The sequence below is a fragment of the Jiangella aurantiaca genome (assembly GCF_004349105.1).
Taxonomy (GTDB): domain Bacteria; phylum Actinomycetota; class Actinomycetes; order Jiangellales; family Jiangellaceae; genus Jiangella; species Jiangella aurantiaca.
The window spans coordinates 1-43,924 of record NZ_SMLB01000051.1; the positions used below are offsets into that span (position 1 = coordinate 1).

At 73.3% G+C, this 43,924-nt stretch carries 48 protein-coding genes and 1 pseudogene; 21 read left to right on the forward strand and 28 right to left on the reverse strand.

The window, feature by feature from the left end:
- From E1262_RS25040 to E1262_RS25050, 3 genes and pseudogenes are all read left to right on the forward strand, one after another.
- Nucleotides 1–200 (forward strand): annotated as a pseudogene (locus E1262_RS25040) (bifunctional D-altronate/D-mannonate dehydratase); the annotation flags it as partial.
- A gap of 282 nt (nt 201–482) precedes the next feature.
- Nucleotides 483–1,040 carry a hemerythrin domain-containing protein gene (locus E1262_RS25045; protein WP_132106772.1) on the forward strand — a complete coding sequence of 186 codons (558 nt, stop codon included), beginning with the start codon at nt 483–485 and terminating at the stop codon, nt 1,038–1,040.
- A gap of 87 nt (nt 1,041–1,127) precedes the next feature.
- Nucleotides 1,128–1,412, forward strand: coding sequence for a hypothetical protein (locus E1262_RS25050; RefSeq protein WP_132106774.1), 285 nt, complete (start codon nt 1,128–1,130; stop codon nt 1,410–1,412).
- A 7-nt stretch (nt 1,413–1,419) separates the two neighbouring features.
- Here the strand turns inward: E1262_RS25050 and E1262_RS25055 are convergent, their stop codons facing one another.
- The 5 genes from E1262_RS25055 to E1262_RS25075 form a co-directional block, all read right to left on the reverse strand.
- The gene (locus E1262_RS25055) at nt 1,420–1,623 is read right to left on the reverse strand and encodes a hypothetical protein (RefSeq protein WP_132106776.1); all 204 of its coding nucleotides are present in this window, start codon (nt 1,621–1,623) and stop codon (nt 1,420–1,422) included.
- A 13-nt stretch (nt 1,624–1,636) separates the two neighbouring features.
- Nucleotides 1,637–2,428: an ANTAR domain-containing protein gene (locus tag E1262_RS25060; RefSeq protein WP_132106778.1), complete on the reverse strand. Its 792-nt coding sequence runs from the start codon at nt 2,426–2,428 to the stop codon at nt 1,637–1,639.
- Nucleotides 2,373–3,284, reverse strand: a complete 912-nt coding sequence (locus tag E1262_RS25065) for a sigma-70 family RNA polymerase sigma factor (RefSeq protein WP_203454400.1) — start codon at nt 3,282–3,284, stop codon at nt 2,373–2,375. Before E1262_RS25065 ends, E1262_RS25060 begins: the two co-directional genes overlap by 56 nt.
- A gap of 261 nt (nt 3,285–3,545) precedes the next feature.
- On the reverse strand, nt 3,546–4,433 hold the full coding sequence (locus E1262_RS25070; protein ID WP_132106780.1) for an SDR family NAD(P)-dependent oxidoreductase: 888 nt from the start codon (nt 4,431–4,433) through the stop codon (nt 3,546–3,548).
- Nucleotides 4,434–4,637: 204 nt separating this feature from the next.
- Nucleotides 4,638–4,904 carry a hypothetical protein gene (locus E1262_RS25075; protein ID WP_132106781.1) on the reverse strand — a complete coding sequence of 89 codons (267 nt, stop codon included), beginning with the start codon at nt 4,902–4,904 and terminating at the stop codon, nt 4,638–4,640.
- 159 nt (nt 4,905–5,063) lie between these two features.
- On the opposite strand from E1262_RS25075, the gene E1262_RS25080 reads away from it, so the two are divergent.
- Nucleotides 5,064–5,879, forward strand: a complete 816-nt coding sequence (locus tag E1262_RS25080; RefSeq protein WP_203454401.1) for a SigB/SigF/SigG family RNA polymerase sigma factor — start codon at nt 5,064–5,066, stop codon at nt 5,877–5,879.
- Nucleotides 5,880–5,961: 82 nt separating this feature from the next.
- Here E1262_RS25080 and E1262_RS25085 read toward each other — a convergent pair whose 3' ends face one another.
- Nucleotides 5,962–6,186: a DUF7218 family protein gene (locus E1262_RS25085; protein WP_132106785.1), complete on the reverse strand. Its 225-nt coding sequence runs from the start codon at nt 6,184–6,186 to the stop codon at nt 5,962–5,964.
- A gap of 138 nt (nt 6,187–6,324) precedes the next feature.
- On the opposite strand from E1262_RS25085, the gene E1262_RS25090 reads away from it, so the two are divergent.
- Together E1262_RS25090 and E1262_RS25095 are read left to right on the forward strand one after the other, a co-directional pair.
- Nucleotides 6,325–6,732, forward strand: a complete 408-nt coding sequence (locus E1262_RS25090) for a ChaB family protein (RefSeq protein WP_132106787.1) — start codon at nt 6,325–6,327, stop codon at nt 6,730–6,732.
- Nucleotides 6,733–6,758: 26 nt separating this feature from the next.
- On the forward strand, nt 6,759–6,980 hold the full coding sequence (locus tag E1262_RS25095; protein WP_132106789.1) for a hypothetical protein: 222 nt from the start codon (nt 6,759–6,761) through the stop codon (nt 6,978–6,980).
- Between the two features lie 48 nt (nt 6,981–7,028).
- Here the strand turns inward: E1262_RS25095 and E1262_RS25100 are convergent, their stop codons facing one another.
- Entirely contained in the window at nt 7,029–7,232 is a 204-nt protein-coding gene (locus E1262_RS25100) for a hypothetical protein (protein WP_132106792.1), read from the reverse strand.
- A gap of 78 nt (nt 7,233–7,310) precedes the next feature.
- Between E1262_RS25100 and E1262_RS25105 the strand changes: the two genes are divergently transcribed.
- Both E1262_RS25105 and E1262_RS25110 read left to right on the forward strand, forming a co-directional pair.
- On the forward strand, nt 7,311–7,721 hold the full coding sequence (locus E1262_RS25105; RefSeq protein WP_132106794.1) for a DUF2267 domain-containing protein: 411 nt from the start codon (nt 7,311–7,313) through the stop codon (nt 7,719–7,721).
- A 44-nt stretch (nt 7,722–7,765) separates the two neighbouring features.
- A complete protein-coding gene (locus E1262_RS25110) occupies nt 7,766–8,107 on the forward strand; it encodes a hypothetical protein (RefSeq protein ID WP_132106796.1) in 342 nt (113 codons plus the stop codon).
- 19 nt (nt 8,108–8,126) lie between these two features.
- On the opposite strand, the gene E1262_RS25115 is transcribed toward E1262_RS25110, so the two are convergent.
- Together E1262_RS25115 and E1262_RS25120 are read right to left on the reverse strand one after the other, a co-directional pair.
- Nucleotides 8,127–8,327: a hypothetical protein gene (locus E1262_RS25115; RefSeq protein ID WP_132106798.1), complete on the reverse strand. Its 201-nt coding sequence runs from the start codon at nt 8,325–8,327 to the stop codon at nt 8,127–8,129.
- An 83-nt stretch (nt 8,328–8,410) separates the two neighbouring features.
- Nucleotides 8,411–8,917 carry a MarR family winged helix-turn-helix transcriptional regulator gene (locus tag E1262_RS25120; RefSeq protein ID WP_132106800.1) on the reverse strand — a complete coding sequence of 169 codons (507 nt, stop codon included), beginning with the start codon at nt 8,915–8,917 and terminating at the stop codon, nt 8,411–8,413.
- A 41-nt stretch (nt 8,918–8,958) separates the two neighbouring features.
- Here E1262_RS25120 and E1262_RS25125 point away from each other — a divergent pair, with 41 nt between their 5' ends.
- A complete protein-coding gene (locus E1262_RS25125; protein ID WP_203454402.1) occupies nt 8,959–9,939 on the forward strand; it encodes an EamA family transporter in 981 nt (326 codons plus the stop codon).
- Here E1262_RS25125 and E1262_RS25130 read toward each other — a convergent pair.
- A complete protein-coding gene (locus E1262_RS25130) occupies nt 9,823–10,659 on the reverse strand; it encodes a universal stress protein (RefSeq protein WP_132106801.1) in 837 nt (278 codons plus the stop codon). The genes E1262_RS25125 and E1262_RS25130 overlap by 117 nt on opposite strands.
- A gap of 146 nt (nt 10,660–10,805) precedes the next feature.
- On the opposite strand from E1262_RS25130, the gene E1262_RS25135 reads away from it, so the two are divergent.
- From E1262_RS25135 to E1262_RS25150, 4 genes are all read left to right on the forward strand, one after another.
- A complete protein-coding gene (locus E1262_RS25135; protein ID WP_132106803.1) occupies nt 10,806–11,456 on the forward strand; it encodes a GntR family transcriptional regulator in 651 nt (216 codons plus the stop codon).
- Between the two features lie 2 nt (nt 11,457–11,458).
- Nucleotides 11,459–12,481, forward strand: coding sequence for a 1-aminocyclopropane-1-carboxylate deaminase (locus tag E1262_RS25140; protein ID WP_132106805.1), 1,023 nt, complete (start codon nt 11,459–11,461; stop codon nt 12,479–12,481).
- Between the two features lie 45 nt (nt 12,482–12,526).
- On the forward strand, nt 12,527–14,227 hold the full coding sequence (locus tag E1262_RS25145; protein ID WP_132106807.1) for a bifunctional 3'-5' exonuclease/DNA polymerase: 1,701 nt from the start codon (nt 12,527–12,529) through the stop codon (nt 14,225–14,227).
- Between the two features lie 120 nt (nt 14,228–14,347).
- Nucleotides 14,348–14,527: a hypothetical protein gene (locus E1262_RS25150; protein ID WP_132106809.1), complete on the forward strand. Its 180-nt coding sequence runs from the start codon at nt 14,348–14,350 to the stop codon at nt 14,525–14,527.
- Nucleotides 14,528–14,536: 9 nt separating this feature from the next.
- Here E1262_RS25150 and E1262_RS25155 read toward each other — a convergent pair whose 3' ends face one another.
- Nucleotides 14,537–15,160: a LysE family translocator gene (locus E1262_RS25155; RefSeq protein WP_132106811.1), complete on the reverse strand. Its 624-nt coding sequence runs from the start codon at nt 15,158–15,160 to the stop codon at nt 14,537–14,539.
- A gap of 75 nt (nt 15,161–15,235) precedes the next feature.
- On the opposite strand from E1262_RS25155, the gene E1262_RS25160 reads away from it, so the two are divergent.
- Both E1262_RS25160 and E1262_RS25165 read left to right on the forward strand, forming a co-directional pair.
- On the forward strand, nt 15,236–16,120 hold the full coding sequence (locus E1262_RS25160) for a LysR family transcriptional regulator (protein ID WP_132106813.1): 885 nt from the start codon (nt 15,236–15,238) through the stop codon (nt 16,118–16,120).
- A gap of 44 nt (nt 16,121–16,164) precedes the next feature.
- Complete coding sequence (locus E1262_RS25165) at nt 16,165–17,535, forward strand: FHA domain-containing protein (RefSeq protein WP_132106815.1); 1,371 nt, start codon at nt 16,165–16,167, stop codon at nt 17,533–17,535.
- A gap of 18 nt (nt 17,536–17,553) precedes the next feature.
- Here E1262_RS25165 and E1262_RS25170 read toward each other — a convergent pair whose 3' ends face one another.
- A complete protein-coding gene (locus E1262_RS25170) occupies nt 17,554–18,774 on the reverse strand; it encodes a S8 family peptidase (RefSeq protein WP_132106817.1) in 1,221 nt (406 codons plus the stop codon).
- A gap of 204 nt (nt 18,775–18,978) precedes the next feature.
- Here E1262_RS25170 and E1262_RS25175 point away from each other — a divergent pair, with 204 nt between their 5' ends.
- On the forward strand, nt 18,979–20,634 hold the full coding sequence (locus E1262_RS25175; protein ID WP_132106819.1) for a S8 family peptidase: 1,656 nt from the start codon (nt 18,979–18,981) through the stop codon (nt 20,632–20,634).
- On the opposite strand, the gene E1262_RS25180 is transcribed toward E1262_RS25175, so the two are convergent.
- From E1262_RS25180 to E1262_RS25210, 7 genes are all read right to left on the reverse strand, one after another.
- Nucleotides 20,631–21,707 (reverse strand): trypsin-like serine peptidase, encoded by a 1,077-nt coding sequence (locus E1262_RS25180; protein WP_132106821.1) that lies wholly within the window; start codon nt 21,705–21,707, stop codon nt 20,631–20,633. The genes E1262_RS25175 and E1262_RS25180 overlap by 4 nt on opposite strands.
- Before the next feature lie 34 nt (nt 21,708–21,741).
- Nucleotides 21,742–22,863 carry a trypsin-like peptidase domain-containing protein gene (locus tag E1262_RS25185; protein WP_132106822.1) on the reverse strand — a complete coding sequence of 374 codons (1,122 nt, stop codon included), beginning with the start codon at nt 22,861–22,863 and terminating at the stop codon, nt 21,742–21,744.
- Entirely contained in the window at nt 22,860–25,808 is a 2,949-nt protein-coding gene (locus E1262_RS25190; protein ID WP_132106824.1) for an AAA family ATPase, read from the reverse strand. Before E1262_RS25190 ends, E1262_RS25185 begins: the two co-directional genes overlap by 4 nt.
- A complete protein-coding gene (locus E1262_RS25195; RefSeq protein WP_132106826.1) occupies nt 25,792–26,928 on the reverse strand; it encodes a hypothetical protein in 1,137 nt (378 codons plus the stop codon). Before E1262_RS25195 ends, E1262_RS25190 begins: the two co-directional genes overlap by 17 nt.
- 35 nt (nt 26,929–26,963) lie before the next feature.
- Nucleotides 26,964–27,407: a hypothetical protein gene (locus E1262_RS25200; protein WP_132106828.1), complete on the reverse strand. Its 444-nt coding sequence runs from the start codon at nt 27,405–27,407 to the stop codon at nt 26,964–26,966.
- 176 nt (nt 27,408–27,583) lie between these two features.
- Entirely contained in the window at nt 27,584–28,378 is a 795-nt protein-coding gene (locus tag E1262_RS25205) for an ABC transporter permease (RefSeq protein WP_132106830.1), read from the reverse strand.
- A complete protein-coding gene (locus E1262_RS25210) occupies nt 28,375–29,319 on the reverse strand; it encodes an ATP-binding cassette domain-containing protein (protein WP_132106832.1) in 945 nt (314 codons plus the stop codon). Before E1262_RS25210 ends, E1262_RS25205 begins: the two co-directional genes overlap by 4 nt.
- Nucleotides 29,320–29,424: 105 nt before the next feature.
- Here E1262_RS25210 and E1262_RS25215 point away from each other — a divergent pair, with 105 nt between their 5' ends.
- Both E1262_RS25215 and E1262_RS25220 read left to right on the forward strand, forming a co-directional pair.
- The gene (locus E1262_RS25215; RefSeq protein ID WP_132106834.1) at nt 29,425–30,459 is read left to right on the forward strand and encodes an LLM class flavin-dependent oxidoreductase; all 1,035 of its coding nucleotides are present in this window, start codon (nt 29,425–29,427) and stop codon (nt 30,457–30,459) included.
- Entirely contained in the window at nt 30,456–31,154 is a 699-nt protein-coding gene (locus tag E1262_RS25220) for an NADPH-dependent F420 reductase (protein WP_203454403.1), read from the forward strand. Before E1262_RS25215 ends, E1262_RS25220 begins: the two co-directional genes overlap by 4 nt.
- Nucleotides 31,155–31,435: 281 nt before the next feature.
- Here the strand turns inward: E1262_RS25220 and E1262_RS25225 are convergent, their stop codons facing one another.
- Nucleotides 31,436–32,815, reverse strand: a complete 1,380-nt coding sequence (locus E1262_RS25225; protein WP_132106836.1) for an MFS transporter — start codon at nt 32,813–32,815, stop codon at nt 31,436–31,438.
- 95 nt (nt 32,816–32,910) lie between these two features.
- Here E1262_RS25225 and E1262_RS25230 point away from each other — a divergent pair, with 95 nt between their 5' ends.
- Nucleotides 32,911–33,486 carry a TetR/AcrR family transcriptional regulator gene (locus tag E1262_RS25230; protein ID WP_203454404.1) on the forward strand — a complete coding sequence of 192 codons (576 nt, stop codon included), beginning with the start codon at nt 32,911–32,913 and terminating at the stop codon, nt 33,484–33,486.
- Here the strand turns inward: E1262_RS25230 and E1262_RS25235 are convergent.
- Entirely contained in the window at nt 33,375–34,382 is a 1,008-nt protein-coding gene (locus E1262_RS25235; RefSeq protein ID WP_132106840.1) for an aminoglycoside phosphotransferase family protein, read from the reverse strand. The two genes, E1262_RS25230 and E1262_RS25235, sit on opposite strands and share 112 nt — an antisense overlap.
- Before the next feature lie 87 nt (nt 34,383–34,469).
- On the opposite strand from E1262_RS25235, the gene E1262_RS25240 reads away from it, so the two are divergent.
- On the forward strand, nt 34,470–35,495 hold the full coding sequence (locus E1262_RS25240) for a Ppx/GppA family phosphatase (protein WP_132106842.1): 1,026 nt from the start codon (nt 34,470–34,472) through the stop codon (nt 35,493–35,495).
- 13 nt (nt 35,496–35,508) lie between these two features.
- On the opposite strand, the gene E1262_RS25245 is transcribed toward E1262_RS25240, so the two are convergent.
- From E1262_RS25245 to E1262_RS25260, 4 genes are all read right to left on the reverse strand, one after another.
- Nucleotides 35,509–37,020 carry an FAD-dependent oxidoreductase gene (locus tag E1262_RS25245; RefSeq protein ID WP_132106844.1) on the reverse strand — a complete coding sequence of 504 codons (1,512 nt, stop codon included), beginning with the start codon at nt 37,018–37,020 and terminating at the stop codon, nt 35,509–35,511.
- A gap of 10 nt (nt 37,021–37,030) precedes the next feature.
- The gene (locus E1262_RS25250) at nt 37,031–38,206 is read right to left on the reverse strand and encodes an alcohol dehydrogenase catalytic domain-containing protein (RefSeq protein WP_132106846.1); all 1,176 of its coding nucleotides are present in this window, start codon (nt 38,204–38,206) and stop codon (nt 37,031–37,033) included.
- A 76-nt stretch (nt 38,207–38,282) separates the two neighbouring features.
- Nucleotides 38,283–40,238 carry a PAS domain S-box protein gene (locus tag E1262_RS25255; protein ID WP_132106848.1) on the reverse strand — a complete coding sequence of 652 codons (1,956 nt, stop codon included), beginning with the start codon at nt 40,236–40,238 and terminating at the stop codon, nt 38,283–38,285.
- A gap of 90 nt (nt 40,239–40,328) precedes the next feature.
- Complete coding sequence (locus E1262_RS25260) at nt 40,329–40,535, reverse strand: hypothetical protein (protein WP_132106850.1); 207 nt, start codon at nt 40,533–40,535, stop codon at nt 40,329–40,331.
- A gap of 359 nt (nt 40,536–40,894) precedes the next feature.
- On the opposite strand from E1262_RS25260, the gene E1262_RS30540 reads away from it, so the two are divergent.
- Complete coding sequence (locus E1262_RS30540) at nt 40,895–41,086, forward strand: DUF2188 domain-containing protein (RefSeq protein WP_162606070.1); 192 nt, start codon at nt 40,895–40,897, stop codon at nt 41,084–41,086.
- A gap of 24 nt (nt 41,087–41,110) precedes the next feature.
- Here E1262_RS30540 and E1262_RS25270 read toward each other — a convergent pair whose 3' ends face one another.
- From E1262_RS25270 to E1262_RS25280, 3 genes are all read right to left on the reverse strand, one after another.
- A complete protein-coding gene (locus E1262_RS25270; protein WP_203454405.1) occupies nt 41,111–42,103 on the reverse strand; it encodes a sugar-binding transcriptional regulator in 993 nt (330 codons plus the stop codon).
- Nucleotides 42,100–42,981, reverse strand: coding sequence for a carbohydrate ABC transporter permease (locus E1262_RS25275; RefSeq protein WP_132106854.1), 882 nt, complete (start codon nt 42,979–42,981; stop codon nt 42,100–42,102). Before E1262_RS25275 ends, E1262_RS25270 begins: the two co-directional genes overlap by 4 nt.
- Before the next feature lie 2 nt (nt 42,982–42,983).
- The coding region (locus tag E1262_RS25280; RefSeq protein WP_132106856.1) for a carbohydrate ABC transporter permease at nt 42,984–43,924 on the reverse strand (941 nt) is incomplete at its 5' end.

The following is a 43,924-nucleotide window of genomic DNA, read 5'->3' on the forward strand; positions in this document are numbered from 1 at the left end:
TCCAGGAGTACATGAAGCACGGCGCGAAGACCGACCAGGTCTTCCAGCAGACCTTCACCTGGACCGACGGCTTCCTCCACCCCGGCGACCAGCCCGGCCTCGGCGTCACCCTCGACGTCGACGAGGCCGGGAAGTACCCCTACGTCCAGGCCTACCTGCCCTACAACCGCCTCGCCGACGGGACCGTGCACGACTGGTGACGGGTCACCCCGTCACCGGCGGGACGATCTCGGGCCCCGGCGTTGATCTTGGAGTTGTTCGGCCAATGCGGGGTGAAATGTCCGATAGATGGCCGAACAACTCCAAGATCAACGGGAGGGTCCGGGAGCCGAGGTGCACCGGGTCGAGGAGTACGCCGGCCACTGCGGGCACGCCGCCCGGCGCCGTCTGACCGCCGGCTGACCGCGGACCAGGCGGTTTCGGCCGCCGCGCTCGGGGTAGCGAACCGGAACCGTGAGCCGTCGCCAGCCGGGGAGGAAGCCATGTCCGACGCCGCACGCACCGTCGTGGACGTCATCGTCGAGGACCACCGGGAGGTGGAGGAGCTGTTCCGGGAGGCGGAGACCGCCGTCGACCCGGCGGAGCTGCGCCGCGCCACGGACCGGGTGATCGCCGAGCTGGTCCGGCATTCCGTCGCCGAGGAGGAGTACCTCTATCCGGCCCTGCGCGAGCACCTCGACGACGGCGACGAGCTGGCCGACCGCGAGATCGAGGAGCACGCCGAGGCCGAGCGGACCATGAAGGAGCTGGAGGCCCTGGACGCCGCCGACGCCGACTTCCGGCCGAAGCTGGAACAGCTGATCGCCGAGATCCGGCACCACATCGGCGAGGAGGAGAGCGACGCGCTGCCGCGACTGGCCGCCGCCTGCCCGACGGAGGAACTGACGCGGCTGGGCGAGCAGGTGGAGCGCGCGAAGCGCCTGGCGCCGACCCGGCCGCATCCGTCCGCGCCCGACCGGCCGCCGTGGAACAAGATCCTGGCGCCGGGTGCCGGGCTGGTCGACCGGGTCCGCGACGCCCTGTCCGGCCGGACGAGCTGACCACGGGCCCGCGGTCCCTCGCATGGAGCGGGTGCCCATGGGTATCCGGCCCGGGTGAGACCACAGAGCTCTCGAGGAGGTACCGCCATGGCATCGCAGACCAGAACCACCACCGACCACGACGAGATCCGCCGCTGGGTCGAGGAGCACGACGGCCATCCGGCGCTGGTGCGCGGCACCACGTCCGGCGGTGGCGGCGTGCTGCGCATCGACTTCCCCGGCGGCGCCGGGGAAGACGATCTCGAGCACGTCAGCTGGGACGACTGGTTCGCCACCTTCGACGATCGCGGGCTGGCGCTGCTCTACCAGACCGAGCGGTCGGGCGGCGGCGACAGCACCTTCGCCAAGCTCGTGGACCGCTCGTCGGCGTAGCGGCCGATCAGGTCTCCGGCTCCTCCGGATCGGGCCGCTCGGCCTCGTCGATCAGCTCGGTGAGCCAGGCGCTCAACGCGTGGCGCAGCTCACCGGGCCGGACGTGGTGCCGTTCGGCGTAGTCGGCGAAGGCCCGCGCCAGGCCGGCGGCGGCGAGCACGGCCTCGACGTCCTCGGTAGGCTCCCGGCCCGCGTCGTTTTCGGGGCTCACGGCCAAGTGACGCTCATTCCAGCGACAGCGGCCGGCCGGCGGCCGCATCGGCGACGATGCGGGCGGCGAGGTCGCGGACCTTGACGTTGCCGTTCTTGCTGGCCCGGACCATCGCTTGGAACGCCTCGTCAGGTCCGCAGCGGCGCAGGCCCATGATGATGCCCTTCGCCATGTCGATGGCCGGCCTCGTCAGGAGGGCCCGTTCCAGGTTGGCCACGCGGGTCCGCAGCTCGTGCCGCAGCTCCAGCTCGTGCAGCACGGCCGACACCGCGGCCGCGAGGGTCTCGATACGAGCCACGGTGTCGTCGCCGAGGGACTCGGCGGCCAGGTAGACGTTGAGCGCGCCGGCCGGGTGCGCGCCAGCCGTCAACGGGGCCGCGACGGCGGCCCGCAGCGGGAGGCCGGCGACCAGCGGGCGCAGCGCCGGCCAGCGCGGGTCGGCGGCGAGGTCGGCGCTGGCGACGGTGCGCAGACCGGCCCACGCGGTCTGGCTCGGCCCTTCCGTCGCGAGCGCCTGGGCGCCGTCGATGGTCTGGGCCAGCTTGGATGAGGTGGCGACGGTCCCGGGCTCGGGCGGTGGGCCATGGGTCACGCTGACGGCGGCCTCGTCGCCGAGCGCCGCGGCGCAGATGTGGGCGACCGAGCGCAGCACGTCGGGCAGGTCGTCGGTGTGGAAGGACACCTGGACGAGGTCGAGCAGGCCGGCCACCAGACCGTCCCGCCCGCCGCGACCGGCCGGCCGCTGCCCGTCACCGAGCAGCCGCTCGGCTGCGGCGCCGCTCGGCGCCGGTGGCTGCGGTTCCATCGCGCACATGGTCCGGCGGGTACCCATGCCGCTGGGACGACAAACGCGGTCCGGTGCCGGGCTCGGAGTCGATGGATCCAATCTCCTGGCGAAGGCGGCGGAGGATCCGCAGCAGCAGCCGCGAGACTTGCATCTGGGTGACGCCGATATCGTTGCCGATCTCCTGCTGGGTCCAGCCGCGGAAGAAGCGCAGATACAGGATGCGGGCGTCGCGGGCGGGGAGGGCACGGCACGCCGCGGCCAGGACGACGGTGGCCTCGGCGGCGTCGTAGCCGGCCTCCGGCATGCCGAGCGCCTCATGCAGCGCCGGCCCCTCCTCGTGCGCGTCGTGCTGGCGCTGGTCGATCGAGATCGTGCTGAAGCACTCCGCGGCCCGTTCGGCCTCCCAGACGTCGTCCAGCTCGGTGCCGAGCTCGTGGGCGAGGTCGGCCGCCGTCGGCGTCGCTCCGCGCGCCTGGCTGAGCTCCTCCGTCGCCACCGTCATCGCGCTGTGCATCTCCTGGATCCGGCGCGGCGGCCGGAGCGACCACAGGTGGTCGCGGAAGTAGCGCTTGACCTCGCCGAGGATGGTGGGCACCGCGAACGACACGAAGTCGCTCCCGCGGGCGGGGTCGAACCGCCGGGCGGCGGCGACCAGTCCCAGGCAGGCGACCTGGTTGAGCTCGTCGAGCTCGACGCCCCGGCCGGCGTACCGCCGGCTGATGGCGTCGGCCAGTCCCAGGTTGTCCAGGACGACCTCGTCGAGCAGCCGCTGACGCTCCGGGCCCTGCGCGCGTGCCGCCGCCCGGAGTAGGTCGTTGGTGTGCTCGTCGTGCTCGCGGGCGGCGGTGGAGCGGTGATCGATCCGGCTGGACATGCGCACGCCTCCTTGGGGATAGGGAGGTGTGGCACGTTCTTGAACCACGACAACAGCGACTAGCACTTACCCGATGCCGCGCACTCATCACTCCCCAGGTGTGAGCGCGCCGGTCGGCCGGTGTCGCTGGGGTAGATGTCGCGGCGCGTAAGGGTGCGCGACGGGGAACAGCGAGAGCTCCAGGCCGGTGAGCGCCGCCGGCGACGGGCCCCAGCCGTCGTCGCCGGCCTCGTCGCCGGTGTGGACCGTCCTCGACGGCCATCAGGCCGGCCCCGCCAAGGGGGCGATCGGCCGCGACGACGGCGGCGCGTCGGGGAAGTCGGCCGCGCGCGCGGTGTCGGCCCAGCGCCGCACCGCGTCGAGGTTGGCGGTGTAGGAGGCGCTGATCCGCTCGACGGCCTCAGCGCCCAGCGGCAGCCGTAGCGGCGGCGCCTCGTCGCGGTGCACCAGGTCGACGATGACGCCGGCGGCTCGCACCGGGTCGCCCTCCTGGAGGCCGTCGGCCCCGGTCATGTCGGCGCGCACCGCCGCGAGCACGCCGCGATAGACCGGGCCGGCGTCGGCCACGGCCAGTGCGTCGGGGCCGTGGAAACCGGTCCGGAACCGGCTCGGCTCGACGATCATGACCCGGACGCCGAACGGCGCGACCTCGCCGGCGAGCGCCTCGGACCAGCCCTCGAGGGCGAACTTGCCCGCCGAGTACCCGCCGACGCCCGGGAAGGACATCCGGCCGCCCTGGCTGCTCATCTGCACGATCGTCCCGCCGCCCTGGGCACGCATGACCGGCAGGACGGCGCGCACGAGTGCCGCCGGGACGAAGAAGTGCAGGTCCATCGCCTCGCGCAGCTCCGCCTCGCCGATCTCCTCGGCGGCGCCGACGAGCCCCCGTCCGGCGTTGTTGACCAGCGCGTCGACCCGTCCGAAGCGGTCCGCCGCCGCCCGCACGAGCGGCCGCGCCAGCTCGCTGTCGCGAGCGTCGAACGGCCACGGGGCGAGCGTCTCCGGGTACCGCTCCGCGAGGTCGGTCATCGTCTGGGGGTTGCGCACCGCCGCCATGACGGCGTCGCCCTGCTCCAGCGCTCGCTCTGCGATGGCGCGGCCGAACCCGCGCGACGCGCCGGTGATGATCCACGTGAAGGTGTCGTTCATGGTGGCGACGCTAGGGGTGTGAGCGCGCTCGAAGGCAAACGGACTGCCGCGCGCCGGGACACGCGGCCCACCTGATGTCGATCTTGGAGTTGTTCGGCCATCTACCGGACATTTCGCCCCGCAATGGCCGAACAACTCCAAGATCAACGCGGGAGAGTCCGGGCGACGTCGCGCGCCGGACCGGCCCGGCGGCGCGCGCCGGCGTCACGCCGGGGCGGTCGGTGCGTGACAATCCTGCCGCGGCACTCGCGGCGAACCGGTCTGTACCCGGCGGACGGCCGCGTCCAGCGGCACGAGCAGGTCAGCGGACACCGTCAGCGGCCACTCCGGGTCGTTCTCCTCGGTGGACGAGTCGACCGATTCGACCAGCCAGCGGGCGACGAACGGCAGGGCCGCCCGCAGGATCGCGCGGCGCTCGGCGGGCGTAGCGGTGTACAGCAGCTGGTTGAGCTCCGCGACCGGATCGGACACGATCGATCCCCCTCTCTGACTGGCGACAGGACTTTCGTACCCCCAAGCGCCCGAGCCACTCGTCCGCGGGCGGCGGTTGATAACGAGTCGATGACGTGCTTCGGTGGAGAGACGTGGTCAAGCAATCGCCACTGCCCCTCCGATCTGGAGGTGAAGGCCGTGACTCACGTCAACACGGTGCTCGACGACCATCCGTACGAACGCCAGCACAGGGCACGTGAACGGCGGACCCGTGACCTGTACCGCCGCGCCGCGGACGCGCGCGGCGCCGAACGCCGCCGGCTCATCGACGAGGTGGTGGTGCTCCACCTCGGACTGGCCGAGGCCATCGCCCGGCGCTACTACCGGCGCGGCCTGGACAGCGACGACGTGCTCCAGGTGGCCAACCTCGGCCTGGTCAACGCGGCGACCCGGTTCGACCCCGCCCGGGGCAAGGACTTCGTCTCGTTCGCCGTTCCCACGATCTCCGGCGAGATCAAGCGCCACTTCCGCGACCACGGCTGGGCGGTACGGCCGCCGCGCCGGGTGCAGGAGCTGCAGGCGGAGGTGTCGGTGGCGACGGCCGAGCTGGCGCAGGAGCAGGGCGCGACGCCCACGCCCGCCGACGTCGCGGACCGCCTGGGCGTCGAAATCGACGACGTGCGCGAGGCCGGCGCGTCGCACGAGTGCTTCAGCCCGGCCTCGATCGACTACCGCGGCGCCGACGGCGAGGAGACCTCGCTGGCCGACACTCTCGGCGAGGAGGACTCCGGCTTCGAGCGGGCCGAGGCCGTGGTCGCGCTCGAGCGCGCCTGCCGCGATCTGGACCGGCGCGACCGCCGGATCCTCTACCTGCGGTTCTTCCGTGGCCGCACCCAGGAGGAGATCGGCGACGAGCTCGGCGTCACGCAGATGCAGGTGTCGCGTCTACTGGCCCGCATCATGCGGCAGCTCCGGGCGAAGCTCGGCACCTTGCAGCCCGCGCCGGGCCGCTGACGTCCTGGCCACGGGCCCGGCACCGGAGCTGTGAGCACCTCCACATCCGGGACTGACGTCAGACCTCGCGGTCGGCTGCCACTCAACTCTTGCGCGCCGCCGCCTTGCCGCCCTTGCGGCCGGCCTTCTTCTTCTGGGCGGTGGTGCCACCCTGCGAGCTGTCGCCGCCCGAGCCGCTCTTCTTCCCACCGCGCTTCGACGCGCCGGGGGAGTTGGCGATGCGCGCCGCCCGCTCCTTCGACATGCCCTTGTCCTTCAGGGCCTCGTACTGCTTCTCGTTCTTGACGTTCGCCGACTTGCTGGGCATGGCGACCTCCCGTGGTCCGTTCCTGCCCCGCCAGTACCCGGGGAAGGGCGAGCCGACACCGTCGCGTGAAACGGCGCCGTCCTGGGTACCGGCCGGGTGTACACCGAATCCCGGCCAGGAGACGGAGGTGTCACGATCATGCCTGCGAAGCAGGACATGCCGTCGACCATCCGGCGCTCGCCGAAGCGGGCCCAGGAGATCTGGGGCGAGGCCCACGACTCGGCGGTCGAGACGTACGGCGAGGGCGAGCGCGCTCACCGCACCGCGTTCTCGGCGCTGAAGCACCAGTTCCAGAAGGTGGGCGACCACTGGGAGCCCAAGGACGGCAAGGGGCCGTCGGACCCGCAGGCCAGCCGCCGCACCCCGGCGGCGCGCAACCGCCCGCGCAAGTCCGCGGGCGGCGTCGATGCCAACGCGTCGAAGAGCGACCTGTACGCGACGGCCAAGAAGCTCGGCGTGGATGGCCGGTCCAGGATGACCAAGGACCAGCTGGTCGAGGCGATCGACAAGGAGAACCGGCGGCAGACCCGGCAGGCCCGGAGCTGACGCCGAGTTCGGTCCGGGAGGAACCGATGAACCGCGAGGACGACCGGCAGGATCCCGTCGAGACCGACCGGCCCGATCCGCCGGACGAGGATGCGGACTTCGCCGACGAGCACACGTCGACGACTTTCGCCGACGAGACGCCCGGCGGCCCGCAGAGCGGGCCCGAGCCCGAGTCGCCGACGGGCCGTGGCGGCGATGGCGGGATGGACCTCGGCACGCCACCGGACGAGTACCGGCCGCGCGGCTGAGGCCGGGCCGGTCGTCCCGGTCCGGCGGCGCGCGGCGGCCGGCGGTGCTCAGCGGGTGGCGATCAGGCCGGCGATCGCGAGGATCAGCAGCCCGCACAGCAGCACCACGACCACCGCGGCGAACAGGGTTCCCCGCGGCCACCGCCCGCGGGGCTCGCTCGGGTGGTCGAACCCCGTCGGCCCCTCCTTCGACGTCGGCCGTTGCGCCGGGTCCTCGTACCCGCCGTGGTGTTCCTCGTGATGATGATTCATGCCTCGTCCGGTACCCGCTGGCGCACGGCGTAACCGCGTACGGGGCGTGGCCCACCGCGAAACCGAGAGGAGCGAACCATGCAGCACGACGAGTTCATCGCGACGATCCAGGAGCGCGCTCAGCTGGCCTCGCGCGGCGACGCCGAGCGGGCCACCCGCGCGACGCTGGAGACCCTCGGGGAGCGGATCCCCGGCGGCCTGGCCGCCAACCTCGCGGCCCAGTTGCCCATCGAGATCGGCGAGCACCTGCGCCGCACGCTGCCCTACGGCGCGACCGACGCGCCGGCCGAGCGGTTCGACGCGGACGAGTTCGTCGCCCGGGTCGCCTCGCGGTCGACCACCGACGAACCGGTCGCGGCCTACCGGGCGCGCGTCGTCTTCGAGGTGGTGGACGAGGCCACCGAGGGCGGCGTCGCCCAGAAGGTGGCCGAGACGCTGCCCGACGACATCCGCCGCCTGGTGACGGCCGGCAGCACCGGCGGCGTGTGACCGGAGAGCTCGAGCAGTTGACGATCTGCCGGAAGGAGCGCGACATGACCGACCCGACGCACAAGGCCGTCAGTGACCCGGAGGAGCACGCCGACCAGCCGGGTCAGACCCTGGTGACGCGGGACCACGAGGTGATCCGGCGCTGGGCGGAGTCGCGGGGCGCCGTGCCGGCCGGCACCGCTGACGTGCCGGGCACCACGGTGTCGCCCGGCACGCTGCAGCTGGCGCTGCCCGGCTCGGGCGCCGCGTCTGACGAGGTGTCGTGGGATCGCTGGTTCGAGTCCTTCGACCGATACGACCTGCGGTTCCGCTACCGCGAGGCCGAGGCCGACGGCACCACGAGCACCTTCTGGGAGCTCGACGCGTCCGGTCGCGAGGAGGGCTGACCGCCCGGCGGGGACGCGCTCATGGCGTCCGTCGCGCGGCCGCGAGCTGCATCATGCGCAGCGTCAGCATGCGCTTGACGACCGGGCGGTCGGCGTGTGCGGCCTCGTACTTCAGCGCGGTCGCCAGGCCGGCCTCGTCGAGACCCTTGATCAGCCGTGGCAGCCGCATGACGGTCACGTCGTCGTAGTCCGCAACGGGCGGTTCCTGGATGAGCGCCATCCCGTCCTCCCAGACGTCGGCTACTCCCGATCCACTACCCGGCGGCCGCCAAAGCACACCCGGCGCGGGAGTGGCGCCGGCCGCTACTCGGGCGGTTCTAGGGTCGCCAGCCAGACGGTGAGCAGCTCCTCGAGCCGGTCCGCCGCCTCGGCGCCGAGCTCGTCGACCAGGCGGCGCTCGTTGCGCATGTGCTCGGTGAACGCGCGGTCGATGAGCTCCTGGCCGGCAGGGGTGAGCGCGACGACCCGGCCGCGGCCGTCCGCCTGGCTGTGGCGGCGGGTGACCAGGCCGCCGCGTTCAAGGCGGTCGAGGCGTTTGGTCATCGCGCCGGTCGTCACCATGGTGAACCGGGCCAGCTCGCCGGGGGCGCGCTCGTACGGCGCGCCGGCCCGGCGCAGCGTCGCGAGCACGTCGAACTCGCCGGCGCTCAGGCCGTGCCGCTGGTAGACGAGGTCCAGCCGGGCGTCCAGGAGCGCGGCCACCCGGTGCAGCCGGCCGATGACGCCCTGGGGGCGGACGTCGACGTCGGGGCGTTCACGGGCCCACTCGGCCTGGATGCGGGCCACGCGGTCGGCGGGGCTGGCGGTCATGCCGCAAGGATAAAGCTTCCAAGGAAGCTAAAGTGCCTTCCATGGAAGCTAGCTTGCGGTGGGTGCTGGTGACGGCGATCGCCCCGGTCGCATGGGGCTCGAACTACTACGTCATCCACCAGTTCCTGCCCGACGACCACCCGCTCTACGGCGCGGCGATCAGGGCGCTGCCGGCCGGCATGGTGCTGCTGGCGGCCTGCCGGCGGCTGCCGCGGGGCGTGTGGTGGCTGCGGTCGCTGGTGCTGGGCGTGCTGAACGTCGGCGCGTTCTTCGTCCTGATCTACCTGGCCGCCCTGCTGCTGCCGTCCAGCGTCGCGGCGACGGTCATGGCCGCCTCGCCCGCGGTGATGATGCTGCTGGCCTGGGCGCTGCTGGCCCAGCGCCCGCGGGTGCGGCAGCTGGCCGCCGCGAGCGCCGGCCTCGCCGGGGTGGCGCTCATGGTCGGTGCAGGCGCACAGGCGCTGGACGTGCGCGGCGTGCTCGCCTCCTTCGCGGCGATGACGATGTCGTCGCTGGGCTACGTGCTTGCCCGCCGCTGGGGCGACGGCGTCGACGTGCTGTCGTCTACGGCGTGGCAGCTGGTCGCCGGCGGGGTCGTGCTGCTGCCGATCGCGGTCGCCGTGGAGGGCGCGCCGCCCGCGCTCGACCCGCCGGCGGTGGCCGGCTTCGCGTACACGACGCTGGTGGCCACCGCGCTGGCGTTCGTCGCGTGGTTCGCCGGGCTGCGGCACCTGTCCGCAGGCGCCGTCGGGCTGGTCGGCCTGCTGAACCCGGTGACCGGCGTGCTGCTCGGCGCCGGCGTCGCGGGGGAGGTGCTCACCGGCCGGCAGTTCGCCGGGCTGGCCCTCGTGCTCGGCGGGGTCCTGCTCGGCCTGCGCACGGGGCGAGCGCGCCGGCGGCGCCGCTCAGTGCGGGACGACGGCGACCGGGCAGGTGGCGTGGTGCAGGACGGCCCGGCTGGTGGAGCCGAGCAGCATGCTGCGCACGTTGCTGCGGCCACGCGAGCCGACGACGACCAGTGAGGCGTCCGAGGCCGCCCCGACGATGACGTCGGCCGGGTCGCCGGGCTCGACGACGGTGGCGACGTCGACGGTGGCGCCGGTCGCCGCGCGGGCTCGGTCCACCGCGGCGGCGACCAGGGCCTCGGTCTCCTGGCGCTCCGGCACCGCGACGTGGCCGCGCATCCGGTAGGCGGCGACCACCACGACCCGCGCGGAGCGCAGGCCGGCCTCGGTCAGCGCGAACCGCAGCGATGCGTCACCGTGCGCCGAGCCGTCGACGCCCACCACCACGGAGCCGTCACCGGCAGTCCCGTCGGGCGGGACGACGACCGCCGGGCAGGTCGCGTGCGTGGCGACCCGGCCGCTCACCGAGCCCAGGACCAGCGAGCCGATGGTGCTCAGGCCGCGCGTGCCGGCCACCACGAGGTCGGCGTCCTTGGACGCGTCGAGGAGCGCCTGGGCCGGCGGGCGCAGGATGAGGAAGGTGTCGACGTCGAGGTCGGGCGCCGTCTCCTTCGCGCGTTGCCGCGCGGTGTCGAGAACGTCCATCGCGTAGGCACGCAGCTCGTCGGACGGCGGCAGGGTGGCGGCGCGACCGAACGGCACGGCCGCCATCGGCATCCACAGACCGTAGACGACGTGTAGCGGGACACCGCGCAGCTCGGCCTCGGCCGCCGCCCAGTCCAGGGCGGCGCCGCTGTCGGGCGACCCGTCGACGCCGACGACGATCGCGTTGCTCATGGTGGTCTCCGTTCTCGACTCGGTGTACCCCCTGGGTCCAGGATCGTCGGCCGGACGGCCCGCGGTCCAGAGGATGAGGTCCGCCGGGCCGGTGACGTTGGTCCCGAGGCATTGCACATACCGGGCGAGTGAGTGCAATATATTGCATGCCCGTACCGGAAGGTGAGCCCGCAATCGGCCGGCGACTGCTGCGCGACGACGTCTACGGCCGGCTCCGCGAGGCGATCGTCGGCGGCGTGCTGGCCCCGGGCGAGCAGCTGCGCGACGGCGAGCTGGCCGCCTGGCTCGGGGTCAGCCGCACTCCTGTGCGCGAGGCGCTGCTGCGGCTGGCCGAGGCGGGCCTGGTGGTGGCCCGGCCGGGCCGCTCCACGACGGTGAGCCCGCTAAACGTCCGCGATCTGCGCGACGCCCGCGACGTGGTCGCGGCGCTGCACGAGGTGGCGGTGCGCGAGGCGGTCGCCGAGCTCACCGCGGGCGACCTCGACGCCATGCGGTCGGCCAACGCGCGCTTCTGCGCGGCGGTCCGGCAGGGCGACGTCGACGCGGCGATCCGGGCCGACGACGAGCTGCACGCGGTCCCCGTCGCCGTGGCCGCGAACCGCGCGCTGGCCGCCGTACTCGAGCGGTACACGCCCGTGCTGCGGCGGGCCGAGCGGCTGCGCTTCTCCACCTTGGGCGGGCGGGCCTCCGTCGCCCGGCACGACGAGTTGATCCGGCTCTGCGCGGCCGGCGACGCGGACCGGGCGGCGACCGTCGCCTTCGACACCTGGCACAGCCTGCCGACCCCCGAGGAGTGACCATGGCCCTGTCCGACTTCCCCCGGCACTCGCTGACCTTCGGTCCGAGCCCGGTCCATCCGCTGCCGCGGCTGACGACGCACCTCGGCGGTGCGGCGGTCTGGGCCAAGCGCGACGACTGCAACGCCGGCCTCGCCTACGGCGGCAACAAGACCCGCAAGCTGGAGTACATCGTCCCCGACGCGCTCGCGCAGGGCGCCGACACGCTGGTGTCGATCGGCGGCTACCAGTCCAACCACACCCGCCAGGTGGCCGCCGTCGCCGCGTCGCTCGGCCTGAAGGCGGTGCTCGTCCAGGAGCACTGGGTCGACTGGCCCGACCCGCTGAACGACCGCGTCGGCAACATCATGCTGAGCCGCATCATGGGCGCCGAGATCCGGCTCGACCCCGCCGGCTTCGGCATCGGGATCAAGGAGTCCTGGAACCGTGCGATCGAGGACGTGACGGCGCGCGGCGGGCGGCCGTACCCGATCCCGGCCGGAGCGTCGGACCACCGGCTCGGCGGGCTCGGCTTCGCGAACTGGGCGTACGAGGTGGAGGCGCAGGAACGCGAGCTGGGCGTCTTCTTCGACACCATCGTGGTCTGCGCCGTCACCGGCTCCACCCAGGCCGGCATGATCGCCGGGTTCGCCGCGCTGGAGGAGGCCGGCGGGCGGCCGCGCCGGGTGATCGGCATCGACGCCAGTGCGACACTGGACGAGACCCGCGACCAGGTCGCCCGCATCGCCCGGGCCACGGCCGAGCTGATCGGCGTCGCCCGGCCGCTGCGCGACGGCGAGATCGTCGTCCTCCCCGGCTGGGCGGGCGAGCGGTACGGCGTCCCGATGGAGTCGACGCTCGACGCGATCCGGCTCACCGGCCGGCTCGAGGGCGTGATCCTCGACCCGGTCTACGAGGGCAAGTCGATGGCCGGGCTGATCGACCTCGTCACCGGCGGCGAGATCCCGCGCGACGCCACTGTCCTCTACGCGCACCTCGGCGGGCAGCCGGCGCTGAACGCGTACAGCGGGCTGTTCACCCACTGACCCTCCGCGTGCGGCGCTGTCGGTGCCGGGCGGGAGGATGAGGGCGTGCAGCCTGTCGTGGTCCCGGAGCCGGGCGGTTCGGTGCGCGTGGCCGGCCGGCGGGTCACGGTGGGCGAGCTGGCCTCCGTCATCGCGTCGGCCGACCCCGCGTCGCGCTGGACCTGGGACGACACCAACCGGTGGTATCCGGCGCTGCTGGCCGCCGGGGTGCGGGTCGAGCGGGCGTACGACCTGCGGCTGGCGCACCGCATCCTGCGGCGGTCGGCGCTGGCGACCTGGCCCGAACCGGACGACGCCGAGCCCGGGTCGTGGGACACCAGGCCGCCCGCGCCGCTGACGTCCGTCCGCGACGAGCCGGCGATGCTGTTCCCCGCGCCCGGCCCGACCGACGACGTCCCGGAGCCCGACCCGGTGGCCGAGCTCGCGCTCCAGGACGCCGTCGTGGCCGGGTCGGCGGCGGCCGGGCGGCTGCGGCTGCTGTTGGCGGCGGAGTCGGCGGGCGCACTGGCGGCGGTCGAGATGTTCCACGCCGGGCTGCCGTGGCTGGCCGACGTCCACGACGCGGTGCTGACGGAGACGCTCGGGCCGCGCCCGCGTCTGGGCGAGCGTCCGGCCCGGCTGGAGGAGCTGGCGCACCACATCCGCGCCGCGCTGGGCGCGCCGGCGACCCTCAACCCCGACTCGCCGCGCGACCTGCTCCGGGCGATCGAGCGGGCCGGCGTCGGCGCGCGCAGCCTGCGCAAATGGGAGCTGGAGCGGCTGGACCACCCGGTCGTCGAGCCGTTGCTGGAGTACAAGTCGCTGTACCGGCTGCTCACCGCGAACGGCTGGGCCTGGCTCGACGCGTGGGTGCGCGACGGCCGGTTCCGTAGTGAGTATGTCGTCGGCGGCGTCGTCACCGGCCGGTGGGCGTCCAGCGGCGGGGGAGCGCTGCAGCTGCCGAAGAGCGTCCGCCGTGCCGTCGTCGCCGACCCCGGCTGGACCTTCGTCGTCGCCGACGCCGCCCAGCTCGAGCCGCGCGTGCTGGCCGCCATGGCCGGTGACGAGGTCATGGCGGCGGCCGGCCGCGGGCCGGACGGCCGGGGCGCCGACATGTACGAGGGCATCGTCGCGTCCGGCGCGGTGCCGACCCGCGAGCTGGCCAAGGTCGGCATGCTCGGCGCGATGTATGGCGGCACGACCGGCTCCAGCGGCCAGGTGCTGCCGCGGCTGGCGAAGGCGTTTCCCCGCTCGCTGGCGTTCGTCGACGAGGCCGCGCGGGCCGGCGAGCGCGGCGAGATCGTCACGACCCACCTCGGGCGCAGCTCCCCGCTGCCGGGTGCGACGTGGCACGAGGCGCAGTCCGGCGCCTACCAGGACGACGCCGGCGACGACGACGTCGCGAAGGCCCGGTCGTACGCGCGGTCGTGGGGCCGGTTCACCCGCAACTTCGTCGTGCAGGGCACGGCGGCGGAGTGGGCGCTGTGCTGGCTGGCCTCGATCCGGCGGCGGCTGTGGGCGCTCGGGGTGTCGTCGGCGCCTGAGGCGAGCGCCGGGCCGGTTCCGGTCCCGTTCGCCGGCCGCCCGCACCTGGTGTTCTTCGTGCACGACGAGATCGTCGTCCACACGCCGGCCGACCTCGCCGACGCCGTCGCCGCCGAGGTCCAGGCCGCCGCGGCCGAGGCCGGCCGCCTCCTGTTCGGCGACTTCCCCGTGCAGTTCCCCCTCAGCTTCGCCGTCGCCGCCAGCTACGCCGACGCGAAGTGACGGCGACCCAGCAACGCCGCCCGCGGATGGTTGAGGGATCCCTGATGCGCACGCCGAGCACGCCGAGGGCGCAGGCCCTCCCCCCGTTGATCTTGGAGTTGTTCGGCTATTGCGGGCGATATGTCCGATAGATGGCCGAACAACTCCAAGATCAACGAAGGGGGCGGGGTGGTCGCCGCGCTCGACCGCACGCCGCTCGCCACGTTGCCGGCCGCCGACCGCCGCGGGTTCGTCCGGGCGCTGACGGCTCTGTCGGCGCTGCCGCCCGGGGAGCTCGAGGAGATCGCCGGCCGGCCATAGCGCGTCGGCTCAGTGGTTCGCCGCTGTCGCCAGCCGGATCGCCACGGCGGCCAGCAGCACGCCGGTGACCTGCTCGATCCGCGCGTTCACCGCCGGCCGGCGCAGCCACCGGCCCAGCTGGTCGACGGCGGCGACGTAGAGGCCGAACCAGGCGAGGTAGAGCAGCGCGAACACCGCCGAGAACAGCAGCGCCTCGGCGCGCGCCGATCCGGCGTCGGCGGACAGGAACTGCGGCAGGAACGTGACGAAGAACAGGGCCACCTTGGGGTTGAGCGCGTTCGACAGGAACCCCTGCCGCAGGTAGGCTCCGCGCCGCGGCGGCACCGTGACGGGCTCGTCGGCCGCCGGTTCGCGCCGGGACCGCGCCGCCGACCGCAGCATCTGCACGGCCAGCCAGAGCAGGTACACCGCCCCGGCGATCTTCAGCACGGTGAACGCGGTGGCCGAGGCGAGCAGCAGTGCCGACAGCCCGACGGCGGCGGCGCTCGCGTGCACGGTCAGCCCGAGCACGCCGCCGACCATCGTCAGCAGGCCGCCGGCGCGGCCGCCGACCAGCGCGTTGCGGGTGATGAGGGCCTGGTCCGGGCCCGGCATCATGATCAGTACCAGTGCGGCGAGGGCGAAAGTCGTCATGACCACAGCGTGCTCCCGCACCAACACATAGGTCCAATGTCAATCTCTACGCTGAACCATGCATAGACTCTATGAATGGTCAGTCTGGTGCAGCTGCGCGTCCTCGACGCCGTGCGCCGGCACGGCTCGGTCACCGCGGCCGCGCGCGAGCTGCACTACACGCAGCCGTCGCTCAGCCACCACCTCGCCCGGCTCGAGGCCGAGACCGGCGCGCGGCTGCTGCAGCGGGTCGGCCGCGGCATCCGGCTCACCCAGGCCGGCCGGCTGCTGGCCGACCGCGCGGCCGAGATCATCGGCCGGGTCGACTCGGCGGCGGCGGAGCTGTCCACGCTGGTCGGCCTGCAGGCCGGACGGGTCCGGCTGGCCGGCTTCGGTTCGGTGATGAGCGCGCTGGTGCCGCGGGCCGCCGCCGTCCTCGCCCAGCGGCACCCGGGCCTGGAGCTGGGGCTGACCGACACCCATCCCGAGGAAGGGTTGCAGCTGCTGCGGGCCGGGCACGTCGACGTCGCGGTGATCTTCCGGTACGACGAGACCGCGCCCGAGGAGGACGGCGTCCGCCTGCGGCACCTGCTCGACGACCCGCTCTACCTGCTCGCGACCGGTGGTGGCGGCACGCTCGCCGACCACCGCGACGCGACCTGGATCGGCGGCTGCGAGCGCTGCCGCAGCCACCTCGTCGAGCTGTGCGAGCGGGCCGGCTTCGCCCCGCGGCTCACATCGACGACCGACGACATGGTGGTCATGCAGAGCCTGGTCGCCGCCGGCCTGGGCGTGACGACGATCCCCGGGCTGGCGCTGCGGGCGCACCGGAACCCCGCGGTCACCGCCACCCGGCTCGCCGTCCCGCCGCGCCGGATCTTCGCGGCCACGTACGGCGAGCCGCCCGATCCGCCCGCGACGGCGGCGCTGCTGGCCGCGCTGGATGAGGCCGCCGCGGTGGTCGGTGAACGGCTTGTGTGATCGATTCGGCGGGTTCAGACTGTGAGGACCTCCCAGGGGGGATCATGTGGGCAGCGATCTCCCCGCCCGGTGGCCCGCCCTTCGCCATGCGGCTGCGGGACGGGCACCACACCATCGGGCGGGGCGCAGACTGCGACGTGCGGGTCGCCGATCCGGCCGTCTCCGGGCACCACGCGCGCCTCGACGTGGTCGACGACGGCGTCTGGCTGGCGGACCTGGGGTCGAGGAACGGCACGGTCGCCGACGGGGTCGAGGTGTCGGAACCGATCTGGCTGACCGGCCCCGCCGAGATCCTGGTCGGCCGGACGACGATCCGGCTGTCGGACGACCAGCCGGACCTGCCCTCCCGCCCGGCTGGTCCGGCCGGCGTCCACGGCCGGACCGTGCCGATCCCTGTCCCTGATGACGAGAACGGAACAGGCACGAGGGATCCGCGCCTGCCGTGGTACCGGCGCGGCCGAGCCGCCGTGATCGGGGCCGGATCCCTGGCGACGGCCGGCCTGGCGGTGCTCGCCCTGTGGAACGAGGTGTTCCCGGACGATCCGGAGGACGCCGCCACGATCACCTCGGCGGGCGTGGTCCGGCAGTCCTCCCTCAGCGAGTTCGTCCAGGGGGTCCCGGACCCCGAGGTCGCGCTGTCTTCGGGATCCGGGACCGCTCCGGCCGTCCCGCCCGACGCCGTCGCGATGGCGGCCGGCGACGTGGCCCCCGGTCAGACTGCCGCCGCGGAGGAGACCGCGACACCCCAGGACACCGGGTCACCGGACGACACGGAGTCGCCCGACGAGACTGGCACCCCGACGGACACCGGCACACCGACCGACTCCGGCACACCGACGGAGACCGGGTCACCGGCGGGCGCGACACCGAGCGAGCGCGAACTGTCGCCAGAGGTCCGGACGGACGCGGCGGCGTGGCCGCCGCCCGAGGAGTTCGTCGACGACGTGGCCGCCGACCCTGTCCTGGCCCGGACGGTGTTGCCCGCTGCGCCGCAGGTCGTCGCGCGGCTGGTCTCCGACCTCACCGATGCCGAGGACTCCGGCGAACTGCTCCCGCCCGACGAGGTGGCGGCACGGCTCGCCGACGCGCTGCGGGACGTGGAGTCGGTCGACGACGATGACGGTAGGAGCGATCCTCTGGGCTGGGTGGTGGCGGTCGATCTGGAGGCGCACGGGCTCGAGGATGCCGCGTTGCTGCTCACCTGGTCGCTGCACGGACTCGACGTGCCGGTGAGCTGGGCGGCGGAGACGATCGCCTATCGGATCACGCCGGGCACGGCCCACGACACCGGCAGCATCGACGTGTGGGTGCCGGACCTGGACGTGCCCGGCACCTACCGCGTCAATCTCAGACTCGCCCTGGAGTCCGACGGCAGCCTTCTGGACCAGGGCGACCCGCTCGACCTCCCGGACTAGTGCTCGGCCCGGCGTGGCTCAGGGCGCCTTGCTCAGGCCCACGCCGCGATCGGCGATGTCGACGTCGGCGGCCAAGGCGCCGGTGTCGGCGCTGGCCAGCAGCCGCGAGACCACAGTGGTGGCGGCCGTCGGCAGCGGCGACGCGGCCACGTCCTCCCACCACAGCGCGGCGATGCCGGCCACGTGCGGGGTCGCCATGGAGGTGCCGTTCAGGCTCCTCAGCCCGCCACCCGTCCGGGCCGAGACGACGCCCACGCCCGGCGCGCTGACCTGAGGGAACGTGTTCGAGAACGGGGCGATGGTGAGACCGCCGGCCGACTGGGCCAGCGCCCCGATCGAGACGATGCCCTCCGCCGCGGCGGGAAGCGACGCGCCGATCTCGAAGCCGGGGTCGATCTGGCGCTCGCTCTCGTTGCCGGCCGCCGCGACGACGACCGTACCGGCCGAGAACGCGGCGCGGCTGCGGATCAACTGCATCAGCGCGTCGAACATGCGCAGGTTCCCGCGGTAGGCCTCGAGGGCGGCGGAGGTCGCCAGCTCTACCGGCCAGCCCTGGTCGACCAGGCGCTTGACCAGGCCGGGGAAGTCGAACCCCAGCGACATGGAGACGACCTGGGCGCCGCTCTGCACGGCCCACTGGATGCCCTGGAACACCATGTCGGAGCTGCCGCGGCCGTCGTCGCCGAGGACCTTGCCGATCAGCGCCGTCGTGACGCCGGGCGCGACACCGATCCGGGTGCCGTCCACCGCGCGCCCGAAGACGGTGCCCGCGACGTGCGTGCCGTGACCCTGCTTGTCCCCGTTGCCGGAGCCGGAGAAGTCCTGCTCCACGAGGGTGACGCCTTGGAACGCCGGGTGCACGGCGTCGATCCCGGTGTCGAGCACGGAGACGACCACCCCGGCCCCGCTGCGCGCCGACGTGTCGGCACCGACCGCGGACACCCCCCACGTGCTGCCGGCGGCGCTCGCGTCGGCGACGGGATCGCCCAGCTCGGCTCCGAGATCGCCCAGGGCGTCGTCGGCAACGGGCCGGGTCAGGCTGGTCGGCATCACCGGCGCGATGGCCCGGACCTCCGGATCGCGCGCCACGTCGCGGACGTCGCGCTTGTCGAGCGGCAGCACATCGATCCGCGGCTCGCCCGGCAGCTCGGTCGCCTCGAGCTCGAACCCGCCGCCGCCGAACGGCTCGCGGCTGGTGGCCCGGCTCATGTCGCGCAGGATCGCGTACGTCGTGTCCATGGTGCCCCCCTCGGTCCGCGCCGCGCCCGGCCGCGCTGACCACAGGAGAGTTCCACCAGACGATGAGCCGGTGATCTCCGTCCCCCGAAACCGGCCGCGGCAGTGTCTACCTCTGCCCTACTCGCTGCCGCACCGGCTGGCAAGCCCCTGACGCCCGGTTTGTCTGCCATGATCGACACACCGTGATCGCTGGGGGTGAGCGACATGCGAGGACGGGACCCGACGGTGGCATCGGTGCGGCTGCTCGTGCGGCCGCGAGGCGACGACGATCACCCGGAACGGCTGCGGCAGGGGATCGACCGGGTGCTCGGCGCGGCCGACGAGCTCGGCCGGCCGTGGGCGGTCGAGTCGCTGTTCCCCGGTGCGACGGAACCGGAGCTCCAGCGGCACTGGGTGGTGAGCGGAGCCGTCCAGGCGGGACCGGCGTACGACGTCACCCGCGTCGCCTATGATCTCGCTGCGGTCGTGGCGCGCGAGCTCGACGCCGACGTCGAGCCCGATCTCCCGTCGTCGGCCTACGGTGTGGAGCCGCGCGAGGATGATGCCGTCGACATCGGCGAGTCGCTCGGCGACACCCGCGGCGTCCACCTCCCGGGCTCCGACGACTTGACGTGGGTCGTCGACGCCGTCCGGGCCCGGGCCGCCTGGGCGCTGCCCCCGCCTCCCGGCGGCGCGGACCGCGGCGCGGGCGTGCTCGTCGGCTCCGTCGACACCGGCTACACCGACCATCAGGAGCTGGCCGGCGCATGGTCGTTCGACCTGGACCATGACGTTCTCGACGGCGACGAGGACGCGCGCGACCCGCTGCGCCGGCGCTGGTACATGCCGCTGGACTCGCCCGGTCACGGCACCCACACCGCCAGCGTCATCGGTTGCCGTGGCGCCGGCGCACTGCTCGGTGTGGCGCCCCGGGCGACCATCGTGCCGATCCGCTCCGTCAAGAGCGTCGTCCAGGTGCTCGACGGCGACGTCGCGCGCGCCGTGCACGAGGCACACCGGCGCGGCTGCCGGGTCATCACGATGTCTCTGGGCGGCCGCGGCTTCTTCGGCCTGCGGACGGCCATCCGGGCGGCGCTCGACGACGGCGTCATCGTCATGGCCGCGGCCGGCAACAAGGTCGGCATCGTCGTCGCACCCGCCTCGTATCCGGAGTGCATCGCCGTCGCGGCGACCAACGCCGACAGCGAGCCGTGGCCCGGATCGTCGCGCGGGCCGGCGGTCGACGTGTCGGCGCCCGGCGAGAGCGTCTGGGTCGCCTCCGTCGACGCGCGGGCCGACCCGCCGGCGTTCAGCGAGCGCCGGCACCACGGCACGTCGTTCGCCGTCGCGACCCTGGCGGGGGTGGCCGCGCTCTGGATCGCCCACCACAGCCACGACCGGATCGTCGCACGGGTCGGCCGGGCGAACGTGCACGCGGCGTTCTTGCACCTGGTGCGCTCGCACGGCCACCGGGTGCCGCCCGGCTGGACCGAGCACGGCTGGGAGGAGCTGTACGGCGTCGGCATCGTCGATGCCGCCTCCCTGCTCCCGGCGCCGCTGCCCGACGAGGCCGACCTCGTGCCGACGGAGGCGCCGGAGGTCGCCGACCCGGTGAGCCGGCTGAGCGCCGTCCTGGTCGGCCTCAGCCGCGAGGAGGTGCGCGTCCGGGTCGCGGAGCTGCTGGGCACCGCGCCGCAGGCGGTGGACGACCTGCCGTTGGCCGCCGTCAGCGAGTTGGTCTATCGCCTGGGCGAGGACGACATGCTGCGCGCCGGTCTCACCGCGCCGCCCGGCGACATCGAGCTCCCGGACCGGCCCGGGGCAGCGGCGCGGAGGCTGCTGGAGCGGACGGCGTCGCGCGCGTTGCGGGCCGCCGTCTAGTCGTCCACGAGTGCGTCGTCGAAGTTGATGCCGGCGCCGGCGGTCAGCGGGTCGTCCACCAGGCGCCAGGCCGGAACGGCGAAGTTGCCGACGCCGTATCGGCCGCCGAAGTGCAGGCCCAGCACCCGGTGGGTGGCGAGGTCGAATACCGGCGAGCCGCTGTTCCCGCCCAGCGTCGAGCAGTCGTGCCGCAGGACGACGGCGGGGTCGGCGGACGCGGTGGTCCGGCCGGGCTGCAGCCGCTTGACGTTGTAGAGGTCCATGAAGATCCGCCGCATCGGCTCCGGCTCGTTGCGGCGGCCGTCCCAGGCGGGATAGCCGACGACGTAGACCTGCCGGCCGATGACGTCGTCAGGCGCGACCGCGGCGATGCGCAGGGGCGACGGCAGCGCCCCGTCGTCCCGGGGCTCGACCCGCAGCAGGGCGAGGTCGACGTCGTCGGCGTCGTGGATGCCCACGACCTCGGTGACGGTGAACTCGAGCCGGTCCGCGCTGCCGGCCTCGCGGACCAGGTCGACGGAGGAGGCGCGGCCGCTGATGAACGTCCACGCGCCGGCGATCCCGCGCGCGAACTCGAGCGCCACGTGCCGGTTCGTCATCACCAGGCCGGGGCCGACGAGGAACCCAGTGCCGACCCAGTCGAAGTCGGGATGCCCGGTGACCTCGACCCGGCCCACCCGTGCGATCGAGTCGCGGATGGCCGCACGCTGGGCATCCAGCACCGTCCACTGGGCCGGCGGCGTCCCGAAATCGCCGCCCTGCACCAGCAGAGCCGGACGACCCTCGAGAAGTACGATCGCCTCCAGGCCGAATTCCTCGGCGGGCGTCAGTTGCGTGCCCGGGTCCTGCGCGAGCTTCTCCAGGCCGCGGGCGCCGTCCAGCAGCGCCTCGCCGCGCGCCTCGCGAGCCGCCCGCGCCAGTCTGGCGGACCGGGCGTCGGCCGCGGGCAACGCCTCCGCGGACTCCGCACTCTCCAGCTCCGCCTCGGCGCGCTTGCGCACCCGGTCGGCCACCGCGCCGAGATCGTCGAAGACCTGTGCGACGTCGGTGGCCACGGGCGACCTCTGTGCCATGACCGTCCCCCCTCGTCTCGTGCCCGGGCGATCGCTACCGCCCGTGCGGTATCTCGTCCCACACCGCGGGGAATCGTTGTGTCAGATCGCCGGCGACGGCGGACATCTGGGTGCCGACGTTGATGTACGAGCTGGGTTTGCCCTGGAACTTCACGTCGACGCGGCGGGCGCCGCGGTGTAGTGCGCACGCCGTCCAGCCGTCGGTCAGCACCGGCGAGCCGGAGGAGCCACGCTGGGTGTCGGTGAAGTAGCGGACGTCCAGGTCGGTCGTGTCGTACACGACGTTGTTGCGCAGCCCGATGCGCTTCGGCTTGCCCTCGGGGTGCTGGATGACGTTGACCGCCACGTTCTGGGCCAGCTCGGCCTTCAACGGGTCGGCGCGGATCGGGATGGGAGAGCGTCCGGAGTCGGCGGCCAGCCGCGCGACGGCGTAGTCGAGGTCCAGTGACCACGCGACGATGCCGCTGCACGCCGCCTCGACGCCCGCGGAGGCGTCCTCGTCGTAGTCGAAGAGCACGACGGCGTGCTCGGCCTGCAGCGCGAGGTCGGCGTCGGACGCGCGCGGTGCCGGGCCGTCGATCGCCGATCGCGCGTTGATGACGTGATGGTTGGTGATGACGAGGTCCGGCGCGATCAGCCAGGCGGTGCCGGCGTGCGGATGGGCGCTCCCGCCATCGGGGTTCGTGCGCGGCGCGCCGTCCTGGTACGGCGGGACGACGATGCGCCCGACCGCCCGGCCGGCCGCCGTCCCGCCCGCGAGGAACCCGAACGGCACGGTGTCGTCGCCGAAGACGATCTCCTCCGGCAGGTCGGCCTCGGTGGCGGCGCCCAGGTCCGGTTCGCCGGCGGCGGCACGGCTGACCTGGTCGCGGGCCTGCTCGAACACCTCGCGCGGCCCGGCCTCCGCGGTGTTGCGGGCCGCGTTGTGCAGCCAGAGCTGCAGCGGGACGCGTCCGTCGACGAGCCGTTCGACGCCGTTCATCCGCATCAGGTCCGACGTGATCTGGGCGGCCGGGATCGGCAGCTGCGGCAGCGTGGCGACGTAGAGCGGCAGGACGCCCTGGAACAGAACCGGCCGCCACTGCGGGTCGGGGTAGGCCGCCAGCGCCGCGTCGCGCACCGCGTCCACGTCGTCAGGCGACAGGTACTCGCTCATGGCGCCGGGGGACTTCCCGGTGGCTCCCGCACGACCGGCGGGAGATCCGCGGACATCGCGGCGGCGATCCCGGCGCGCAGCGACCCGGTGTCGTCGCGGAGCGTCAGCAGCTCGCGGGCGAGCTCGTCCAGCAGGCCGCGCTGCTCGGCGTCATGGAGCAGCCGCTCGACCTCGCCGGCGTTCGGCTCCGGCGGCCGCTCGGCCAGGGGGTCGGCGGTGCGGGAGATGACGTCGACGACGGCGGGCTGATCGTGCGCCGTGTCGGCGATCGCCCGAGCCAGCGCTGTCCGGGCGGGCGGGGAGTGCGCGGGCAGACCCACCAGGTCCAGGGCGCGCGCGAGCACGGCAGGTACGCGGTCGCCCACTGCCGCCGCCACGGCCCGCACGAGGGATGTCTGTCCGGCGAGGATCTCCTCCGGCATCGCCTCGACCCGGTGCGCGAGCTCGGTGACGAGGTCATGCTGGTGGTGGTCGCCGGCGTCCGCCGAATCGGGCAACCGGGTCCGCTGCAGCAGGGCCCCGAGAGCGTCCAGGTCGCGGCCCATCCTGGTCGCCGTGCGCTCGGCGAGGGCGAGGTCGTCGTCCGCCCACTCGACGTCGCCGGACTCCGCGGCGATCCGGGCGGAGAGCAACAGCAGTTCCAGGTATGCGTCGCCGTTCTCCTCGATGCCGGGCTCGGCGAGTGCGTCCGCCACGGCCTGCCGCGCCTGCGCGAGGTCGCCAGTGCGCAGGAGGGCCTCGACGCGGACGGCGTGCAGCGGGCTCCCGGTGGTCCACGGCCGGCGGGCCGAGAGCAGCGTCAGCGCCTCGGCCGCGTAGCCCTGCGTGAGCAGGTTCTCCGCCTCATCTGCGGTGCGGTGCTCCCAGTCCGCCTGGTCGTCCTGCGCGGTCGCTTCGGCCGGCATGCTGCGCTGCAGCCGGGCGAGCAGCTTGGCACTCCGTGCGGGCAGCTCGTCCGCGACTCCGTCGAGCAGCGGCGCCAGCTCGGAGAGCCAGCGTGCCTCGATCTCCTGAGCTCCCTGGCCCAGCCGGAGCCGGTGGTAGACCTCCTCGACCCGGTCCTCCGGGCGGCGCGAAGCCGCGTAGAACGCGACGGCGCGACGCTCGAGCTCGCGGGTGGCCTCGGCGCGGTCCTCGGCGACCAGCCGCACCATGACACGTCGCACGTCGGCGCGGTGCCGCAGCACGTCCGGAGCGGTGCGGTCGACGAGGTCGAGCTCGCGCGCCAGCTCCTCGAAGAGCTCGTCGGCCCGGCCCGGCCGCGACACGTCGACCCCGCAGACCGGGGCCAGCACCTGCTCGATGATCGCGGGCGTGATCCGCCGCAGGACCAGCCCGGGATGGGCGAGGCGGCGGACGTCGGGATTCGTGATGTGGCTGAGCAGCCGGTAGTAGAGCACGCCCTGGATGAGCATGTCGTCGACGGCGCCGAACAGCCGGCGGCGCCGGGCCGGCACGGTCCGCACCCAGTCGCCGTCGTCGCCGGTGTGCTGCATGCGCACGGCCACGTCGGCGGCGAGCTGCAGGCTCAGCGGGTTGCCGCCGATGCGCTCGACCAGGGCGCGGGCCACCGGGTCGGTGACGCCGAGGGTGCGCAGCAGGTGCACCGCCGCCGCCTCGTCGAGGTCGCCGAGCGTGAGCGTCGGAACCTCCTCGGCCGGGGCGGCAGGGTGGCCGACGGGGGCCCGGCCGGCCACGACCACCCGCGTCTGCGGGTAGGCGTCACGCAGCGCGGTGAACATCGCCCACATGCGGTCGAGAATGGGTGAGGCACGGTACTGCGCCTCCTCGAAGGAGTCGAGGGCGACGATCAGCGGCGGCTCCTCACCGGTCGCGGCCGGGTGCCGGGCGACGGCCCGCCGCAGCGTCCGGCCGAGGGTGTGGGCGGCCTGCGCGTCCTCGTCGCGGGTCTGCGTGTGGTACCGGTACTTGGCCTCGCGGCCCAGGCTCGCGCGGGTGGTCACCACGTCCTCGAGCTCGTCCAGCTCCTCGAACTGCTGGCGCTGCAGCCGCGACTGCGATCGCGCGGACGACCGGAGGTCGTCGAGTGCGGGTGCCTCGTCCGGGTACTGCGCGGCCAGCTGCCGGGCCATCTCGGCGACCAGACTCACCGGTTCCTGGATGCGCAGCGTGGCGCTCTCGAAGTCGACGTGGACCCACGGGACCCGCCCGCCGGGACGGTCGACGTGGTCGAGGAGGAAGCGCGCCATCAGCGTGCTCTTGCCGACGCCGCCGGGTCCCGTGACGACGAGCGGCAGCTCGCCGTTGGCGCGCCCGAGCCAGCCGTTCACCGCGCGGCCCGCGTCGGCCATCCGGGCGCGCCAGTGCCGGGCGGGCAGCAGGCCCACGTGCCTCCGGAGCACGTCGAGCTCGCGCGCCCGCCCCGCGAAGCCGTGTCGCAGCAGGGAGTGCAGTGGCTCGACGAGCCGCCGGTGGTCGAGGAGCCGCTCGATCTCCTCCGCTTCCGGCAGGCCCGGCACGCCGGGGACGAGGGACAGCCAGGAGACCGCTTCGCGGGCGTGGAGCAGCGACTCGACGTCGAGGTTCTCGAGCACCGGCGGGTCGCCTCGGAGGTAGCGGAGGGCCAGCCGCTCGGCGGCGTGGCGCGGCGCCGAGCCGATGTTGGTCTCCAGCGCAAGCCGGGCCTCCTCCGGCCCGGCGAAGGACTGCAGCGCCGTCGCCCGGACGTCGGACCGCAGGGCCCACGCGGTGCGCGCCTGGCCGGCCCGGGCCGTGCAGTCGTCGACGAGCTGGAATCCAGTCCCCGTGGGGGCGGCACCGGCCGGATGCAGGCTCCCCGGGTCGAAACTCGTCAGCAGCGCGGCGGCCTGCCGCAGTTGCTGTTGCTCGGGCGGCACCTCGGTCTGCGCCGGCTCGGCGGAGCGCAGCCGGTCGCGCAGCCGCGCGGCGAAGTCGTCCGCGGACCAGTCAGCCGGCGTAGACATCGAGCACCCCTTCGGTAGCGGTGGCGATCGCACGCATATAGCAGGCGCCCTGCTGCTGGCTCTCCTGGGCTGCGGCGATCACCGCGCGGAGGGCGACCTCGACGTGCTGAGCGAGCAGTGTCTCGTCGACCGCGCCGCCGTTCGCCACGCGTTCCTGCGCCTCCCGGAGGACGACGGTGAAGAAGTCGCGCAGGTCGAGCTCACCGATGGGACTCACGGTGTCCCAGACGACCTGCTTCGGCGGCAGCGGCAGGTCGGCGAGGTCGTCGTCGTACCCGAGCAGCAGCAGACGGGGCCGGCGCACGCCGCCCGCCAGCGACATCTCCGAGACGACCGACGCGAGCTGCGCGATCAGCTCGACGGCGTCCGAGCCCGGGTCGAGCTCGTCGCACTGGTCGAAGATGATCCACCACCACTGCTCCGGCGTGAGCTGGACCTGCTGCGCGACCCACAGCGCCCAGTAGCGCAGCCGCTTGATCGGGTCCGCGATCGCGTCGGACGGCAGGCCATCGCGGGCGATCTGCAACTGCAGCTCTCGCATGACGTCCGAGGCCGAGCTCGACCGGTCCAGGACGACGCGCGCGTACGAGAACCCGCAAGGGGCGGCCAGGTGCTGGATCAGCTGGTAGGTGTAGGACTTGCCGACGTCGCGATCGCCGATGACGCGCAGCACGATCGGCTGTGGCCGGCCGGGCTCCGGCACGACCATGCGCCGCAGCGAGGACCGCACGGGCAGCCGGTCGATGAACACCTGACCCGACCCCGGCAGCACACGCGCCTGGTACGGATCCACGTTGTACAGCGCCGCCTTCTCCGCCCGCAGCCGCTGGAGGTACTCCGTCACTTTGGCCAGCTCCGCCGGCTTGGCGACCTGGATCGTCGGCAGGCGGGCGAGTACGCCAAGCAGCCGGATCGACAGCGGCTCGTCGTCGCCGGGGGAGGAGTTCCGCGCCAGGTTGACGAGCATCCGCGCATTGTCGCTGGCCACGTTGGTGATGTGCCAATGAGCGATGTCGTCCGGGAAGTACGTCTTGAGCACCTGGAAGGGGTTGTCGGTGCCCACGAGGTCGTCGAGGACGAGCTGACAGACCAGGTCCCATTCGTGTTGATCGAGTGGCATCGTGGACCGCCCCCTTGATGCCGTGTCCCTCGTGCCTACGGACGCAGCTCCGCGCGTCTCTCACCGGATCGCGCCGCTTCGCCGATGCGGCGATCCGCGCGCCGGCCCCGGGCGTCGTCGTCACCGCTGCTGATCGCGAAGGATGCCTCGCCGAAGCCGCCGACGGTCAGGTACGCGACCACCAGCGCGACCACGGCGATGACGCCGCCCAGTGCGGCGGCCCAGTTCGCCGCGGCGATGCCGGCATCCGCACGTTGGACCGCCCACCAGGTCAACGCGAGCGCCGTCGCGCAGGTGAGCAGCGAGAAGACGATCAGAACGGCCCGCCAGCGCGGGCCCAGCCACGCCGGCTGGCTGGCCGACACCTCGACCCCCGGGAGGACGTGGCCCAGCCCTTCCTCGTCGTCGCCGGCGCCGGCTCGGGTCGCCGCCTGGTACTGCTGCCACACGTCGCGCCGCACATCCTCATACGCCCCCATGGCGCCCCCCAGAACGATCTCATCCCCATTGTGAACCCGACGATCGTCCCTGGTAACCCCTCATCCGGCTCGCGCTTGGCGATGGGTTGCGGCGTGGTGCACGCAGGCACTGGCGATGGGTGAGGGATCGGGGTATCCAGGGCAACCCGGATCCTCACTCATCTCCCGCATGACCGTCACGACCGCCTGTAGAGCCGGGCCGTGAGCGGGGCGAACACCGCGGTGACGGCGGCCGCCTCGGCCAGCGCAAGCCCGACCTCGGCGCCGGCCGGCTCGCCGTAGAGCAGCGCCCGCACCGCGTCGACCAGGTGCGATATCGGGTTGACGTCGACGAACGCCGCCACGGCGCCGGGCAGCGTCGCGGGGTCGACGAACACGTTGCTGACGAACACCAGCAGGAAGATCGCCATCATGCCGATGCCCTGCACGGCGCTGGCGCTGCGCACGGCGAGGCCGAGCGTCGTGAACAGCCACGACAACGCGAACGCGAACCCGACGACGAGCAACGCGGCGGCCAGCACGCCGACCACGCCGCCGTCCGCGTCGAACCCGAGCAGCAGCCCGGTGACGACGATGATCGCGGCGGTCGCGGCGTACCGGACGGAGTCGGCCAGCACGGCGCCGACCAGCGGCGCGGCCCGCCAGCCGGGCAGTGACCGGAACCGGTCGACGACCCCGGCGGAGCGGTCGGCCTGCAGCGTGACGCCGGCCTGGACGGCGGTGAGCAGCACCCCCATCACCAGGATCCCTGGCAGCAGGAACTGCAGGTAGTCGCCGGTCGTGCCGGAGATCGCGCCGCCGAACACGTAGGTGAACATGACCAGCAGCAGGATCGGCCCGATGGTGACGTCGACCAGCTGCTCGGGCACCCGCCGCAGCTTGAGCAGGCCGCGCCGGGCGTATGCGGCGGTGGTGGCGACGGCGCCGGCGCGCGGCGGGCGCGGGCCGCCGGTGAGCAGCTCGATGGTCACGGCTGGACCTCCTGGTGGGCGGTGAGCGCGAGGAACACCTCGTCGAGACTGGGGCGGTCGAGGGAGAAGCCGGTCATCGCGGCGTGCCGCCGGGTCAGCTCGCCGAGGATCGCGGCCGCGCGCTCGGGGTCGTCGACCGGTGCGGTGAGCGTGCCGCTGCCCGGCTCGTGGACGACCTCGAGGCCGAACGCCGACCGCAGCGTGTCCGCCGCGGCGGCCGCGCCGGCGCCGTCGTCGAACCGGACGTGCAGCCGGGCCGCGCCGATGGACGCCTTCAGCGCACTCGGCGTGCCCTCGGCGACGACCCGGCCGTGGTCGACGACGGCGACCCGGCCGGCCAGCGCGTCGGCCTCCTCGAGGTACTGCGTCGTCAGCAGGATCGTGGTGCCCTGTGCGGCAAGCGCCCGGACGATGCGCCACACGTCGGCGCGGCTGCGCGGGTCGAGGCCGGTGGTCGGCTCGTCCAGGACGAGCAGGTCGGGCGTGACGACGATGCTCGCGGCGATGTCCAGCCGCCGGCGCATGCCGCCGGAGTACTGCTTGACCGGCCGGCCGGCGGCATCGGCGAGGTCGAACGCGGCCAGCAGCTCGGCGGCCCGGTCGCGCGCCGCCCGGCCGGAGTGGCCGAGCAGCCGGCCGATCAGCGTCAGGTTCTCCGCGCCGGTGAGGTCCTGGTCGACCGACGCGTACTGCCCGGTCAGCGCCAGCCGCGAGCGGACGGCGTCGGCCTCGCGCCGCAGGTCGTGGCCCAGCACGCGGGCGACGCCGTCGTCGGCGGCGATCAGGGTGGCGAGCACCCTGACCGCTGTCGTCTTGCCGGCGCCGTTGGGGCCCAGCAGGCCGTAGACGACGCCGCGCTCGACCGTCAGGTCCAGCCCGTCCAGTGCGCTGACCTCGCCGAACCGCTTGCACAGCCCCGCCGTCTCGATGGCGAGCGTCATAGGAGTCTCCTCGATCGATGACCAGCATCATAGTGAAGTTACTTCACTATACCCGAGCGGCCGCTCGGGTGAAATAATTGACATGTCAACCTCGTTGAGGGCGGCATGAGCGACCTCCATTTCGGATTGGACACCTTCGGCGACGTGCCGGAGAGCGATGACGGTGAACTGCTCACCTACGGTGCGGCGATCCGTCAGGTCGTCGAGGAGGCGGTCCTCGCTGACCAGCTCGGCGTCGACGCGATCGCGCTGGGCGAGCACCACCGTCCCGAGTACTCGATCTCGACGCCGGAGACGGTGCTGGCCGCCATCGCCGCGCGCACGTCGAGGATCCGGCTCGGGTCCGGAGTGACGGTGCTGAGCTCGGACGACCCGGTCCGGGTGTTCCAGCGCTTCGCCACCGTCGACGCGGTGTCGGGCGGCCGGGCCGAGGTGATCCTGGGCCGCGGCTCGTTCACCGAGTCGTTCCCGCTGTTCGGCTACGACCTCGCCGACTACGAGGTGTTGTTCGAGGAGAAGCTGCAGCTGTTCGTGCAGCTGCTCGACGAGAAGCCGGTGAGCTGGAGCGGCACCACCCGGGCCGCGCTGGAGGACGCCGACGTCTTCCCGAAGACGGAGTCGGGCCGGCTGACCGCGTGGGTCGGCGTCGGTGGCACCCCGCAGTCCGTCGTCCGCACCGCCTACTACGGCCTGCCGCTCATGCTCGCGATCATCGGCGGCTCGCCGGACCGGTTCGTGCCCTATCTCGACCTCTATCGGCGGGCGGCCGGCCAGTTCGGCACCGTCGCGCACCCCGTCGGCATGCACTCGCCGGGCTTCGTCGCCGACACCGACGAAGAGGCCAAGGAGATCTACTACGCGCGGTACAAGGTCAACCGCGACCGCATCGGCCGGGAGCGGGGGTGGCCGCCGATCACGCCGCGCGAGTTCGAGCACGAGATCGAGCACGGCTCGCTCTACGTCGGCTCGCCGGAGACGGTCGCCCACAAGATCGCCCGCGCCGTGCAGACCCTCGGCGTCGGCCGGTTCGACCTCATCTACACCGCCGGGTCGCAGCCGGTGAGCGCCCGGCTCCGCGCCGTCGAGCTGTACGGCTCGAAGGTCGTCCCGATGGTCCGCGACCTGGTGGCCGGCTCGTGACCGGCGACGTGCGCACCATCGGGATCCTGGGCGCGGGCAAGCTCGGCACCGTGCTGGCCCGGCTCGCCGTCGCCGCCGGGTTCCGGGTGCTCATCGCCGGGTCCGGCGCGGCGGAGCGGATCGCGCTGATCGTCGAGATCGTCACGCCCGGCGCGGTCGCCGTCACCGCCCGGGAGGCGGCCGAGCAGGCCGACGCCGTCGTCCTCGCGCTGCCGCTCGGCAAGTACCGCACCCTCCCGGCCGACGCGCTGCACGGCAAGCTGATCCTCGACGCGATGAACTACTGGTGGGAGGTCGACGGCGACCGCGTGGACCTCACCGACCCGCGCACGTCGTCGAGCGAGCTGGTGCAGGTGTTCCTGCCCGGGTCGCGGGTGGTGAAGGCGTTCAACCACATGGGCTACCACGACCTCGAGGACGGCGCGGCGCCCGCGGGTTCGGCCGGCCGCAAGGCCATCGCCGTCGCAGGGGACGACGTGTCGGACGTGGCGGAGGCGGCGGCGATCGTCGACGCACTCGGCTTCGACCCCGTCGTCGCCGGGCCACTGGCCGAGGGTGTCCGGATGGAGCCGTTCACCGAGGTGTTCGGCGCCAACGTCCCGGCCGCGGAGCTCGAGGCCATGCTGGACCGCTTCCCGACGTCGCCGCGCGGCCGCGAGGTGGCGGCCGCACGCGCCGGCACGCTGGCGCGATGAGCCACGGCCGGGCCGTGCCGAGGAGCTGCCGCCCGGTCAGCGCGCCGACATCCTCAAGGAACGCATCTACATCACCTTCACCGTGGAATCCGCTGATCGCTTCCTCCGCGAGAGGCTTGACGAGACGCCGCACCTGGTCCTGCGAGGAATCGAATCGATGTCCGCGCGACGGACGAGGCCTGACCAAACGCTTCCATGCGGGTGCCCGGCGTTCCGGCGCATGCGGGCCGGATCGGCGCCGCATTCGTCGGTGAGCCGGGCATCCGCCGGATCGCCGGGTGTCAGCCCTGCGGTCGCGGGGTGATGACCGCTGCGACCACTGCGGACGCGGCCGCGGCGACGGCGGCCACGATGAAGGCGTTGGTGAAGCCGTCCAGGGTGGTGCCGACGATGCTGGCGGCGGCCACGCTGGAGACGACCGCCGCGCCGCTGGCGGCGCCGAACTCGTGGAACGTGCTGACGATGCCCGAAGCGATGCCGGCCTCGTGCGGGGCGACCTGGCCGAGCGCCGTCGCGGAGGCGACGACGAAGATGGCGCCGGTGCCGGCCGCGCCGACGGACACGCCGGCGACGACGGCGGCCGGGTGCAGCCAGAGAGCCGGCACCGCCATCCCCGCGGCCGCCACCAGCAGGCCGATCACCGCGAGCGGCCGGGCGCCGAGCCGGGCGATGGACCGGCCGGTGAGGTTGGCGCCGACCATCGTGGCCAGTGCGACCGGCAGGAACAGCAGGCCGGTGCGCAGCGGGCCGTAGTCGTGCGCGTGCTGGAAGTAGAACGTGCCGAGGAAGAACACCGCGATCATCAGCGCCGTCGCCAGCAGGATGAGGAACGTGCCGGTCGCCACCGGCCGCCGGGCGAGCAGCCGGACGTCCATCAGCGGGGCGCCGGCCCGCCGCTGCCACGTCACGAACGCGAGGTAGCCCACCGCGGCCAGTAGCACCAGCAGGCCGGTCGTCGCGGTCAGCCAGCCGCCGTCGCCGGCCTGGATGAGCGCGTAGATGAGCGTGCCCGACGACGCGGTGACCAGCAGGGCGCCGAGCACGTCCAGCCGCGCCCGCGGGGCCGCCGCGGTCTGACGGGGGAGCATGCGGGCCAGCGAGACCGCGATGACCAGGCCGATCGGCACGTTCACGAAGAACACCCACGGCCAGCCGGGGCCGGCGGTGAGCAGGCCGCCGAGCAGTACGCCAAGGGCCGCGCCGCCGCCGCCGAGCGCCGACCAGACGCCGAGCGCGCGGTTGCGCTCGTCGCCGTCGAACAGCGTGACGACCAGGGACAGCGCCGACGGCGACAGCAGCGCGGCGCCGACGCCCTGGGCGACGCGTCCGCCGATGAGCAGCTCGGACGACTCCGACAGCCCGGTGAGCAGCGACGCCGCCGTGAACACCAGCAGGCCGGCCAGCACCACCCGCTTGGCCCCGAAGAGGTCGGCGAGCCGGCCGCCGAGCAGCATCAAGCCGCCGAACGCGAGCGCGTACGCGCTGACCGTCCAGGTCAGCACCTCGCGGCCGGCGCCCAGGTCGGTCTCGATCTGTGGCAGCGCGATCGCCACCACCGTGACGTCCAGGATCAGCATCAGCTGGGCGATCCCGAGGAACCCCAGGATCCGCCAGCGCCAGGGGTGTGGCGTGACCGCCGCGGTCGTGTCGTCGTACGTCATGATCCGGCCTCCTGCCGTAACTCGTATGTGGAAGTACGAACTAGGGAACGGAGGCGGTTAACTCGTATATTCCCGTACGAGCTAGACTTCTTCGCGTGACGACCCGGACCCGCCGCCGCGCCGATGCCGAGCGCAGCATCGCCCGCATCGTCGCGGCCGCTCGCGAGCTGCTCGGACGTGATCCGGCGGCGACGATCGACGAGATCGCGTCGGCCGCCGGCGTCGGCCGGATGACGCTCTACGGCCACTTCCCGAACCGCGCCGAGCTGGTCGAGGCGGCGCTGGCCGATGCGCTGGCCGATGGCGAGCGGACGCTGTCCGGCGTCGGCCTCACCGGCGATCCGCGCGACGCGCTCGACCGGCTGCTGGCGTCCAGCTGGACGCTGGTCGCGGAGTCGTCGTCACTGCTCGTGGCCGCACAGGAGGTGCTGCCGCCCGGCCGGGTGCGGCAGCTGCACGGTGCGCCGGCGGCTCGGCTGGAGGACCTGATCCGCCGCGGCCAGGCCGAGGGCGCGTTCCGCACCGACCTGCCCATCGGCTGGCTGGTGGGCGCCGTGCACTACCTGCTCAAGGGTGCGGCCGAGGAGGAGCGGGCCGGCCGGCTCGACGCCGCCGACATCCCGCGCGTCGTCACGGCCTCGGTGCGGTCGCTGCTGACACCGCCCGGCTGACTCAGGCCTCCCCGGAGCACAGCCGCCACTACGCGGCGCGCCTCGGCCATGACGCGCGGCACGTGGCTGTCATAGGTGACCAAAGCCTTCCACAGCGCCCAGCCGCGGGCCCGCGCCCACATGGCGTCGTCGGCGACGGGGCGCATCGCGGCCTTGAACGCCGCGCGCGCCTCGCCGTCGAGGAACGTCCAGGCGAGGACGAGGTCGCAGGCGGGGTCGCCGACGCCACAGGTGCCGAAATCGATGACCGCGCTCAGCCGGCCGTTGCGCACCAGCAGGTTGCCGGGCGCGACGTCGCCGTGGAACCAGATCGGCTCGCCGGTCCACGGGGACGTCACCGCGGCCTCCCACACCTTCCGGGCGGCGGCGACGTCGATCCGCTCGGCCAGCTCGGCCAGCGCCTCCTGCGTCTCGTCGCCGTACACCGACACCGGCCCGCCGCGCTGGAAGTTGTGCGTCCCCGGTGGCGGCCCGCCGTCGGCGTCGGCCGTCCACAGCGCCCGCAGGAACCCGGCGACGTCCTGCGCGAACGCCACGTCGCCGCCGCCCCGGGCGGCTCCGGCGGCCAGCGCGGTCTCGCCGGGCAGCCACCGGTTGACCGACCACGTCCACGGGTACCCGCGGCCGGGCCGGCCGACGGCGACCGGCGCGGGGATCGGGACCGGCAGCTGGGGTGCGAGCCGGGGCAGCCAGTGCTGTTCCTTGGCGACCTGCTCGCGGTAGTGCTCGGCGCTGGGCAGCCGGACGGACAGCTCGTCGCCCAGGCGGAACGTGCGGTTGTCGACGCCCTGCAGCTCGACCGGACGCACCGGCAGCCGCGCCCACTGCGGGAACTGGTCGGCGATCAGTGCGTCGACGAGCTCGGCGTCGATATCGGGCGGCTGCGGATCCGTCATCGCGGACCACCCTAGGGACGGCAGGTCGCTCGGGCGAACGGTTTTCGGGCGCTGCGTGCGAGCTCCGCCGCTGGGTATTCCTCGTCCATGCGGCTCGGGGTGCTCGACATCGGATCCAATTCGGCACAGCTCCAGGTGGTCGAGGCCACCTCCGGAGCGCCGCCGCTGCCCGCCCACGGGGTCAAGATCCCCACGCTGCTGAACGAGGCGATCGACACCGACGGGACCATTGCCGCCGAAGGCGTCGAGCGGGTCGCCGAAGCCGTCGCCGCGGCCGTCCACGACGCCGCCGACCAGCACGTCGACTACCTGTACCCGTACGTGACCTCGGTGGTCCGCGACGCCACGAACCGCGACGAGGTGATCGACCGCATCGAGGAGGTGGCCGGCGTGCGGCCGCAGTTCCTCACCGGCGAGCAGGAGGCCCGGCTGACCTACCTGGCCGTGCACCGCTGGTACGGGTGGTCGGCCGGGCGGCTGTTGCTGCTGGACATCGGGGGCGGCTCGATGGAGATCGCGCTGGGCCGCGACGCCGAGCCGGACCTCGCGATCTCGCTGCCGCTCGGTGCCCGCCGGCTGACCCGGCAGCTGCTTCCGGACGACCCGCCCACCCGCGGCCAGCTGCGCGAGCTGCGCCGCCACGTCCGCGACACCGTCGGCGAGGTCGCCGACCGGCTGCGCTGGGAGGGCCAGCCGGGCCGGGTCATCGCCACGTCCAAGACGTTCAAACAGCTGGCCCGCCTGGCCGGCGCCGGCCGCCAGCGCAAGGGCCCGTTCGTCCGCCGGGAGCTGGCCCGCCGCGACGTCCGCCGCTGGCTGCCGCGGCTGGCCGCGATGCCCGCCGCCGAACGCGCCAAGCTGCGCGGGGTGTCGGCCGCCCGCGCCGGGCAGGTGCTCGCCGGCGCCGTCGTCGCCGACACCACCATGGCGGCGCTCAACGTCTCACGCGCGGAGATCTGCCCGTGGGCGCTGCGCGAGGGCATCGTGCTCAGCCATCTCGAGACCATCACCGGCCAGGTGGCGGACGTGCCGCTGCAGCCGGTCCGCCACCTGGACGAACACCGTCCGCCGCCGGAGTCGACGACGGTGACGCCGCTGCATCCGACCGGGTGACGCGGTCGCAGCCTCAGCCCGGTGGCGGGGCGGCGGGCAGCGGCCGGACGGCGGGGCCGGCAAGCACCTGGCCGTCGGTCGCGAACCGTGAGGCGTGGCACGGGCAGTCCCACGTCTTCTCGGCGTCGTTGAATACGACCAGGCAGCCCAGGTGGGTGCAGCGGGCCGACAGGCAGCGCAGGCCGCCTTCCTCGTCGCGGTAGGCGGCGACCGCCCGCACGCCGTCGGTGACGACGCGGCCACTGCCGGGCGGGAGGGACTCGACGCCGCGCCGGGCGGTCAGGGCGTCGACCCGGTCGCCGAGGAACCGGGTCGCGACGTACGCGTTGGCCTTGACGAACTCGGTCGCGGACTGCCGGACGGTGACCCGCTGCGGGTCCAACACCCCGGCCAGCGGGTTCTCCGCGCCGGTGATGAGGTCGCGCAGCAGCAGCCCCGCCAGCGTCCCGTTGGTCATGCCCCAGTGCCCGAACCCGGTCGCCACCCACACGTTCTGGGTGCGCGGGTGGAACCGGCCGACGTAGGGGAGCGAGTCGACGGTGGTGAGGTCGTGCGCGAGCCAGCGGTACGCCGGCTCGGCGAGCCCGAGCCGCTTCCGTGCCCAGGCACACAGTGCGTCGAAGTGCTTCGTGACGCTGGTCCGGGCGCCGACGCGGTGCGGCTCGCCGCCGACGATCAGCAGCGTGCGGCCGTCCTCGCCCGGGGTGGTGCGGACGGAGTGCCGGTCCTCGGTGCTGATGTACGTCCCGGCGGGGATGCCATCCGGCCCGGCCGCCTCGGGGTACCCGGCGACGACGAGGTCGCGCCGCGGCTCCAGCCGGGCGAAGTAGAGGCCGCGGTCGAAGATCGGGTAGTGCGTCGCGACGACGACGTGCCGGCCGCGGACCGGGCCGGCGGTGGTCTCGACGACGCACGGGTCGCCCTCGCTCAATCCGAGGGCCCGGGTCCCGGTGGCGACGGTGCCGCCGTCGCCGGGGATGCGGGTCGCCAGCTCCAGCAGCCACCGTCGCGGGTGGAACTGCGCCTGGCCGGTGAACCGCACCGCGCCGGCCACCTCGAACGGCAGGCCGGTCTCCGTCGTGAACGTCGCCGGCAGCCCGGCGGCCGCGGCGGCCTCGGCCTCGCGGCGCAGTCCGTCGACCGACGACGACCGCTCGACGAAGGTGTAGGAGTCGCGCCGCGACCAGTCCGGTTCGGCGCCGACGGCGGCCGCCTCGGTCTCGATCCAGTCGGCGGCCAGCTGCTGCCCAGCGCCGTACGCCTGCGCTGTGTCCTTGCCGAACCTGCTGGTCAGTGGCGCGTAGATGGCGCCGTGCTGGCTCGTCACCTTCGCCGTCGTGTGCCCGGTGACGCCGGCGACCAGCCGGTCGGCGGCCTCGATCAGCGTCACCGTCAGCCCGGCCTGCTTGAGCAGGTACGCCGTCGTGATGCCGGCGATCCCGGCGCCCAGCACCACCACGTCCGCGTCCTCCAGGGGCGACGGCGCGAGCGGCGGGTCCCCCGTGCTGTCCAGCCAGTACGACATCCGCGCCTCCTCAGGGCGTCAGCAGGACCTTGACGGCCCCATCGGCCTTGCGCTGGAACATGTCGTAGGCGGCTGGGGCCTCGTCGAGCGGCAGCCGGTGGGTGTGGAAGGTCTCGACGCCGAGCGGGTCGCCGTCGTCCAGCAGTGGCATGATCTGGTCGGTCCAGCGGCGGACGTTCGCCTGGCCCATGCGCAGCTGCACTTGTTTGTCGAAGAGCGTGAGCATCGGCAGCGGGTCGGCCGCTCCGCCGTAGACGCCGGCCAGCGAGATCGTGCCGCCGCGCCGCACCGCGTCGATCGCCGTGTACAACGACGCCAGCCGGTCGATGCCAGCCTTCTGCGTCAGCGGCTCGGCGATCGCGTCGGGCAGCAGGCCGGTCAGCCGTTGCAGGAACCGCGCGGTGGGCGAGCCGTGCGCCTCCATGCCGACGGCGTCGATGACGGAGTCCGCGCCGCGCCCGTCCGTCAGCTCACGCACCCGCGCGGTGACGTCGTCGCCCTCCGGGTCGACCACCGCCGCGCCGCGGGCGGCCACCCGGTCGCGGCGCTCCGGGACCGGGTCGGCGCCGACCACGCGGTGGCCGCGGTGCAGCGCGATCCGCGCGGACATGTCGCCGATCGGGCCGAGGCCCAGCACCAGGACGGTGCCGCCGGTCGGGATCGCGGCGTACTCGACGGCCTGCCAGGCGGTGGGCAGCACGTCAGAAAGGTAGAGGTAGCGCTCATCCGGGCCCTCCTGCGGGAGCTTGATCGGCGCGTACTGGGCCTGCTGGACCCGCAGGTACTCGGCCTGCCCGCCGGGCACGTGGCCGTACAGCTTCGTGTAGCCGTACAGCGCCGCACCCATGCCGTGCTCGCGCACCTGCGTGGTCTCGCACTGGGTGTGGAGGCCCTGCCCGCACATGTAGCAGGTGCCGCAGCAGATCTGGAACGGCACGACGACGCGGTCGCCGGGCGCGAGGCTGGGCACGGCGTCGCCGACCTCCTCGACGATGCCGATCGACTCGTGCCCCATGACGTCGCCGGCTTCCATGAGCGGTGCCAGCGGCTCGTACAGATGGAGGTCGGAGCCGCAGATCGCCGTCGTCGTGACCCGGATGACGGCGTCGGTGGGCTCCTCGATCCGCGGGTCCGGGACCTCCTCCACGCGCACGTCGCGTCGGCCCTGCCATGTCACGGCCCTCATGGCATCCCCTCTCGCCGTCCCGTCTGCGTCCGGCGTACCCGGCGGGGCGGTGGGCCATGCGCCGCGCGGCGCACCCCTATTCGCGGACGCCGGGTGCCAGTGGGAGGGTCAGGACGAACGTGCCGGCTGGGCGGTCGGGGGTGCCGGGTTCGTAGGTGACGTCGCCGTTGTGGGCACGGGCCAGTTCGCGGGCGATGTAGAGGCCGAGGCCGGTGCCGCGGGTGCCGTCGCCGGTGGTGAACCGTTCGAACAGCTGGTGGCGGATCTGCGTCGGCACGCCGGGTCCGGCGTCGGTGATCTCGACGCGGGCGGTGCCGCCGTGGGTGCCGATGCGGACGTCGACCGGCGGGGTGCCGTGGTGCAGGGCGTTGCCGATGAGGTTCTCGATGGCCTGCACCAGCCGGCCGGGGTCGGCGAGGACTTGGACGTCGGGTTCGAGGTGGGTCACGACGGGGCCGTCCGCGCGGGTCGTGCGGACGGTTTCGATGGCGGTGGCCACGAGCACGGCGAGCGATGTCGGGGCCGGTCGGAGCCGCAGGGCGTCGGCGTCCAGCCGTGAGGTGGTCACCAGGTCGGTGACCAGCCGCTGCAGCCGGGCGGCGCTGCTGGACATGCTGCGCAGCAGCCGGGTGCGGTCGGCGTCGGTGAGGTCGGACCAATGCCGGCTGAGGGTGTCGGCGGTCCCGTCGAGGACGGAGGCGGGTGTGCGCAGCTCGTGCGCGGTCACGGCGAGGAACTGCTTCTGTTCCTCGGCTGCCTGCCGCAGCTGCTGGTTGGCCTGGGTGAGGGCGGCCGCGGCGGCGGCGCGTTCCTCTTCGGCCCGGCGGCGCTCGGTCATGTCGCGGGTGACCTTGGCGAAGCCGATGTGTTCGCCCATGTCGTTGAAGACGGCGGTGATGAGGACGTTGGCCCAGAAGCGGGTGCCGTCCTTGCGTAGCCGCCAGCCTTCCTCGCCGTACTGGCCGGTGCGCAGCGCCTGCTGGAGTTCGTCCTCCGGGTGCTGCTCCTCGCGTTTGTCCGGGGGGTAGAAGACGCGGAAGTGCTGGCCGATGATCTCCGAGGCGGTGTAGCCCTTGATCCGCTCGGCGCCGGCGTTCCAGCTGGCGACGTGCCCTAGCGGATCGAGCATGAAGATGGCGTAGTCGCGCACAGCCTCGACCAGCAGCCGGAAGCGTTCCTCGCTGCGGCGCAGCTGCTCCTCCGCGGCGCGTTGCCGGGTGATGTCCTGGACCTGGAGGAACACGTAGAGCGCCTGGCCGCGGGAGTCGCGCACGGGCGCCAGGGTGGCCAGCACCTTGCGCGGCGGGTCGACGGTGCCGTTGAGGTCGTGCTCGAGGTGGACGATGTCGGCGGACATCCGGGTGATGTCCAACAGGGCGGCGTCGAGGAGGTCGCCGCGGCCGCTGGTCAGCCGGCCGTAGTCGAGGCCGATCAGCTCGTGCGGCTTGTGCCCCATGAGGTCGCTGAGGGCGCGGTTGGCGCGCACGATGCTGCCGGTCAGGGTCATCGTCGCCATGCCGATGGCGGCCTGCTCGAAGACCTCGTGGAACCGCTCGAGGTGTTCGTCGAGCACCTGCTGGTCGTAGCTGAGCGCGGCCCGGCCGGAACCGGCGGACCTGCCGCTGGGCCGCTCGCGCGGGTCCGGGACGACGTGGCGGTCGGGCAGTTTGGCCAGCAGCTCGCCGGCCAGGCGGTCGATGGGCAGCGACTTCTCGATGAAGCCGGCCGCGCCGAGCTCTTCCGCGCTATGCGCCAACCCGCCCTCGTCGAATCCGCTGTACACGACGACCCGGGTGGCGGGCGAGACGGCCAGGATGCCCGGCAACGCCTCGAGGCCGTCCATCACCGGCATCGACAGATCGAGCAGCAGCAGCGACGGCTGGTGCCGGTAGGCCAAACCGACGGCCTCGGTGCCGTCGCCGCCCTCGCCCACTACCTCGAGCAATCCCGACAGCCGAAGCCGCGCCGTGATGACGGCCCGAACCTCGGTGGAATCGTCGATGACGACGACGGTCGGCAGCTGCCTCGGCATCCTAGGAGTATGCCTGTCTCTCGGCCTTGCGCGCTCGCAGGCGGCGACCGCGAGCCGGCCAGGGACGTTGCCGAGGCTGGTGCAGCGGCATCAGTCGCGCGGGTCGTCGACATCGGTCTCGAGCTCGGCGATCATCTCGTCGAGCCAAGCGCCGAGGGCCTGCTCGCGCCCCTCGGGCGAAATGCCCTTGCGGCGCACGTAGGCGGCGAACTCCGCAGCCAGGCCGACGGCATCGAGGTCGAGCCCGGGATCGTCCCAATCGGGCTCCGGCGAATTCACCTGTGTCGACCTCGTCATCGGGCCCCCATGCCATCGGGCGTGCTGCCGCGTCCCTCTTCACGGCCGTCTCCTGCGGACCGATCAGAACTTCGGGATGCATGGTACAGACCAATCTAGCTGCGGTCTTCTCGTCGTCTTCATCCGCTATACCCACAAAACTAGCCCGCAACGGTCACCATTGTCGCGGCCAAGTGTGCCGAACGGCTCGGCAAAGATCGACGAAACGGCAGCGCGTGGAGCTCCGCGGGGACGACGATGGTCTCGAGCGCACATTCCACCCACGGTCCCGCATGCCCCGTGAGGGAAGGGTACGGACGCATGGGATGTTGCGGCTCCAGAGAGGGCGGGTCGGGATGGCTGCTGGGGACATTCACACAGTGCCGCGCGGTGATCGCTGGGCGAACGTGTTCGAGGACGGCGAGCGGCTGATCGTCATCGCGGGCACGAAGGAGACGGCGGCGCGCATGGGCCGCGAGCTGGCCCGCTTGCGGGGCGTCCGGCACATCGTCCACGAGCGCGACGACCTGACGGCAGACGCCGCGCGCAGCCACGATCTCATACACGGCTGAGCGGCGAGCGCATCCGGCGACAGCCTAGGCGAGCAGCCGCCGGGCGGTGTGCTGGTCGGTGACCAGGACGTCGATCCAGCCGCCGCGGATCGCGCCGCGGATGGCGTCGACCTTGAGCGGCCCGCCGCCGACGCCGATGCGCCGCGGCACCCGCCGCAGCTGGTCGGCGCTGATGCCGAGCACGCGGTCGTGGAGGCCCGAGCGGACGGGTTCGCCGTCGCGGTCGAAGAAGTTGAGGCAGACGTCGCCGACGGCGCCGCCCGCGGCCAGACTCTCCAGGTCCCCTGGCGGGAAGGCCGGGCCGGACGACAGCCGCTGCGGCGACGTGCTCATGCTGCCGATGCCGACCAGGACGGTCGTGAGCTCCCCCCAGGCGGCGACCGCCCGCGAGATGTACGGGTCGGCCAAGAGCCCGTCGCGCACCTCCAGCGACGCGACGACGCCGGGCGCGACCAGGTAGACCGGCTCCGCGCCGGTCAGCTCGGCCAGCCGGTCGGTGAGCCGGGTCGCCTGCACCTGCACCGCCGGGTTGCCGATGGCGCCGAGGATCTGCACGACGACCTCGGCGGACCGGGCCGGCACCGGCGCCATAGCCTCGACGACGGCGAGCAGCGACACCGACCGCGACGAGATCCCGATGCGGTCGCCGGGCAGCAGCGTGCTCTCGACGTACGCGGCACCGGCCGCGCCGATCGCCCCCAGCACCGACGCCTCGTCGTCGGACTGCGTGCCGGCGATGACGACGTCGCGCAGGCCGTACCGCTCCCGCAGCGCGTACTCGAGCTCGGCGAAGACCCCGGGCGGAGTGACGACGACGGTGCGCACGACACCCAGGCCGACAGCCTCCTTGAGCAGCCGCGACACCTTCGACTGGGTGACGTGCAGCCGGGCGGCGATGTCCGGCTGGCGCAGTCCCTCGACGTGGTACATGTGGGCGACCTTGAACAACAGGGCGAGTCGTTCGGACGGGATGCTCGGCACCGCGGCGACTCTACCGACGACGGCGGACTCGGTCACTTGAGCGCTCCCGCCGTCATGCCGGCGATGAAGTACCGCTGCAGGAACAGGTACGTGATGATCACCGGCAGGCAGGTCAGCGTGACGGCGGCGGCGATGGCCGCCCGGTCGGTCTGGTACTCGCCGACGAAGAACATGATCCCGGATGCCACCGGCCGCAGGTTCTCGTGCTGGCCGTAGAGCAGCGGGATGAGGAACGCGTTCCAGGTGAACATGAACTGGAACACCGCCAGCGACAGCAGCCCGGGCCGGGCCAGTGGCAGCATGACGTGCCAGAACACCCGCAGCTCGCCCGCGCCGTCGACTCGGGCCGCGTCGCGCAGCTCGCCGGGCAGGCCGAGGAAGAACGCCCGCATCAGGAAGATGCCGAACGGCAGCCCCAGCGCCAGCGCCGGCACGATGATGCCCCAGTAGCTGCCCAGCAGCCCGAGGTCGCGCACGACGTAGTACTGCGGGATCATGATCGACTGGAACGGCACCATGACGCCGAGCAGGATCAGCACGAACAGCAGCGTCGTCACCTTCGTGCGCACCAGCGTCAGCGCATACGCCGCCATCGACGCCAGCACCACCACGAGCGGCACCACGAACGCCACGTACAGGAACGTGTTGCCGAGGTAGCTGCCGAACCGGCCGGTGACGAACGCGTTGCGGTAGTTCTCCCAGTTCAGCTCCGTCGGCAGCCCGAACGGGTCGCGGCCGATGTCGGTGGAGTCCCGCAGCGACGAGATCCAGATCCACACGAACGGGCCGACGAACACCAGTGCGGCGCCGATCAGCGCGGCGTAGCGCAGCGCGGTCCAGCCATGCCGCCCGGGCCGCTTCGACGACGACGGCGCGACCTCCGCTGGGGGTGCGGTCAGTGTCGGGACGGCCATCGTCACACCTCGCTCGTTCGTTCGCGCAGCCGCACGAAGACGACGGTCACGATCAGGCAGACGACCGTGAGCACCACCGACAGCGCGGCGCCGTAGCCGACCTGGTTGTCGGCAAACGCGTTCTGGTAGGTGTACGTCGCGATCAGCTGCGTGCTGTTCTGCGGCCCGCCGCGGGTCATCACCCAGACCATGTCGAACGCCTGGAAGTTGTGGATGAGCAGCAGCGACGTCACCAGCGTCACGGCATGCGAGAGCTGCGGGACGATCACGTGACGGAACCGCTGGACAGCGTTGGCGCCGTCGACCTTCGCCGCGTCGAGCAGCTCCGCCGACACGTTGTTCAGCGCCGCGGAGAAGATCACGAACGAGAGCCCGATCGACGCCCACACCGACGCCGCCAGGATCGCGTACACCGCGACGTCCGGATCGCCCAGCCAGCCGCGCTCCAGCCCGTCCAGCCCGACGGCGTCGAGGATCCGGTTGAGCACGCCGAAGCTGGGATGGTAGATCCAGCCCCACACGATGCCGACGACGACGGTCGGCAGCACCTGCGGCATGAAGTAGAGCGTCCGGAAGACCGCGAACCCGCGCCCCGTGCCCCACGCCAGCAGCGCCAGCCCCAGCGACAGCGCCAGCGAGGCCGCCGTCCCGAGGCCGACCCAGAGCAGCGTGTTGCGCAGACTGACGCCGAACAGCCGGTCGTCGAGCAGGTCGAGATAGTTGCCGAGCCCGACGAACGTCTTGACCGGGTTGACGCCGTCCCACTCGTGCAGCGACAGCCAGACCGACTGCACCAGCGGGACCAGCACGAACACCAGGTACAGCACGACCGCCGGGGCGAGGAACGCCGCCGCGGCCGCCACCTCGTCGGGCCGGCCGACCCGGGCCAGGGTGGCGGCGCGGATGCTCCGCTCGCGGTCCGGCTCGCTGACGTCGTCCCAGG

Excerpts from the sequence above, each read along its gene's own strand:
- E1262_RS25045 (WP_132106772.1), top strand. The coding sequence starts at position 483 with ATGTCCGACGCCGCACGCACCGTCGTGGACGTCATCGTCGAGGACCAC.
- E1262_RS25050 (WP_132106774.1), top strand. The coding sequence starts at position 1,128 with ATGGCATCGCAGACCAGAACCACCACCGACCACGACGAGATCCGCCGC.
- E1262_RS25060 (WP_132106778.1), bottom strand. The coding sequence starts at position 2,428 with ATGGAACCGCAGCCACCGGCGCCGAGCGGCGCCGCAGCCGAGCGGCTG.
- E1262_RS25065 (WP_203454400.1), bottom strand. The coding sequence starts at position 3,284 with ATGTCCAGCCGGATCGATCACCGCTCCACCGCCGCCCGCGAGCACGAC.
- E1262_RS25070 (WP_132106780.1), bottom strand. The coding sequence starts at position 4,433 with ATGAACGACACCTTCACGTGGATCATCACCGGCGCGTCGCGCGGGTTC.
- E1262_RS25085 (WP_132106785.1), bottom strand. The coding sequence starts at position 6,186 with ATGCCCAGCAAGTCGGCGAACGTCAAGAACGAGAAGCAGTACGAGGCC.
- E1262_RS25090 (WP_132106787.1), top strand. The coding sequence starts at position 6,325 with ATGCCTGCGAAGCAGGACATGCCGTCGACCATCCGGCGCTCGCCGAAG.
- E1262_RS25095 (WP_132106789.1), top strand. The coding sequence starts at position 6,759 with ATGAACCGCGAGGACGACCGGCAGGATCCCGTCGAGACCGACCGGCCC.
- E1262_RS25100 (WP_132106792.1), bottom strand. The coding sequence starts at position 7,232 with ATGAATCATCATCACGAGGAACACCACGGCGGGTACGAGGACCCGGCG.
- E1262_RS25105 (WP_132106794.1), top strand. The coding sequence starts at position 7,311 with ATGCAGCACGACGAGTTCATCGCGACGATCCAGGAGCGCGCTCAGCTG.
- E1262_RS25110 (WP_132106796.1), top strand. The coding sequence starts at position 7,766 with ATGACCGACCCGACGCACAAGGCCGTCAGTGACCCGGAGGAGCACGCC.
- E1262_RS25115 (WP_132106798.1), bottom strand. The coding sequence starts at position 8,327 with ATGGCGCTCATCCAGGAACCGCCCGTTGCGGACTACGACGACGTGACC.
- E1262_RS25120 (WP_132106800.1), bottom strand. The coding sequence starts at position 8,917 with ATGACCGCCAGCCCCGCCGACCGCGTGGCCCGCATCCAGGCCGAGTGG.
- E1262_RS25125 (WP_203454402.1), top strand. The coding sequence starts at position 8,959 with ATGGAAGCTAGCTTGCGGTGGGTGCTGGTGACGGCGATCGCCCCGGTC.
- E1262_RS25130 (WP_132106801.1), bottom strand. The coding sequence starts at position 10,659 with ATGAGCAACGCGATCGTCGTCGGCGTCGACGGGTCGCCCGACAGCGGC.
- E1262_RS25135 (WP_132106803.1), top strand. The coding sequence starts at position 10,806 with ATGCCCGTACCGGAAGGTGAGCCCGCAATCGGCCGGCGACTGCTGCGC.
- E1262_RS25140 (WP_132106805.1), top strand. The coding sequence starts at position 11,459 with ATGGCCCTGTCCGACTTCCCCCGGCACTCGCTGACCTTCGGTCCGAGC.
- E1262_RS25150 (WP_132106809.1), top strand. The coding sequence starts at position 14,348 with ATGTCCGATAGATGGCCGAACAACTCCAAGATCAACGAAGGGGGCGGG.
- E1262_RS25155 (WP_132106811.1), bottom strand. The coding sequence starts at position 15,160 with ATGACGACTTTCGCCCTCGCCGCACTGGTACTGATCATGATGCCGGGC.
- E1262_RS25160 (WP_132106813.1), top strand. The coding sequence starts at position 15,236 with ATGGTCAGTCTGGTGCAGCTGCGCGTCCTCGACGCCGTGCGCCGGCAC.
- E1262_RS25165 (WP_132106815.1), top strand. The coding sequence starts at position 16,165 with ATGTGGGCAGCGATCTCCCCGCCCGGTGGCCCGCCCTTCGCCATGCGG.
- E1262_RS25170 (WP_132106817.1), bottom strand. The coding sequence starts at position 18,774 with ATGGACACGACGTACGCGATCCTGCGCGACATGAGCCGGGCCACCAGC.
- E1262_RS25175 (WP_132106819.1), top strand. The coding sequence starts at position 18,979 with ATGCGAGGACGGGACCCGACGGTGGCATCGGTGCGGCTGCTCGTGCGG.
- E1262_RS25180 (WP_132106821.1), bottom strand. The coding sequence starts at position 21,707 with ATGGCACAGAGGTCGCCCGTGGCCACCGACGTCGCACAGGTCTTCGAC.
- E1262_RS25185 (WP_132106822.1), bottom strand. The coding sequence starts at position 22,863 with ATGAGCGAGTACCTGTCGCCTGACGACGTGGACGCGGTGCGCGACGCG.
- E1262_RS25190 (WP_132106824.1), bottom strand. The coding sequence starts at position 25,808 with ATGTCTACGCCGGCTGACTGGTCCGCGGACGACTTCGCCGCGCGGCTG.
- E1262_RS25195 (WP_132106826.1), bottom strand. The coding sequence starts at position 26,928 with ATGCCACTCGATCAACACGAATGGGACCTGGTCTGTCAGCTCGTCCTC.
- E1262_RS25200 (WP_132106828.1), bottom strand. The coding sequence starts at position 27,407 with ATGGGGGCGTATGAGGATGTGCGGCGCGACGTGTGGCAGCAGTACCAG.
- E1262_RS25210 (WP_132106832.1), bottom strand. The coding sequence starts at position 29,319 with ATGACGCTCGCCATCGAGACGGCGGGGCTGTGCAAGCGGTTCGGCGAG.
- E1262_RS25215 (WP_132106834.1), top strand. The coding sequence starts at position 29,425 with ATGAGCGACCTCCATTTCGGATTGGACACCTTCGGCGACGTGCCGGAG.
- E1262_RS25225 (WP_132106836.1), bottom strand. The coding sequence starts at position 32,815 with ATGACGTACGACGACACGACCGCGGCGGTCACGCCACACCCCTGGCGC.
- E1262_RS25235 (WP_132106840.1), bottom strand. The coding sequence starts at position 34,382 with ATGACGGATCCGCAGCCGCCCGATATCGACGCCGAGCTCGTCGACGCA.
- E1262_RS25240 (WP_132106842.1), top strand. The coding sequence starts at position 34,470 with ATGCGGCTCGGGGTGCTCGACATCGGATCCAATTCGGCACAGCTCCAG.
- E1262_RS25245 (WP_132106844.1), bottom strand. The coding sequence starts at position 37,020 with ATGTCGTACTGGCTGGACAGCACGGGGGACCCGCCGCTCGCGCCGTCG.
- E1262_RS25250 (WP_132106846.1), bottom strand. The coding sequence starts at position 38,206 with ATGAGGGCCGTGACATGGCAGGGCCGACGCGACGTGCGCGTGGAGGAG.
- E1262_RS25255 (WP_132106848.1), bottom strand. The coding sequence starts at position 40,238 with ATGCCGAGGCAGCTGCCGACCGTCGTCGTCATCGACGATTCCACCGAG.
- E1262_RS25260 (WP_132106850.1), bottom strand. The coding sequence starts at position 40,535 with ATGACGAGGTCGACACAGGTGAATTCGCCGGAGCCCGATTGGGACGAT.
- E1262_RS25275 (WP_132106854.1), bottom strand. The coding sequence starts at position 42,981 with ATGGCCGTCCCGACACTGACCGCACCCCCAGCGGAGGTCGCGCCGTCG.